This window comes from Vibrio sp. L3-7 (genome assembly GCF_963898195.1).
Classification (GTDB): domain Bacteria; phylum Pseudomonadota; class Gammaproteobacteria; order Enterobacterales; family Vibrionaceae; genus Vibrio; species Vibrio echinoideorum.
On sequence record NZ_CAWQUW010000008.1, the window covers coordinates 115,343 to 173,013 of the forward strand.

55 protein-coding genes (2 of these 55 running past the window's edge) are annotated in these 57,671 nt (G+C 43.0%); 15 read left to right on the forward strand and 40 right to left on the reverse strand.

Annotated elements, in window-relative coordinates:
- The 25 genes from urtD to trmJ all read right to left on the reverse strand — a co-directional run.
- A protein-coding gene (gene urtD / locus AACW75_RS08195; RefSeq protein ID WP_145570558.1) for an urea ABC transporter ATP-binding protein UrtD crosses the window boundary here: on the reverse strand, nucleotides 1-53 show its 5' portion. Its footprint begins 790 nt before the window's first position; the window shows 53 of its 843 coding nt (coding positions 1-53); it begins with the start codon at nucleotides 51-53; its stop codon lies off the left edge, out of view.
- Nucleotides 50-1,231, reverse strand: coding sequence for an urea ABC transporter permease subunit UrtC (gene urtC / locus AACW75_RS08200; RefSeq protein WP_145570556.1), 1,182 nt, complete (start codon nucleotides 1,229-1,231; stop codon nucleotides 50-52). The genes urtD and urtC overlap by 4 nt, the downstream gene beginning before the upstream one ends.
- Nucleotides 1,232-1,241: 10 nt before the next feature.
- Nucleotides 1,242-2,870 carry an urea ABC transporter permease subunit UrtB gene (urtB, locus tag AACW75_RS08205; RefSeq protein WP_145570554.1) on the reverse strand — a complete coding sequence of 543 codons (1,629 nt, stop codon included), beginning with the start codon at nucleotides 2,868-2,870 and terminating at the stop codon, nucleotides 1,242-1,244.
- Between the two features lie 250 nt (nucleotides 2,871-3,120).
- Complete coding sequence (urtA, locus tag AACW75_RS08210) at nucleotides 3,121-4,407, reverse strand: urea ABC transporter substrate-binding protein (protein WP_145565961.1); 1,287 nt, start codon at nucleotides 4,405-4,407, stop codon at nucleotides 3,121-3,123.
- Nucleotides 4,408-4,701: 294 nt separating this feature from the next.
- Complete coding sequence (locus tag AACW75_RS08215) at nucleotides 4,702-4,929, reverse strand: zinc ribbon domain-containing protein (protein ID WP_135455546.1); 228 nt, start codon at nucleotides 4,927-4,929, stop codon at nucleotides 4,702-4,704.
- Nucleotides 4,930-4,972: 43 nt separating this feature from the next.
- Nucleotides 4,973-5,974 carry a sensor domain-containing diguanylate cyclase gene (locus AACW75_RS08220; RefSeq protein ID WP_237297705.1) on the reverse strand — a complete coding sequence of 334 codons (1,002 nt, stop codon included), beginning with the start codon at nucleotides 5,972-5,974 and terminating at the stop codon, nucleotides 4,973-4,975.
- Between the two features lie 288 nt (nucleotides 5,975-6,262).
- Nucleotides 6,263-7,183 (reverse strand): alanyl-tRNA editing protein, encoded by a 921-nt coding sequence (locus AACW75_RS08225; RefSeq protein WP_445329517.1) that lies wholly within the window; start codon nucleotides 7,181-7,183, stop codon nucleotides 6,263-6,265.
- Between the two features lie 133 nt (nucleotides 7,184-7,316).
- Complete coding sequence (der, locus tag AACW75_RS08230) at nucleotides 7,317-8,798, reverse strand: ribosome biogenesis GTPase Der (protein WP_102550960.1); 1,482 nt, start codon at nucleotides 8,796-8,798, stop codon at nucleotides 7,317-7,319.
- 158 nt (nucleotides 8,799-8,956) lie between these two features.
- Nucleotides 8,957-10,117 carry an outer membrane protein assembly factor BamB gene (gene bamB, locus AACW75_RS08235; RefSeq protein WP_017084409.1) on the reverse strand — a complete coding sequence of 387 codons (1,161 nt, stop codon included), beginning with the start codon at nucleotides 10,115-10,117 and terminating at the stop codon, nucleotides 8,957-8,959.
- 10 nt (nucleotides 10,118-10,127) lie between these two features.
- Entirely contained in the window at nucleotides 10,128-10,742 is a 615-nt protein-coding gene (locus tag AACW75_RS08240; RefSeq protein ID WP_004735106.1) for a YfgM family protein, read from the reverse strand.
- Between the two features lie 79 nt (nucleotides 10,743-10,821).
- Nucleotides 10,822-12,090: a histidine--tRNA ligase gene (hisS, locus tag AACW75_RS08245; protein WP_145570550.1), complete on the reverse strand. Its 1,269-nt coding sequence runs from the start codon at nucleotides 12,088-12,090 to the stop codon at nucleotides 10,822-10,824.
- A gap of 70 nt (nucleotides 12,091-12,160) precedes the next feature.
- Entirely contained in the window at nucleotides 12,161-13,282 is a 1,122-nt protein-coding gene (gene ispG / locus AACW75_RS08250; protein ID WP_017074118.1) for a flavodoxin-dependent (E)-4-hydroxy-3-methylbut-2-enyl-diphosphate synthase, read from the reverse strand.
- 7 nt (nucleotides 13,283-13,289) lie between these two features.
- Nucleotides 13,290-14,225, reverse strand: coding sequence for a cytoskeleton protein RodZ (gene rodZ, locus AACW75_RS08255; protein WP_145570548.1), 936 nt, complete (start codon nucleotides 14,223-14,225; stop codon nucleotides 13,290-13,292).
- 439 nt (nucleotides 14,226-14,664) lie between these two features.
- On the reverse strand, nucleotides 14,665-15,807 hold the full coding sequence (locus tag AACW75_RS08260; protein WP_135455555.1) for a bifunctional tRNA (adenosine(37)-C2)-methyltransferase TrmG/ribosomal RNA large subunit methyltransferase RlmN: 1,143 nt from the start codon (nucleotides 15,805-15,807) through the stop codon (nucleotides 14,665-14,667).
- Nucleotides 15,808-16,201: 394 nt separating this feature from the next.
- Complete coding sequence (ndk, locus tag AACW75_RS08265; RefSeq protein ID WP_017074115.1) at nucleotides 16,202-16,636, reverse strand: nucleoside-diphosphate kinase; 435 nt, start codon at nucleotides 16,634-16,636, stop codon at nucleotides 16,202-16,204.
- 106 nt (nucleotides 16,637-16,742) lie between these two features.
- Nucleotides 16,743-18,038, reverse strand: coding sequence for an aminopeptidase PepB (gene pepB, locus AACW75_RS08270; RefSeq protein WP_145570546.1), 1,296 nt, complete (start codon nucleotides 18,036-18,038; stop codon nucleotides 16,743-16,745).
- Between the two features lie 205 nt (nucleotides 18,039-18,243).
- The gene (iscX, locus tag AACW75_RS08275; protein ID WP_004740335.1) at nucleotides 18,244-18,444 is read right to left on the reverse strand and encodes a Fe-S cluster assembly protein IscX; all 201 of its coding nucleotides are present in this window, start codon (nucleotides 18,442-18,444) and stop codon (nucleotides 18,244-18,246) included.
- 134 nt (nucleotides 18,445-18,578) lie between these two features.
- Nucleotides 18,579-18,917 (reverse strand): ISC system 2Fe-2S type ferredoxin, encoded by a 339-nt coding sequence (fdx, locus tag AACW75_RS08280; RefSeq protein WP_017074113.1) that lies wholly within the window; start codon nucleotides 18,915-18,917, stop codon nucleotides 18,579-18,581.
- 20 nt (nucleotides 18,918-18,937) lie between these two features.
- Nucleotides 18,938-20,788 (reverse strand): Fe-S protein assembly chaperone HscA, encoded by a 1,851-nt coding sequence (gene hscA, locus AACW75_RS08285; protein WP_135455559.1) that lies wholly within the window; start codon nucleotides 20,786-20,788, stop codon nucleotides 18,938-18,940.
- Nucleotides 20,789-20,810: 22 nt separating this feature from the next.
- Nucleotides 20,811-21,326, reverse strand: a complete 516-nt coding sequence (gene hscB / locus AACW75_RS08290; protein WP_017074111.1) for a co-chaperone HscB — start codon at nucleotides 21,324-21,326, stop codon at nucleotides 20,811-20,813.
- 84 nt (nucleotides 21,327-21,410) lie between these two features.
- Nucleotides 21,411-21,734, reverse strand: coding sequence for an iron-sulfur cluster assembly protein IscA (gene iscA, locus AACW75_RS08295; protein WP_004735095.1), 324 nt, complete (start codon nucleotides 21,732-21,734; stop codon nucleotides 21,411-21,413).
- 101 nt (nucleotides 21,735-21,835) lie between these two features.
- Nucleotides 21,836-22,213 carry a Fe-S cluster assembly scaffold IscU gene (gene iscU, locus AACW75_RS08300; RefSeq protein WP_004735094.1) on the reverse strand — a complete coding sequence of 126 codons (378 nt, stop codon included), beginning with the start codon at nucleotides 22,211-22,213 and terminating at the stop codon, nucleotides 21,836-21,838.
- A gap of 33 nt (nucleotides 22,214-22,246) precedes the next feature.
- The gene (locus tag AACW75_RS08305) at nucleotides 22,247-23,461 is read right to left on the reverse strand and encodes an IscS subfamily cysteine desulfurase (RefSeq protein WP_017074110.1); all 1,215 of its coding nucleotides are present in this window, start codon (nucleotides 23,459-23,461) and stop codon (nucleotides 22,247-22,249) included.
- 27 nt (nucleotides 23,462-23,488) lie between these two features.
- Complete coding sequence (iscR, locus tag AACW75_RS08310; protein WP_017074109.1) at nucleotides 23,489-24,010, reverse strand: Fe-S cluster assembly transcriptional regulator IscR; 522 nt, start codon at nucleotides 24,008-24,010, stop codon at nucleotides 23,489-23,491.
- A gap of 116 nt (nucleotides 24,011-24,126) precedes the next feature.
- Nucleotides 24,127-24,855: a tRNA (cytosine(32)/uridine(32)-2'-O)-methyltransferase TrmJ gene (gene trmJ, locus AACW75_RS08315; protein WP_102550967.1), complete on the reverse strand. Its 729-nt coding sequence runs from the start codon at nucleotides 24,853-24,855 to the stop codon at nucleotides 24,127-24,129.
- A gap of 181 nt (nucleotides 24,856-25,036) precedes the next feature.
- On the opposite strand from trmJ, the gene suhB reads away from it, so the two are divergent.
- Nucleotides 25,037-25,840, forward strand: a complete 804-nt coding sequence (suhB, locus tag AACW75_RS08320; protein ID WP_017074107.1) for an inositol-1-monophosphatase — start codon at nucleotides 25,037-25,039, stop codon at nucleotides 25,838-25,840.
- 293 nt (nucleotides 25,841-26,133) lie between these two features.
- On the opposite strand, the gene secF is transcribed toward suhB, so the two are convergent.
- The 5 genes from secF to queA form a co-directional block, all read right to left on the reverse strand.
- Nucleotides 26,134-27,081 carry a protein translocase subunit SecF gene (secF, locus tag AACW75_RS08325; protein WP_017074106.1) on the reverse strand — a complete coding sequence of 316 codons (948 nt, stop codon included), beginning with the start codon at nucleotides 27,079-27,081 and terminating at the stop codon, nucleotides 26,134-26,136.
- Between the two features lie 14 nt (nucleotides 27,082-27,095).
- Complete coding sequence (gene secD / locus AACW75_RS08330) at nucleotides 27,096-28,952, reverse strand: protein translocase subunit SecD (RefSeq protein WP_017074105.1); 1,857 nt, start codon at nucleotides 28,950-28,952, stop codon at nucleotides 27,096-27,098.
- Nucleotides 28,953-28,972: 20 nt separating this feature from the next.
- Complete coding sequence (gene yajC, locus AACW75_RS08335) at nucleotides 28,973-29,302, reverse strand: preprotein translocase subunit YajC (protein WP_017074104.1); 330 nt, start codon at nucleotides 29,300-29,302, stop codon at nucleotides 28,973-28,975.
- A 111-nt stretch (nucleotides 29,303-29,413) separates the two neighbouring features.
- Nucleotides 29,414-30,550, reverse strand: a complete 1,137-nt coding sequence (gene tgt / locus AACW75_RS08340; protein WP_004735086.1) for a tRNA guanosine(34) transglycosylase Tgt — start codon at nucleotides 30,548-30,550, stop codon at nucleotides 29,414-29,416.
- Nucleotides 30,551-30,739: 189 nt separating this feature from the next.
- Nucleotides 30,740-31,792 carry a tRNA preQ1(34) S-adenosylmethionine ribosyltransferase-isomerase QueA gene (gene queA, locus AACW75_RS08345; RefSeq protein ID WP_102550969.1) on the reverse strand — a complete coding sequence of 351 codons (1,053 nt, stop codon included), beginning with the start codon at nucleotides 31,790-31,792 and terminating at the stop codon, nucleotides 30,740-30,742.
- Nucleotides 31,793-32,126: 334 nt separating this feature from the next.
- Between queA and AACW75_RS08350 the strand changes: the two genes are divergently transcribed.
- From AACW75_RS08350 to AACW75_RS08365, 4 genes are all read left to right on the forward strand, one after another.
- Nucleotides 32,127-32,570, forward strand: coding sequence for a CBS domain-containing protein (locus tag AACW75_RS08350; protein WP_017074102.1), 444 nt, complete (start codon nucleotides 32,127-32,129; stop codon nucleotides 32,568-32,570).
- A 276-nt stretch (nucleotides 32,571-32,846) separates the two neighbouring features.
- On the forward strand, nucleotides 32,847-34,787 hold the full coding sequence (locus AACW75_RS08355; protein ID WP_145570542.1) for a HAMP domain-containing methyl-accepting chemotaxis protein: 1,941 nt from the start codon (nucleotides 32,847-32,849) through the stop codon (nucleotides 34,785-34,787).
- Between the two features lie 443 nt (nucleotides 34,788-35,230).
- Nucleotides 35,231-35,641 carry a hypothetical protein gene (locus AACW75_RS08360; protein WP_145570540.1) on the forward strand — a complete coding sequence of 137 codons (411 nt, stop codon included), beginning with the start codon at nucleotides 35,231-35,233 and terminating at the stop codon, nucleotides 35,639-35,641.
- The gene (locus AACW75_RS08365) at nucleotides 35,638-36,078 is read left to right on the forward strand and encodes a hypothetical protein (protein WP_145570538.1); all 441 of its coding nucleotides are present in this window, start codon (nucleotides 35,638-35,640) and stop codon (nucleotides 36,076-36,078) included. Before AACW75_RS08360 ends, AACW75_RS08365 begins: the two co-directional genes overlap by 4 nt.
- Before the next feature lie 61 nt (nucleotides 36,079-36,139).
- Here the strand turns inward: AACW75_RS08365 and AACW75_RS08370 are convergent, their stop codons facing one another.
- The gene (locus AACW75_RS08370) at nucleotides 36,140-37,045 is read right to left on the reverse strand and encodes a hydrogen peroxide-inducible genes activator (RefSeq protein WP_016767129.1); all 906 of its coding nucleotides are present in this window, start codon (nucleotides 37,043-37,045) and stop codon (nucleotides 36,140-36,142) included.
- Between the two features lie 209 nt (nucleotides 37,046-37,254).
- Between AACW75_RS08370 and AACW75_RS08375 the strand changes: the two genes are divergently transcribed.
- From AACW75_RS08375 to AACW75_RS08395, 5 genes are all read left to right on the forward strand, one after another.
- A complete protein-coding gene (locus AACW75_RS08375; RefSeq protein ID WP_004735077.1) occupies nucleotides 37,255-37,863 on the forward strand; it encodes a peroxiredoxin C in 609 nt (202 codons plus the stop codon).
- Nucleotides 37,864-38,182: 319 nt separating this feature from the next.
- Nucleotides 38,183-38,926: a copper homeostasis protein CutC gene (locus AACW75_RS08380; protein WP_145570644.1), complete on the forward strand. Its 744-nt coding sequence runs from the start codon at nucleotides 38,183-38,185 to the stop codon at nucleotides 38,924-38,926.
- A 102-nt stretch (nucleotides 38,927-39,028) separates the two neighbouring features.
- Nucleotides 39,029-39,958, forward strand: a complete 930-nt coding sequence (locus AACW75_RS08385; protein ID WP_145570536.1) for a LysR family transcriptional regulator — start codon at nucleotides 39,029-39,031, stop codon at nucleotides 39,956-39,958.
- A gap of 126 nt (nucleotides 39,959-40,084) precedes the next feature.
- Nucleotides 40,085-40,642, forward strand: a complete 558-nt coding sequence (locus AACW75_RS08390; protein WP_102550973.1) for a porin family protein — start codon at nucleotides 40,085-40,087, stop codon at nucleotides 40,640-40,642.
- Nucleotides 40,643-40,879: 237 nt separating this feature from the next.
- The gene (locus AACW75_RS08395) at nucleotides 40,880-41,371 is read left to right on the forward strand and encodes a hypothetical protein (protein WP_145570534.1); all 492 of its coding nucleotides are present in this window, start codon (nucleotides 40,880-40,882) and stop codon (nucleotides 41,369-41,371) included.
- Between the two features lie 9 nt (nucleotides 41,372-41,380).
- Here AACW75_RS08395 and phoU read toward each other — a convergent pair whose 3' ends face one another.
- From phoU to AACW75_RS08415, 4 genes are all read right to left on the reverse strand, one after another.
- A complete protein-coding gene (phoU, locus tag AACW75_RS08400; RefSeq protein WP_004735072.1) occupies nucleotides 41,381-42,079 on the reverse strand; it encodes a phosphate signaling complex protein PhoU in 699 nt (232 codons plus the stop codon).
- 88 nt (nucleotides 42,080-42,167) lie between these two features.
- Entirely contained in the window at nucleotides 42,168-42,986 is an 819-nt protein-coding gene (gene pstB, locus AACW75_RS08405) for a phosphate ABC transporter ATP-binding protein PstB (protein ID WP_017074093.1), read from the reverse strand.
- Nucleotides 42,987-44,696: a phosphate ABC transporter permease PstA gene (pstA, locus tag AACW75_RS08410; protein WP_145570532.1), complete on the reverse strand. Its 1,710-nt coding sequence runs from the start codon at nucleotides 44,694-44,696 to the stop codon at nucleotides 42,987-42,989.
- Between the two features lie 129 nt (nucleotides 44,697-44,825).
- A complete protein-coding gene (locus AACW75_RS08415) occupies nucleotides 44,826-47,042 on the reverse strand; it encodes an ABC transporter permease subunit (protein ID WP_145570530.1) in 2,217 nt (738 codons plus the stop codon).
- A gap of 201 nt (nucleotides 47,043-47,243) precedes the next feature.
- On the opposite strand from AACW75_RS08415, the gene ppk1 reads away from it, so the two are divergent.
- Both ppk1 and ppx read left to right on the forward strand, forming a co-directional pair.
- Nucleotides 47,244-49,358, forward strand: coding sequence for a polyphosphate kinase 1 (ppk1, locus tag AACW75_RS08420; protein WP_145570642.1), 2,115 nt, complete (start codon nucleotides 47,244-47,246; stop codon nucleotides 49,356-49,358).
- Nucleotides 49,349-50,860 carry an exopolyphosphatase gene (gene ppx / locus AACW75_RS08425; protein ID WP_145570528.1) on the forward strand — a complete coding sequence of 504 codons (1,512 nt, stop codon included), beginning with the start codon at nucleotides 49,349-49,351 and terminating at the stop codon, nucleotides 50,858-50,860. The genes ppk1 and ppx overlap by 10 nt, the downstream gene beginning before the upstream one ends.
- Nucleotides 50,861-50,940: 80 nt before the next feature.
- Here the strand turns inward: ppx and AACW75_RS08430 are convergent, their stop codons facing one another.
- The 3 genes from AACW75_RS08430 to phoB are packed head-to-tail and all read right to left on the reverse strand — an operon-like array spanning nucleotide 50,941 to nucleotide 53,936.
- Nucleotides 50,941-51,918: a PstS family phosphate ABC transporter substrate-binding protein gene (locus tag AACW75_RS08430; RefSeq protein ID WP_145570526.1), complete on the reverse strand. Its 978-nt coding sequence runs from the start codon at nucleotides 51,916-51,918 to the stop codon at nucleotides 50,941-50,943.
- Nucleotides 51,915-53,213 (reverse strand): phosphate regulon sensor histidine kinase PhoR, encoded by a 1,299-nt coding sequence (gene phoR, locus AACW75_RS08435; RefSeq protein WP_135455573.1) that lies wholly within the window; start codon nucleotides 53,211-53,213, stop codon nucleotides 51,915-51,917. The genes AACW75_RS08430 and phoR overlap by 4 nt, the downstream gene beginning before the upstream one ends.
- 33 nt (nucleotides 53,214-53,246) lie before the next feature.
- Entirely contained in the window at nucleotides 53,247-53,936 is a 690-nt protein-coding gene (phoB, locus tag AACW75_RS08440) for a phosphate regulon transcriptional regulator PhoB (protein WP_004735064.1), read from the reverse strand.
- A gap of 194 nt (nucleotides 53,937-54,130) precedes the next feature.
- Here phoB and rdgC point away from each other — a divergent pair, with 194 nt between their 5' ends.
- From rdgC to AACW75_RS08455, 3 genes are all read left to right on the forward strand, one after another.
- Nucleotides 54,131-55,045 (forward strand): recombination-associated protein RdgC, encoded by a 915-nt coding sequence (rdgC, locus tag AACW75_RS08445; RefSeq protein ID WP_009848262.1) that lies wholly within the window; start codon nucleotides 54,131-54,133, stop codon nucleotides 55,043-55,045.
- A 205-nt stretch (nucleotides 55,046-55,250) separates the two neighbouring features.
- A complete protein-coding gene (gene trhP / locus AACW75_RS08450; RefSeq protein ID WP_145570524.1) occupies nucleotides 55,251-56,669 on the forward strand; it encodes a prephenate-dependent tRNA uridine(34) hydroxylase TrhP in 1,419 nt (472 codons plus the stop codon).
- Nucleotides 56,670-56,701: 32 nt separating this feature from the next.
- The gene (locus AACW75_RS08455; RefSeq protein ID WP_004735061.1) at nucleotides 56,702-56,956 is read left to right on the forward strand and encodes a YfhL family 4Fe-4S dicluster ferredoxin; all 255 of its coding nucleotides are present in this window, start codon (nucleotides 56,702-56,704) and stop codon (nucleotides 56,954-56,956) included.
- Between the two features lie 41 nt (nucleotides 56,957-56,997).
- Here AACW75_RS08455 and AACW75_RS08460 read toward each other — a convergent pair whose 3' ends face one another.
- Nucleotides 56,998-57,306, reverse strand: a complete 309-nt coding sequence (locus tag AACW75_RS08460; RefSeq protein WP_145565944.1) for a hypothetical protein — start codon at nucleotides 57,304-57,306, stop codon at nucleotides 56,998-57,000.
- Nucleotides 57,307-57,577: 271 nt separating this feature from the next.
- Nucleotides 57,578-57,671 carry the final stretch of a penicillin-insensitive murein endopeptidase gene (gene mepA / locus AACW75_RS08465; RefSeq protein ID WP_145570640.1) on the reverse strand. 746 nt of this gene lie beyond the right edge of the window, so the window shows 94 of its 840 coding nt (coding positions 747-840); the start codon falls outside the window, past its right edge — the gene reads right to left on this strand; the stop codon is at nucleotides 57,578-57,580.

Below are 57,671 nucleotides of genomic sequence, written 5' to 3' on the forward strand. Positions count from 1 at the left end.
TCTCGGCGAGTGAAGGCTTGAACCGATTCCTTAACGTTATTAAATGTGGTCATGCGATCACCTCCTTGTTTTCTGACTGATCATCCTTATCTGATTTTCCTTGTCCCTTGCCTCGTGAACCTGACGCCTTACGCAGTAGTTGCCATTTCTCGCTAACAAAGCCAATCACACCTTGTGGGAAGTACATGGTCGAAAGTACGAATAGACCACCTAGGGCGAAAAGCCACACCTCAGGGAATTCAACCGTAAACCAACTCTTGGCGTAGTTGATGATCAGCGCCCCAACGATAGCGCCAAACAGAGTGGCACGACCGCCCAAAGCAACCCAAACCACTATCTCAATCGAGTTAAGAGGAGCAAACTCACCAGGGTTAATGATGCCGACTTGAGGAACATATAACGCACCGGCAATACCAGCGATAACCGCTGAAAGAACGAAGACCCACAACTTGATACCATCGACGTCATAACCCATGAATCGAGTGCGAGATTCGGTATCACGAATCGCTAGAGCCACTCGACCTAAGCGGCTTGTCACCACCATGCGACACGCAATGTAACTTAGGATGAGCGAGATGCCAGTCGCGACAAACAGGCCAATCTTGACTGCATCACTCTGCAAGCTCAGGCCGATGATGTCTTTGAAATCCGTCAGTCCGTTGTTACCACCAAAGCCCATTTCGTTGCGGAAAAACGCCAGCATTAATGCGTAAGTTAACGCTTGAGTCATGATAGAAAGATACACCCCTGACACTCGAGAACGGAAAGCTAAATAACCGAACAAATAAGCCAATGCGCCCGGCACCAACACCACCATCAGACAAGCAAACCAGAACTGATCGAAGCCCTGCCAGAACCATGGCAACACCGACCAATCGAGAAACACCATGAAATCTGGTAGGACTGGATCACCATATACCCCACGGTCACCAATCTGGCGCATTAAGTACATGCCCATGGCATAGCCACCAAGCGCGAAGAAAGCACCATGGCCTAGGCTCAAGATCCCGAGGTAACCCCACACAAGATCGAGCGCCAACGCCAACATTGCGTAACTCAGGTATTTGCCCATTAATGAGATTGTAAAAGTCTCAACATGAAGCGGGTGTCCACTTGGCAACATGGTGTTAGCCAGTGGAATAAGAATCACGGCCGCAAGAATGGCAAGGATGGTCAGTTGACCACCTTTGTCACCACGCATCGCCGAAAGTACAAATGATTTAGACTGCATGATGTTGTCCTTAACCTTCAGCCGCACGGCCACGTTGCGGGAACAGTCCGCGTGGACGTTTTTGAATAAACAGAATGATGAAAACCAGTACTAGGATCTTGGCGAGAACCGCACCAGCCCATGGTTCTAAAATCTTATTAAATAAGCCAAGGCTGAGCCCTGCGACTAGTGTGCCCCATAAGTTGCCAACCCCGCCAAACACCACCACCATGAAAGAATCAATGATGTACGCCTGCCCCATATTTGGGCCAACGTTAGTCAGTTGAGAAAGCGCTACACCCGCAACACCTGCGACGCCAGAGCCTAAACCGAAGGTCATCGCATCAACACGTTCCGATCGAATCCCCATCGCACGAGCCATGCCACGGTTTTGAGAAACCGCACGAACCTGCAAGCCAAGTGGTGTCTTTTTCAGAACCATCAGTAAGCCCATAAACACCAAACCACAGAATAGAATGATGTAAAGGCGGTTATAGGTTAGGGACAACATTGGATTCAATTGAAGCGCACCAGACATCCATTCAGGTGTGCTCACTGAGCGGTTCAAAGGAGAGAAAATAGAACGAACGGCTTGCTGCAAGATCAAGCTGATACCAAAGGTAGCGAGCAAGGTTTCTAATGGACGCCCATAAAGGTGACGAATCACGCTTCGCTCAATCGCAATACCCACTATGCCAGAAACGATGAATGCTGCAGGAATAGAAAGTATCAGCGCTAAACCAATATGATTCGGCATCAGAAGTTGCAATACATAGGTGGTGTAAGCGCCAATCATGATCAGCTCACCATGAGCCATGTTGATAACGCCCATCACACCGAAGGTGATCGCTAAGCCAATACCCGCTAGTACCAATACCGAACCTAAACTCAAGCCAAAGAATACGGTTTCAACACCTGAGTACAGAGCTTGGCTTTGTTGATAATCGTCCATGGCACGTTCTGCTGCTGCGGTGATGCTTGGCTCTTGTTCAGTGTTAAGCAGTTGATTGAGTGTTTTCAGAACCACTGAATGTTTGAAGTCACCCACTCGTTCAATCGACGTTACTCGAGCTTCAGTTGTTACACGGTTATCAAGCGACGTAAAAACAGCTAACGATAAGTCGATTAACTCAGTCACCTTGTCATCAGTCTCACTTTTTCTAAGTTCAGCTAAGCGACCGATAATTGCAGCGTCTTTAGTCCCCAGTAGATCCAAAACCGCTTGATAACGCACATCTGAGTTACTGCTGTTTAATCCAATTGAGGCAATTTCGCCACGTAAGATCCCGCGAAGTTTGTTGTTTACGCGAACCTTTTTAAACAGCTTGGCATTATCGATATTAAGCGTTGAATCATCCCATACAGACTGAGCTGAAATGGCTGTTTTGGTGTTTTGAATGAGATAGAGCTGTTTATGATGTTCGGTTTTTTTATCATTGAAGTAATAGAGATTTCCGTTTAACCATCCATCTAAAATAGCCTTCGACACGTCTTCCGTTTGTGTCTCAATGATCCAATCAATGGCTAGCTCTTTATCCGATGTTTTTTTACCAACTAGCGCCTTGGTAAAGCTAGCTTCATCTGTTATTCCAGCAAAAGCCAACTGAGCACTGACCGCCATGAGCAACAGCGCCTTAAATACGTTTAATACGTTCTTCATCCCTGCTTCCTTAACCAACAAGTTAGATATTGTTATTTTTTACTTGGTGGATGTGTGGATAGTTGTTGTGACTTGAAACTAACTTGAGCCTTCTCTTTCGTTACGCCCCTATGCAGAAGCGCTCTTTCCTAAAGAGAAGGCTCAATGTTCATAGCTAGTAGTGACTGGGAATAGCTAATACCCAGTAGCTGATAACTAATAACTGATAACTAATAACTAATAACTAATAACCAGCTAAGAGCGAATAACTCTAGTTACCGCCAGAACACTTTTTAGTTTCAACGTTGAACGCACCACATGAAAATGGCTTAGACCAACTAGAGAATAGTTTTGCTGATTCCGGTAAGTAGTTAGACCAAGCATCACCCGCCACTAGGCCTGTGGTTTCCCACACGATATCAAACTGGCCATCATCTTGAATTTCACCAATCAGTACCGGTTTAGTTATGTGGTGGTTTGGTAGCATGGTTGAGTAGCCACCAGATAGGTTAGGAACAGACACACCAATCAAAGCATCTTGCACCGCTTCAGCGTCGGTTGTACCCGCATTTGTTACGGCTTGAACCCACATATTGAAACCAATATAGTGTGCTTCCATCGGGTCATTCGTTACGCGTTTGTCACTCTTAATGAATGACTGCCATGTTTCAACGAACTCTTCATTGACTTCAGTATCAACGCTCATGAAATAGTTCCATGCCGCTAAGTGACCCACAAGAGGTTCAGTATCCATACCCGATAGCTCTTCTTCGCCAACCGAGAATGCAATAACAGGGATGTCTTCAGATGAAACACCTTGAGCACCAAGCTCTTTATAGAAAGGAACGTTTGCATCGCCATTTACAGTAGAGACAACGGCGGTTTTCTTGCCTGCTTCACCAAACTTCTTGATGTCTGAAACAATAGATTGCCAATCAGAGTGACCAAACGGCGTGTAATTGATCATGATGTCTTCTTCTGCGACACCTTTACCTTTCAGGTATGCCTCTAAGATCTTATTCGTCGTACGTGGATAAACGTAATCTGTACCCGCGAGAACCCAGCGTTCCACTTCCAGTTCATCCATTAAGTAATCAACGGCAGGAATCGCTTGCTGGTTTGGCGCAGCGCCAGTGTAGAAAACGTTTTTAGAAGACTCTTCACCTTCATACTGTACTGGATAGAAAAGGATGCTGTTTAGCTCTTCAAAAACAGGCAACATGGATTTACGTGAGACCGATGTCCAACCTCCGAACACCACATCCACTTTTTCTTTCTCGATAAGCTCACGCGCTTTTTCTGCAAACAAAGGCCAGTTGGAAGCAGGGTCAACAACCACAGGTTCCAACTTCTTACCAAGCAAGCCGCCTTTTTTGTTCTGCTCGTCGATGAGCATAAGAACGGTATCTTTTAGGGTTGTTTCACTGATCGCCATGGTGCCTGACAATGAATGTAGAACGCCGACCTTAATAGTATCGTCAGCCGCAAGCACTGTTGCAGAAGAAAATGAAAGTGTTGTACACAGTGCAGCTAGCGATAAATTGAACACCTTGTTCATGATTGTTACTCCATAATTGTATTTTTGTTATTCAATTACAGAGTTACAAGAAGAGTGCCAAACTTAAAATATTATTAACAAAGTTTTAAGTAATTGTATTTATTAATACTTTAATCAAGTTAACACCAATGCAGTGCATAGCAACAAGGTCACGATGTTTCATGCTGGTGCAGCAATGATAAGAATGAACCAAGATGACACAAACGTATTCGTCAGATCCAAAAAAGACCCAATATCTTCATATTGAGCCTCTAATAAACATCACAAATTGTCGTCCAGCCATACCGCTACAGATTAATAGGCTTGTTGAAATTCGAACTTTACTCTTGACTTAGATTTAAGTTCATTACAATCAGCATTACAAAAATAGTTCGCTGCACCACAAGCTTGAAGCTTCTCTAATTGGCTACTGCATTCAGGACAAAAACCAATTTTTTCAAAATGAGCTTGGCAACTTTCACAATGGTATTTACCATCCCAGCTAAGCTCTGACTGGCATTTAGGGCAGATATTTTCACTCATAGGAAATCCTAACTGTTACTTTTCAGTTCTGACAATCAATCTACTATTTCTGCGCCTTGGCTTGCTTGATTTGATACATGCTTTTATCAGCTGAAGCAATCAACGGACCAAGTCCTTGAGGCTCTCTTTCACAAGCAAGCCCAACACTGACTGAAAACTGAACGCCATTGATGTAGAGAGCTTGATCCAACGATTGTTCTAAGTTGTGATAAAAGTCTGACACTTTTTCTTCTGTATCAAAGCAAGAAAACACCACAAACTCATCGCCACCGTAGCGGCCAATCTTGGCACATGCCGTGGTTGCCTCGTCGAGAACTCTTGCAACGGTCAACAAAATATCATCACCAAAACTGTGGCCGAACGTATCATTGATCGACTTGAACTTATCGACGTCGACAAACAGACATGCCATCACTTTGTCCGCAAAACATCGTTTAACTAAAATATTCTTAGCTTCACTTAATAATGCTCGACGATTCAAACAATGTGTCAGAGAGTCATAACTAGCAAAAAAGTTGAGTTGATTCTCTAGCTCGTATTTCTCGAGTGCTACCGAATACAAAGAAGCAAGTAACTCTAAGATCTCTAATTCAAATTCATGAGGTTCAGAAATACATCGACTATAAATAGCGAATGTACCCAACACATGACCATGCGAAGAAATAATTGGCACCGACCAACAAGCATGTAAGTTGGCTTGATTGGTCAAGGCTAAGAAAGGAGCCCAATTTGGATGTGTATTAACATCAGAGATCATCACAGCTTTCTTAAGCGCTGCTGCCTCTCCACAAGAACCAATACCCACACCAATCCCAACGCCTTCTATCTGCTGATTATAAAAATCTGGCAAGTTAGGCGCACATTCGAGGTGCAACGTATTCGACTCTGAGTTGAGCAGTAATATTGATGCCATACGCTGCCCAAAAAGCTGCTCTGTAAGCTGAATAATCTTCTGGTTTAAATCTTTACGATCCATTCCAAGAGCTAGCTTTCGAAGCAAACTGTTGACTGCTCGATGACCTTCTAATAAAAATTTTTGTTCCATTCACTAAAGCTTTCAATTGTGTATTTGAGTGCAGCTTGTTCTTATGCAAGCTTCTATTGGTTAATAATAACACACTAAATAACCACAACACACAATCGAAGATCATAGGTTGATCTTTTGCTTTATCTATTTTGATCAGCGATCTACCCCAAAAAGAATATTTATATCACCACACACCGAAAGCATAAGTTACATGTGCTGCATTTCAATTTTAAATGGTCATTTATATTGAAAGTGACATGATTAACCAGAATAAACAGAATAAGTAATTTCGATCTGTAACCTGAATTATCGAATTACATGCGTCAGCATTTCAATATGCTGGTCATCTAACTGGGTTAACTTAACCGATAATACCTTAAGCTCTGACGTATTCTCGATGTGAGTACCACCACAAGGAATAGACACTAAAGTGTCGCTATCCAACTGCCACTCCCAATAGCGAGAGTCTGTTAATGCCTCACCTTCCAGTCTCATTGCTACTGGCGTCGAATCTGCGAACCAACCTGTAATCATCTGGTTGATGTCGGCTTCAATACCATCAAGATTGGTTAGCATATCTGCTACGTTCAAGCCGCGCTTCTTCAGGGTTTTGCCTAAACGATACTTATCGGTACACAGATCTGGAGTCACAAAGCTAGTCACTTGTGCGTAGCTATTGAAGTCATAACTGCCGAGCGGATCTTTTCTATCCGCATCTTTGCGCCAATAACTCTCAGCCAATACTTTATTTAAAGCTAAGAAAGCGATGTGTCCTGCACTATGCCCACGACTCAGGCTTGCTTGGTATTCTTTATCAACCGACAACTCGACTTTATCGTTAATGTTAATCATAGAAGCTGATGCAGGCAGTTGGTGAACAACCACAAACACCCACCCTTCCGTATCACGCTTAACAGGAATATCTGCTGCGATACAAAGTTTGCCAGTGGATTGTTCTATTGCACCAACAAGGCTGTCTTCAACCTGATATTGCGCGTCCCCCACACTCACAAAACCTTTATCCGCAGGGTGATCGGGCCAAATATGGCTCACAGGATGAAAAGGGGTCGTATCAGTAATCAGGTAAGTTTTAGTCGTGTCATTTTCAACATACATCACCTTAGCGTTGAGTTGCCAAGTTTGATGGCAAAATTGAGTGATGGTTGGTGTGATGACTGTTGTTGCTGTAATGGATGTCGCCGGTGTCATTGAATCGCTAGTGGTCATATCGTTCTTCTTTTGGAATCGAGTTTTATTCGTTAACCCATAATAGATATAGATCCAATTTTTATGGATCAACTCAAATTTTACTTAAAAAAATACCCGAGACAGGCTCGGGTATCAAATCAATTGGAAAGGTTTACTTACGACCTTTAACCATGGTCATCATACGCTTACGTTTACGTTCTTGAGAAATTGTCAGCTTGGTTGTCTTAGCTTCAAATGGGTTCTCGCTGTTCTGGAATTGAATGCGAATAGGTGTACCCATAATCTCTAGTGAACGACGATAGTAGTTCATCAAGAATCGTTTGTATGAATCTGGCAAGTTGCGAACTTGGTTACCGTGGATAACGATAATCGGTGGGTTGTAGCCACCAGCGTGCGCGTATTTCAATTTCACACGACGGCCACGAACCATAGGTGGTTGGTGATCATCAGTCGCCATCTTCATGATACGAGTCAGTACAGAAGTACCAACACGCGTTGTCGCTGACTTGTAAGCTTCTTGAACAGATTCAAACAAGTGACCAACACCTGTACCGTGAAGTGCAGAGATAAAGTGAATACGTGCGAAATCAACGAAACCTAAACGACGGTCTAGTTCTTTCTTAACGCGATCTTTAACATCGCTGTCTAGACCATCCCACTTGTTTACTGCAATAACAATTGAACGACCAGCATTCAACGCAAAGCCTAACAAGCTTAAATCTTGATCAGAGATGTTGTCTCGAGCATCAATAAGCAGCAATACAACGTTAGCATCTTCAATTGCTTTCAGTGTTTTAACCACTGAGAACTTCTCTACTGTTTCGTTGATATTTTTACGACGACGAACACCTGCAGTATCGATTAGAACGTATTCACGCTCATCACGCTGCATTGGAATATAAATAGAGTCACGAGTTGTACCTGGCATATCGTAAACAACAACACGTTCTTCACCAAGAATACGGTTAGTTAGTGTTGATTTACCAACGTTAGGACGGCCAATGATCGCTAGCTTGATTGGTTGATCTTGAAGACGCTTGAATTCTTCTTCCGCTTCTTCTTCAGTGAAATCAACTTGCTCTTCTTCTTCGTCTTCAAACTCAGTCAAATCGCTTACTTCGCCATTCTCAGCTTTTAGAGCTTCCGCGAACGGGTTAAGAGCAAGGTCAATCAACGCTGTTACACCACGACCGTGCGCTGCAGCGATTTGGTACATGTCTTCTACGCCTAGTTGCCAGAAATCAGCACTTGCAGCATCAGGGTCGATACCATCAACCTTGTTTACGACTAGCATTGAAGGCTTTTCTAGTTGACGAAGGTGCTTAGCAATAGCCACGTCTGAAGGTGTTAGACCCGCACGGCCATCTACCATAAATAGAACGACATCAGCTTCATCAATCGCCGCTAGCGACTGTTCAGCCATTTTAGTTTCAACACCTTCTTCGGTACCGTCGATACCACCAGTGTCAATAACAATAAAGTCATGCTCGCTAAAATGAGCATGACCGTATTTACGGTCACGCGTTAAGCCAGGGAAATCCGCAACCAATGCATCACGAGTTCGAGTCAATCGGTTAAATAACGTAGATTTACCTACATTCGGACGCCCTACTAGAGCAACAACAGGTACCATAACAACCTCTACAATTTCTTCTCTAAATGTAGTTATAGGTAAGCACTTGATCGCAAGTTTAAACTCTTACCTATAACCACACGGTTTATTAATTCATAACAATAAAACGGCTCCTAGCTGTTACCAACCAGGAGCCGACTGTGAATTGTATCACGCTTTTATTGGCTAATCGTTAGTTTCTTTACATCGCCATTGCGAGTCGTCACTAAGTAGCCTTCAGGCATTTCAATTGGCGCAACCGCAAAGCCGCTATCATCGACGAGCTGTTGAGCAACAAACTCACCCGATGAACGATCTAACCAGTGCAGATAACCTTCTGTATCACCCACAACTACATAACCATTAATAATAGCAGGTGCTGTCAGTAAGCGGTTTTCTAACAATGGAGTGCTCCAAAGTTCAGTACCACTACGCGCATCAACCGCAACCACATGGTCTTTGTCGGTAACAACGAACAAACGGCTACCATCACTCGCTAAATCAATCGCTGACGAGTAGTTACGCTTCCAAATTGGCTTACCAGAACGAAGATCGATAGCGATTAGCTGACCATTGATACCTACGGTATACAGGGTTCCGCCAAGAACAATCGGTGATGCATCAACATCAACCAAGCGATCGATTTCCGTTGCACCTTTTGGTGTGCCTACTGGCTGTTGCCAAATAAGCTGACCACGGTCAACAATAGCGGCTGCTAAACGACCATTTGCAGTCCCCCAGAATACACCACCAGAAACCGCAACAGGCGAGCTATCGCCACGAAGTGTTAGGCTTGGAACTTCAGTGCTAATCGTCCATTTTTGTTCGCCGCTTTCTTGATCTAACGCGATCAACATACCGCGACTGGTATGAACAATAACCATGTTGCTTTCAGTTGCTGGGGATGCAAGCACCTCACCATTCACTGATACACGCCACAGCTCTTCACCGGTTGATTCATCCATCGCGATCACTTCGCCATTTTCAGAACCAACAAATACTTTGCCGTAAGCCGCCGTTAAGCCACCCGATAAACGAGCCAGTACTTCTTTCTCAAGATCGACTTTCCACAGCTCTTTACCGGTTTCAGGGTCAAGCGCTTTAACCATACCTTCACGGCTCGCAACAAACACTTTGTCGTAAGCCAATTCTGGCGTTAGTTTTGAAAAGTAGTGGCCAACACCATCACCAACCGACGTAGACCATTCCTGACTAGGAGTGAACTCGCTATTTACTGTTGGTACTGGCGCCATGATTACGGTGTCTTCTTCACCCGCACAGCCAGCCAATAGGCCAAGAGCAATCGCACACAACGCCGCTTTTGGAAACATCTTCTTCATTCAAAGCGCCTTATTTAGCTAGGTCGTCAAGTTTGATTTGAAGCGTTTGGCTCGCATCAGCTGCTTGTTGTGCTTCAGAGTAAGCACTGTAAGCCGCATCTGTATCGCCTTTACGAAGTGAGATATCACCACGCAGTTCAGCAACACGGCCAGTCCAAGATTCGTCAGTCATCGCTTCAAGATCAGTCAATGCTGCGTCAAATTCACCTTGCTCAGCTTTGATACGTGCAGCACGGTAAGTCAGTAGTGGCGTAAGTGCCGCATCCTTAGTTGCCGATTTTGCCCACTCAAGCTGTTCAAGTGCAGCTGCAAGGTCACCCGCTTGAACTTGCGCTTTTGCTAATTGCATAGCAGCAAGTACAGAGTATTCAGCGTCTTTGTTAGCGTCGATAAAAGCTTGAATATCAGATTGAGCATCAACGCCCTTAGCATCAAGAGCTGAAATTACAGAGGTGTAGCCTTCTGAAGCGACTTCACGCGCTTCAACGACTGAATCTTGGTAATAGCGCCAGCCAAATAGACCGCCTAAACCAATAACTGCACCAAAGATTACGGCTTTACCGTTCTCTTTCCACCAATCTTTAATGGCTTCAACTTGTTGCTCTTCGCTATCGTAAAGTTCCACTTCCTGTCCTCTTTAATTCTTTAAACGCCAGCATAGTGCTGACGTTGATATTCATGATGAGCGTTTGCTCAATGGCTAATTAGATTAGCGCAGCAACTTTCTCTGCAACTTCCGTTTGAGACACGGTTTCTTGCTCGCCGCCAACCAGATCTTTTAGCACAACTGTATTGTCAGCAACTTCGTTCTCACCAAGTACCAGCGCCACAACAGCACCTACTTTGTCAGCACGTTTGAATTGCTTCTTGAAGTTACCACCACCGAAGTGGTTCATTACACGTACGCCTTCAACGGTATCGCGTAATTGATTCGCTAACTGCATGCCTGCGATCATAGTACCTTCGCCAGCAGCAACCACGTATACGTCAACGCTACGGCGAACTTCTGTTAGCTCTAGCGTTTCCATCATAAGAACCAGACGCTCTAGACCCATAGCGAAGCCAACAGCATCGGTTGCTTTGCCGCCTAGTTGCTCAACAAGACCATCGTAACGACCGCCGCCACAAACTGTACCTTGAGCACCAAGACTGTCAGTGATCCACTCAAATACTGTGCGGTTGTAGTAATCTAGGCCACGTACTAGACGCTCATTAACTTGGTATTCGATACCAACAGCGTCAAGAAGTTCACACAAACCAGCAAAATGTTGCTTCGATTCTTCACCTAAATATTCAGATAGTCGAGGTGCGTCACCTAAGATAGCTTGAACATCAGGGTTCTTAGTATCAAGTACACGTAATGGGTTAGTGTGCATGCGACGTTTGCAGTCTTCATCTAACACATCAATGTGTTGCTCAAGGAAAGCCACTAACGCTGTACGGTAGCTCACACGATCTTCTTGAGAACCGATTGAGTTCAGCTCGAGGCGAACGTGTTTATCGATACCTAGCTCACGCCATAGACGTGCCGTCATCATAATAAGCTCAGCGTCTACGTCTGGACCGTCTAGGCCAAACACCTCAACGCCACATTGGTGGAATTGACGGTAACGACCTTTTTGAGGTCGCTCGTGACGGAACATTGGACCCATGTACCATAGGCGCTGTTCATCACGGTTGATAAGGCTGTTTTGAATACATGAACGTACACAACCAGCGGTACCTTCTGGACGCAGCGTTAGGCTATCGCCATTGCGGTCATCAAAGGTGTACATCTCTTTAGAAACAACGTCTGTCTCTTCACCAACCGCACGGCTAAATAGGTTTGTTTCTTCAACGATAGGCATACGTACTTCGTTGTAACCGTAGGCACTCACCACGCTTTTAACTGCGCTTTCTACTTTCTGCCACAGTGGTGATTGAGTTGGAAGGCAGTCGTTCATGCCTCGAATTGCTTGGATATTTTTAGCCACAGTATTTATTCCGTAATTTCTCACGACCAGGTGTAGGTTCGAATAGACAAAAACACCTCATCGCGTTTTATTAATCTTCTAAGTTTTCTACGTCAATGCGATTTGCTTTATCAAGCACCGATGCTTTAGCTCGGATCCTTGCTTCAAGCTTGTCGACAAGATCATTGTTATCAAAACGCTCTTTCTGACGCTTGCCATCTTCGTAGAAGGCACTCTTACGTGCACTACCCGCAAGGCCTAAGTGAGACACTTCAGCTTCACCAGGGCCGTTAACGACACAACCGATGATTGAGACGTCCATTGGAGTCACTATGTCTTCTAAGCGTTCTTCAAGGGCGTTAACGGTGTTGATAACATCGAATTCTTGGCGAGAACAGCTCGGACACGCAATGAAGTTGATGCCACGTGAGCGAATGCGCAAAGATTTAAGAATATCAAAGCCAACTTTAATTTCTTCAACAGGATCAGCCGCTAACGAGATACGCAGCGTATCACCGATACCTTCAGACAATAACATGCCTAAGCCTACAGCTGACTTCACAGAACCGGCACGAGCACCGCCCGCTTCAGTAATACCAAGGTGAAGAGGTTGATCAATCTGTTTAGCCAGCAAACGGTAAGAACCTACGGCTAGAAATACATCAGAAGCCTTAACGCTGACTTTAAATTGATCAAAGTTCAGACGGTCTAAGATATCTACGTGACGCATTGCTGATTCAACAAGCGCTTCGGCTGTTGGCTCTGTGTATTTCTCTTGGATCTCTTTTTCAAGAGAGCCACCGTTAACACCAATACGAATCGGAATATTCATATCGCGAGCACAATCAACAACTGAGCGGATACGACTTTCGTTACCGATGTTGCCAGGGTTGATACGCAGACAGTCCACACCATATTCAGCCACTTTAAGAGCGATACGGTAATCGAAATGGATATCAGCAACCAAAGGAATAGATACCTGCTGTTTGATTAGCTTAAACGCTTCAGCGGCATCCATAGTTGGTACAGATACGCGAACGATATCAGCGCCAACTTTTTCCAAAGCTCGAATCTGAGCAACGGTAGCGGCGACGTCTGTTGTTCTTGTGTTGGTCATGGATTGCACAGCAATAGGTGCACCATCACCGATCGGCACATCACCCACATAAATACGGGTTGATTTGCGACGAATAATAGGAGATTCGTGTTGCATATTAACTCTAAGGTAAGGTTATTCTAGCTACTTTGCCTGAAGTATACCCAGAAAGGTCGACAGGTTCACTTGCAAATGTCATCGATACGCCTTCAGGCGCACCCAGAATCACTTTATATGGTGCTGTTCCTGAAAGATTGAGTGTCTGACCTGCTTTTTTAATACCAGTAGACAAAGTCTTGCCTGAAGCATCTTTCACTTGGATCCAGCAATCTGAAGAGAACTGCATAGTTAGCTCGTTGGCGACAGATGCAGAAACCACAGTCTCAGGATCAGCCGTAACTGAGGCAACATTTTCAGACTCTTGTACTTCTTCAATGAGTTCAACTGGCTCGAGAGAACTTGAAGCTTCAGTAGCACTATCTAAAGTAAGGTCATCAGCATTTTCAGTAACAAGAGATGTCTCTGTGTTTTGATCGGCTTCAATAACTTCTAATGAAGTTAACTCAGGATCAAGCGACTCTTCTACCACTAGCTCTTCTGAGCTTTCAGTATTAATTAAAGATTGCGATAAGGTGTCTTGTTGTTGATTCTGCCACCACCACAATGAAGAGATACCCACAATAACGGCAAAGATGCTCCAAGTGAGGATCATAATGCGACTGTTGTGCTTTTCAGTTTTTGTCTTTCGAGAAAAACTCAGCATTTCTTGCTCTTGGTGTTGAGCATCACCAGTATGGTGAAGCGCATTCAAAACCACTTTCTCATCAAGATTGACGTATTTCGCGTATGAGCGAATATAGCCACGCATAAACGTCGCGACTTGATCTGTCTCGAATTGGTTTTCTTCAATTTGCTGAATCAGAGTAACGCGAAGCTTCAAGCGATCAGAGATCTGCTTTTGTGTTAAACCAAGAGATTCACGTTTGTTTTTAAGCAGAGTTCCTGCTTCCAAAGCTGGAGCAACTGTTTCTTGTGTCTGTGTATCGTGTTCTGTGTTCATAGAGTGTGAACTTCTAAAGTATTATCGTAGGCCGATGAGAGCGTTTTTTATTGTCGTTTAAGCTCAATCTAGCAACCCACTTTATGTGGAATTTTTCCTGTTACCTAAATCATCAACCCTTAAAGACGAACATCAGTCATATTGTTATGAACAATGTTCTCAGGAAGCTAGTTTATCAAGTAGCCAACCTAAATAGACATATTGATGAGGGTAACAAGCGAGCACTTAAATTAATTTAAGATTTGTTAATCATAAGCTAATGCCATTGCAAGGCAAAAACACTTTAAACAAAATTTACCGTCAGCTCATGGTTTTGTCCAAAATTTGACGAAAAATGTAAGAAAGCATGGGGAAGAAGTCCAAATTTTGGAAAACTACACGCCATAAAAGCAACAAGCCAGAAGTTATACTTCTGGCTTGTTTATATTCAAATCGCGTTTTATACCGCTTTTACTTCAATTACACCACCTGCAATCAGGTTCGCTTCTGAAGCGGCTTTCAGAATTTTGGTACGCTTGGTTCTGTCAATAACATCACCTACTAACTGGCCACATGCGGCATCAATGTCATCACCACGAGTTTTACGAACCGTTACTGTGTAGTTGTATTCCATCAACGTTTTTTGGAAGCGATCAATTCGAGAATTACTTGGCTTCTTGTAAGGCGACCCAGGGTAAGGGTTAAATGGAATCAGGTTGATCTTGCATGGCGTTTCTTTCATTAGCTCAGCAAGTTCACGAGCGTGGTCCATATCATCATTCACATGATCCAACAGAACGTACTCAACCGTTACTTTACCGCGATTCGCATTTGAAGATGCAATATAACGACGAACCGAAGCTAGGAAGTCTTGGATATCCCAACGGTCATTGATCGGCATGATTTGGCTACGCAGCGCATCGTTCGGAGCGTGGAGAGAAATAGCTAATGCTACATCGATGTTATCAGTCATTTGATCAAGACCAGATACAACACCTGAAGTTGATACCGTCACACGACGTTTAGAAAGTGAGAAGCCTAGATCATCAAGCATGATTTCCAATGATGGTATTAGGTTCTTCATGTTAAGTAGAGGCTCACCCATACCCATCATTACTACGTTCGTAATTGGGCGGCGACCTGTTTCTTTCTCTAAACCAATTTCACGTGCGGCACGCCAAATTTGACCTACGATCTCTGAAACTTTCAGATTACGGTTGAAGCCTTGTTGAGCTGTAGAGCAGAACTTACATTCAAGCGCACAACCAACTTGCGAAGATACACACAGCGTCGCACGGTCGCCATCAGGGATGTATACCGTTTCTACGTCTTGGTCACCCACTTTCATTGCCCACTTAATTGTACCGTCTGCAGAGTGCTGAGCGTCAGATACAATCGGTGCAACAATTTCACAGCGGTGCTGCAGTTTCTCGCGCAATTTTTTATTGATGTTGTTCATTTGTTCGAAGTCATCGACACCGAAGTGATAAATCCACTTCATCACTTGCTCTGCTCGAAATGCTTTCTCATTCAGTTCTTCTATGAAATATTTACGAAGACCTTTACGATCAAAATCGAGTAGATTGACTTTAGCTGTGGTCATGATGCCTCTCAATGACGGAACAATAATTAAGGGCGCGAATTGTACAGGCTTTACGCAACTTCAACAAGCACTGTAAAACCCTGTGTTTATTAAGACATTCAAACTTAAGTGATTAAAGTTCAATCACCCATATTTGAACGCTTAAATTTCACCAATTCAAAGAGAGAGCTCCCCTATTAAACTCCTTTGCCGCTATCGGGAATGACGCTAATACTCAGCAACAACTCGCCAATCATCACTACAAGAATGTGACTAACAAAAGTAGTCGTGATCCCAAAGCCGAAGAGCTAGGTATCAAGGATTTCGCTTCGATACTCCACCTGTTATTCAACAAAGTATCTAAACGAAAAAGGCCTCACCGAAGTGAAGCCTTTAAAATCATTTGCAGTGCCAGTTATTGAGCTGGGCGTGGGCAAATTTCAGATTCTGGGAAGAAGAATTCGATTTCGCGAGCTGCAGACTCAGGGCTATCGCTGCCGTGTACTGAGTTGTAACGCATGCTGATTGCGTAATCAGCACGGATAGTACCGCATGCTGCTTCTTCTGGGTTTGTTTTACCCATTAATTCACGGTAACGAGCGATAGCATTTTCGCCTTCAAGCACTTGAACCATGATAGGACCAGAAGTCATAAACTCTTTAAGAGCTGGGAAGAACTCTTTGCCTTCATGCTCTGCGTAAAAGCCACTTGCTTGTTCTTCAGTAAGGCTAACCATTTTAGCAGCAATAATTTCTAGACCTGCTTTTTCAATGCGGTGGTAGATTTCACCAACAAGGTTACGCTTAACTGCATCTGGCTTAACAATTGAGAACGTTCTTTCTAGAGCCATAGGGATTCCTTCACTTCATTTTTTTGTTATTAAATACTGAAATCACTGAGATCATTCGATCTTAGTTTATGAATAAGCGGCATTCTGATACCGCTCACCCTTATTATTATTTTGCTTGGTCGATAAGAAGACGAGCCAGCGTGCGAACACCCATACCGGTCGCGCCTGCAGCCCACTTATCACTAGATGACTTACGGTAAGTACCCGCGCAGTCCATGTGAACCCAACCTTTTTTGTAGTCGTCTACAAAGTAAGAAAGGAATGCAGCAGCGGTACTTGCACCCGGTGTGTAGTCACCAGAACTGATGTTTGAAAGATCAGCAAAGTTCGAAGGCAACATGCCACGGTGGAAATCAGCAAGAGGCAGTGGCCATAGACCTTCTTTCTCTTGGTTTGCCGCCGTTAGAGCTTGGTGAGACAACTCATCGTCGAAGCTTAATAGCGCGTGGTAATCATTACCTAGTGCATTTTTAGCCGCGCCTGTTAGCGTTGCACAATCGATGATCAATTCTGGATTTTGTGCGCTCGCGAACATCAAGCCATCAGCCAATACCAAACGACCTTCCGCATCGGTGTTCATTACCTCAACAGTTTTACCATTTTTGTAGGTAATAATGTCACCCAGTTTCAATGCACGACCAGAGATCATGTTCTCTGCACAGCATAAGATAAGCTTGATACGCTTGTTTAAACCACGTTCAATTGCCAAGCCTAAACCACCAGTGATGGTTGCTGCGCCGCCCATATCAGCCTTCATTGCTGTCATGAATTGACCAGGCTTGATGCTGTAACCACCTGAGTCGAAAGTAATACCTTTACCCACGAGACAAGCAAATACTGGAGCGTTTTCATCGCCAGTTGGGTTAAAGTCAAGTTGAAGCATGGCAGATGTGCGCTCAGAGCCGCGGCCTACCGCGTAGATACCTTCCCAACCTTCGGTTAGTAGATCTTTATCCTTAACGATTTTCGCTTTAACAGTGCCCGCTGGTGCCACTGACTTGATGAACTCAGCAGCCATCGTCGCTAGTTGACGAGGTGCCACTTCTTCAGCGGTTTTGTTGATAATGTCACAAGTCCAATCAGTCGCGCGAATACGAGCTTCTAGCTCTGCTTGGTCAGCTTCCGAAAGTGCATCCCATTCCAATGCATTCTTTTTCTTTGGTCCACGGTAGCCTTGGTAAAAAGCCCAAACGCTTTCTAGATCCCAACCTTCACCACAAAGTGAAACGAATGCGATACCTTGTCCGTCAAGCTTACGAGCAGCACGTTGAACCGCACCTAAATCGTGGCCTTCACCAATGTGAATTGTCGCTCCTAATTCAGAGAACGATAAAATAGCTCTAGCTCCCCACTGAGGCTGGGCAGCTTCTTGACTTAAAAATACTGACATCTGTGTAGACATGATTTCTCCTTGTCATGAACCACCTTGATTAAGTGATTCTGATTGTTTTTTATTAGCGCACTGATGTTAGCATTATGTAGGAGTAAAATGTCATTTTGATAAAAAACGGACCATAAGGTCCGCTTTTTTTAGTAAGAATTGTTAACTTGGCTGCGTTTTATATTGGATAAATTCCAACCAACGGCCAAATCATAGAACAAGAGAGTTAATCCATCTCATCCATCCAGCATAAAATAATAGCCTCTAAGATTTTTTCATTCGAGTGGTTAGGCTCGTCATCAAACTCTTCAAGGTCTAGCACCCATTGATGCAGATCGGTAAAACGTACCGTTTTAGGATCAGTATCTGGATACAAATCACATAGCTCAATTGCGATATCTCGCGAATCAATCCACTTCAAGCTCATAACACTTCCTTATATTTATCAGCGACGCTTGGTCACCTTTATGATCTATATTCTAGGCCAGTTTTCTTAACATAATTGTCTAAGTAATGGTTGTCTCAGCCATAACCGCATAAGCTATGACTGTAGATAAGTTCTTAGTGCTCTTCAGAAGCTAGGTTCAATGTGTACTTTGGAATTTCTACAACAAGATCAACATCAGCTACTTTAGCTTGGCAACCAAGACGAGATTCCATCTCTAGGCCCCATGCTTTATCCAACATGTCGTCTTCTAGGTCATCACTCTCTTCTAAAGAATCAAAACCTTCACGAATCACAACGTGACATGTTGTACATGCACACGACTTTTCACATGCGTGTTCAATACCAATACCGGCCTTCAATGCAACATCAAGAACCGTCTCACCAGTTTTTGCTTCTAATACAGCGCCTTCTGGACATAGATCTTCGTGAGGTAAAACAATAATCTTTGGCATGTTTATCTATTCTCTAACTATTAAATATTGTCGACTGACTGACCTGACAGTGCAGCACGAATTGATTTATCCATACGACGAGAAGCAAAGTCTTGGCTCGCTTTGTCGGTATTTTTAATTTCTAGTTCAATGGCATCTGCATCGTCGCCATTGCGCACTTCAATCAGTGCTTCAATCGCTTGAACAAGTTGTTGTTTTCCTTGTTCATCAAGCAACTCGTCGCCGTCAGCCTGCATTGCAGCAATAAGGCCTTCAATAACGCGATCCGCTTCTACACGCTGCTCAGCAAGAGCACGCGCTTGCATGTCTTCTTTTGCAAACGTCATTGAGTCTTTCAGCATGTTTGCGACTTCGTTGTCACTTAGACCGTAAGAAGGCTTAACTTGGATTTCGGCTTGAACGCCAGTGCTCTTCTCCATCGCAGTAACCGATAGCAGGCCATCAGCATCTACTTGGTAAGTAACACGAATATGCGCAGCACCTGCTGTCATAGGCGGAATGCCTTTCAGAGCAAATCGAGCCAATGAACGACAGTCGTCCACCATTTCACGTTCGCCTTGCACGGTGTGCACTGTCATTGCAGTTTGACCGTCTTTGAACGTAGTAAATTCTTGTGCGCGAGCCACAGGGATCGTGGTGTTACGAGGGATGATTTTTTCTACCAAGCCGCCCATGGTTTCGATACCAAGTGACAGAGGGATAACATCCAATAGCAACATCTCAGAATCAGGCTTATTACCAACTAAGATATCCGCTTGAATCGATGCTCCAATCGCAACCACTTCATCAGGGTTAATACTGGTTAATGGAGTACGACCAAAGAAGCCACCCACCATTTCACGTACAAGTAATGTACGAGTTGAACCGCCAACCATAACTACTTCTAGAACTTCGTCCGCGTCAACTTCCGCATCTTTCAGTGCACGGCGACACGAAAGCAGAGTTTTCTTAACCAGCGGCTTGATGATCTCTTCAAACTCTTCACGAGTTAACGAGCCAGACCAACCCAGCACTTCAACATCAACGCTTTCAGCTTCAGACAAGCCAATCTTAGCTTCTGTCGCGGCGTCTAGAAGAATACGGTTCTGTTCTGCGGTTAGCTCTGAGAAGCCCATCTGTTCTAGGAAATGCTCTGCAATCAAATGGTCAAAATCGTCGCCGCCTAATGCAGAGTCACCACCGGTTGCGAGTACTTCAAAGACACCTTTAGACAGGCGCAATATAGAAATATCAAACGTACCACCGCCCAGGTCATAAACCGCAATCACGCCTTCTTTGCCTGAATCCAAACCGTAAGCAATCGCTGCCGCAGTAGGTTCATTAAGAAGACGTAACACGTGAAGACCCGCAAGTTGAGCCGCGTCTTTAGTTCCTGCACGTTGTGCATCATCAAAGTACGCAGGAACAGTAATTACAGCACCCGCTAGCTCACCACCTAACGTAGACTCAGCACGTTGGCCAAGCGCTCGCAGGATATCGGCAGATACTTGGATTGGGTTCTTGTTACCTTGCTCTGTGCGAATCACAGGTAAACCATTATCACTTTCTTCAAACTGATATGGCAGAGACGGGTATCGCTGTTGAATATCTGACAGTGAACGACCGATTAATCGCTTAACTGAGATAATGGTATTTTTAGGATCAGTTTGCGCTTTTGCACGAGCTTCATCGCCAGTCGTGTAGGATTCAGACTGATAATGAACAACGGAAGGAAGAATACTGCGACCTTGTTGATCAACAAGCGTGTTCGCCTCACCACTGCGCACTGACGCAACCAATGAGTTTGTTGTTCCTAAATCAATACCCACAGCAAGCTTGTGCTGATGAGGAGCGGCGCTTTGCCCTGGTTCTGCAATCTGAAGTAGTGCCATGGATGTGTCCTTGTTATTCGAACTAGCCGATCAAACGATCTTCAACTAACCCGATTTCATTCTTTAATTTTGCAATAAACTTAAGCTTTCTTACTCGGTCTGCTGCTTCTAACCAAGCTTCGCTGTCGAGTTCTTGTTGGATAGCGCTTAATTGTTGTTTATACATTTTGCTAACCTTTCCTTCAAATGCAAATAGCGCATCTTCTGGATCAGAACTGTCTGCGATCTCTTCAAGCTCTTCACGCAATTCCATTTGTTCCATCAAGAACATGGGATCTTGCATGGTCTGCTGTTCACCACGAATATCCTCACCATGTTGTACTAACAGATATTCAGCACGACTGATTGGATTCTTCAACACCTGATACGCGTCATTGATTTGCGCTGCTTTTTGCACAGCTAACAAGCGATCACGCTCAGAAGCAATGGCAAATTTATCAGGGTGGAATTGGCGTTGCAGATCTCTAAACTGAGAAGAAAGAAGGCTACCATCCAGTTGAAACTGAAGTGGTAGCCCAAATAATTCGAAATGATTCATGTAACGGTGGTCCTAAGTTTAGGCTCTTTATTTAGAGCCTAATTTTATTCTTCGCTCACTATAAACGCTCAACGATTGAGGCGTTTATACATTGAAGCTCTCACCACAACCACATTCGCCTTTCGCGTTAGGGTTGTTGAATTCAAAACCTTCATTTAGGCCTTCTTTTACGTAATCAAGCTCAGTACCGTCTAGGTAAACTAAGCTCTTTGGATCAATGATGACCTTAACACCTGAATGCTCAAACACTTCGTCTTCTTCGTTAAGCTCGTCAACGAATTCCAGTACATACGCCATACCTGAACAGCCAGTAGTTTTTACTGCTAAGCGTAATCCGAGACCTTTACCACGGTTATCTAGGAAAGCTTGAACTCGGCTTGCTGCCGTATCTGTCATGGTGATGGCCATACTACAACCTTGTGTTTATATAAATTGAGAACTCAGGGGGAGCACAAAGGGTGCTCCCAAATATTACTTATTTTGTCGACGTGATTACGGTATAGAAGCGATTAGTGCTTCTTTTTGTAATCCGCCACCGCTGCTTTGATTGCATCTTCAGCAAGAATTGAACAGTGAACTTTCACTGGTGGCAACTCAAGCTCTTCTGCGATTTCAGAGTTTTTAATAGCAGCAGCTTCATCAATACTTTTACCTTTAACCCACTCAGTGACTAGTGAGCTAGAAGCGATTGCGCTACCGCAACCGTAAGTCTTGAATTTCGCGTCTTCAATAATACCTTCTGCAGATACTTTGATTTGCAGTTTCATTACGTCACCACAAGCAGGTGCGCCAACCATGCCGCTACCTACACTTGGGTCTTCTTTATCAAACGAACCTACGTTACGTGGGTTTTCGTAGTGATCAATTACTTTTTCGCTATATGCCATGATAGTTACCTCGAATCCTCTATTTCCGTGAGATTAGTGATGAGCCCACTCAACAGTGTTCAAATCAATCCCTTCTTTATACATATCCCATAGAGGAGACATGTCACGTAATTTGTTTACCGCTACACGGATTTGTGCAATCGCGTAGTCGATTTCTTCTTCCGTTGTAAAACGGCCGAATGAGAAACGTACTGAGCTGTGTGCCAGTTCATCGTTTAGACCAAGAGCTCGTAGAACGTATGAAGGTTCTAGGCTTGCTGATGTACATGCAGAACCTGATGATACCGCTAGGTCTTTTAGAGACATAAGCAGAGACTCACCTTCAACGAAAGCGAAGCTCACGTTTAGGTTGTGTGGTACACGTTGGTCTAAATCGCCGTTTACGGTTACAGCTTCTAGATCTTGAACACCTTTAAGTAGGCGCTCACGAAGAGCCAGTGCGTGATCGTAATCTTTCTGCATGTCTTGTTTAGCGATAGCAAAAGCTTCGCCCATACCCACAATTTGGTGAGTAGCAAGCGTACCAGAACGGAAACCACGTTCATGACCGCCACCATGCATTTGCGCTTCTAGGCGAATACGAGGTTTACGACGAACGTACAAAGCACCAATGCCTTTAGGGCCATAAGCTTTGTGTGCAGAAAATGAAATAAGGTCTACTTTCATCTCTTTTACGTCTAGTGGGATTTTACCCGCAGACTGAGCCGCATCAACGTGAAAGATGATCTTGCGTGAACGACATAACTCGCCGATTGCAGCGATATCTTGGATTACACCAATCTCGTTGTTCACGTGCATGATAGAAACAAGAACTGTATCTTCACGCATTGCAGCTTGTAGCTTGTCTAGATCGATGATGCCGTTAGCTTCAGGCTCAAGGTAAGTAACCTCAAAACCTTCACGCTCTAGTTGGCGACATGGATCAAGAACCGCTTTATGTTCTGTTTTACACGTGATTACGTGCTTACCTTTCTTCTCGTAAAAGTGCGCTGCACCTTTGATAGCAAGGTTGTCTGACTCTGTAGCACCTGACGTGAAAACAATTTCACGTGGGTCTGCATTTAGTAGATCGGCAATTTGCTCACGAGCATTATCTACTGATTCTTCTGCCTGCCAGCCGTAACGGTGTGAACGAGATGCAGGGTTACCGAAGTTACCGTCCATCGTCATGCACTGAACCATTTTTTCAGCAACACGTGGATCGACTGGACATGTAGCTGAATAGTCAAAGTAAATAGGCAGTTTCATTTTCTACTCCAATGTAAAAACTGACCGCTAAGAGCGGGCATTAACACCGCGAGGTGCTGCACTAATCGTTGTAGTGCTCGTATTTTTATGTGCAAAACCATTATTAACCGCAAGATCGATATCTTGACGATCAGAAATCTGTAAAACTTCGTTATCTTTCATTAGCTCACCGAGCGTAATGTCGTTTAAGAAGCTGCTAATTCGGGAGCTCAAATCACGCCATAAGGTGTGAGTTAAACAACGACTGCCACCTTGGCAATCTGCTCGACCGTGACACTTGGTTGCATCGACTGATTCGTCTACTGCAGCAATAACAGTTCCGACAGCAATGTCGCTCGCTTCTGCACCTAAACGGTAACCACCACCAGGGCCGCGAACACTAGCAACTAAGCCAGCTTTACGTAACTTAGAAAATAGCTGTTCTAAGTAAGATAACGAGATGCCTTGTCGCTCTGAAATATCAGCCAGAGGAACTGGGCTTTTTTGCGAATGCAGTGCTACATCTAGCATAGCTGTTACCGCATATCTTCCTTTAGATGTAAGTTTCATATCACACCGTATCCACATTGTTTATGTGGTTGGAATCTTCCCATACCCGACTAAATTGGTCAAGTATTTAGTTGACTATTTTAGTCAGGTATTTAGCCCTAACAATAGCATGGGCTTTATTTGTTGTTTTTGCTCTTCTCAATTGAAGTCAAAATACCACGTAGAGTATTGATCTCTTGTAGTTCTGGACGAGATCGGCTGAATAAACGACGCAGCTTGTTCATCACCTGACCCGGCTTCTCCTTAGAGATAAATTGGGTATCAATGATCACTTTTTCAAGGTGTTCATAGAACATTTCTAGTTCTTCGTGACGAGGGTAGTCATCTTGTTGCTGCGGTTGGTACTGGCTAGCCACCATATCAAGGTGTGCCACGCGAACTTCATAGCTCAGTGTCTGTACTGCCATTGCTAGATTTAATGAGCTGTACTCTGGGTTAGCGGGGATACATACGTGGAAATGACACTTCTGAAGCTCATCATTGGTTAAGCCTGTACGCTCACGGCCGAACACTAATGCCACAGGATGCTTCTGACCTTCAACTGCAAACTTTTGTCCACATTCACGCGGCTCAAGCATTGGCCATTCAAGCGTACGAGAACGAGCACTTGAACCAACCACCAAACCACAGTCTTTTACTGCTTCATCCAGTGTAGACACAATAGTTGCGTTTTCTGCGATGTCACCTGCACCAGCAGCCAGTGCTAAGGTCTGCTCGTCAACTTCACATTGAGGGTCAACAAGAACTAATTGACTCAAACCCATCACTTTCATTGCGCGAGCTGCTGATCCGATATTCCCTGAATGAGACGTACCAACCAGAACGACTTTTACATTGTCTAACATGCTATATGACACCACTTTAAAAATAATCGCGAGATATTAACACATAGCAAAGTAAAATGGTCAGACCCTTCGCGGAATGTGAAATCAAGAGTTCAAAAAATAACCACTTCCCTTTTGGGGAAACTTTGGTATACTCGCCGCCGCTTTAAACTGTTCTTTAACATCTTGTGGGAAAAACCATATGCATCCAATGCTAAACATTGCGATACGCGCTGCGCGTAAAGCTGGCAACCATATTGCTAAATCTCTAGAAACAACTGATAAGATCGAATCATCTCTAAAAGGTAACAACGATTACGTTACTAACATTGCTCAAGAAGCTGAGTACATGATCATTGAGACAATCAAATCATCTTACCCAGAGCACAGCATTATTTCTGAAGAATCAGGCCTGACTGAAGGTAAAGACTCTGACGTACAATGGATCGTTGACCCACTAGATGGCACCAACAACTTTGTAAAAGGTTTCCCTCACTTCTCTGTATCTATCGCTGTTCGCATGAATGGTCGTACAGAAGTTGCTTGTGTTTATGACCCAATGCTAAACGAGCTATTCACAGCTCAACGTGGCTCTGGCGCTCAACTTAACAACGCTCGTATGCGTGTTAGCCAACTTAAAGACCTTCAAGGTACTGTTCTAGCGACTGGTTTCCCATTCAAGCAAAAACAACACTCTGAATCTTTCATGAAAATCATCTCAGCTCTATTCGTAGATTGTGCTGATTTCCGTCGTACTGGCTCTCCAGCACTTGACCTATGTTACCTAGCAGCTGGCCGTGTTGACGGTTACCTAGAACTAGGCCTTAAGCCATGGGATCTAGCAGCTGGCGATCTAATCGCTCGTGAAGCTGGCGCTATCATGACTGACTTTGCTGGCGGCACTGACTACATGACGTCTGGTAATGTTGTTGCTTCAAGTGCACGTGGTGTTAAGTCTATTCTTAAGCACGTTCGCGAGAACTCTAACGAAGGTATGCTGAAGTAATTCAGACCTTACGTTAATGCTCTTTAGTTAAGGGCAAAAAATTTAATGAAGAGCCTCGCTATCGCGGGGCTTTTTTGTATCTGCGATACGAGCAAGACGACGGTTAGTTACAATGAGCACAAATCACTTACCCTATCAGTTGCATTTTGCCCCCCACTTGATAGTATTTTACGGATTGGTAAATGCTGAAAAGCCCCTTAGATAGCACAAGCTTACCTATAAAATGCAGATATAAAAAAACCGCTAGTTGCCTAGCGGTTTTTTTGGTTTATCGAAACTGATTAAGCCAAGGCTTAAGGCATTTCGTCAAACTCTTCACCTTCTTTATCCACTTGTGGTGGCATCAGGTGCTCACGTGTAATACCCAACTTCATAGCTAGTGCAGATGCAACGTAGATAGAAGAGTACGTACCAACCGTAATACCCAATAGAAGTGCAGTCGCGAAACCGTGAATCATAGCGCCACCCTGAACGAACAGTGCGATAACTACGAACAAGGTTGTGCCAGAAGTGATCAATGTACGGCTCAATGTTTGTGTGATTGAGTTGTTCAGTACTTCAGGCGCTTCACCCTTACGCATCTTACGGAAGTTTTCACGAATACGGTCAAATACCACTATGGTATCGTTGAGGGAGTAACCGACGACCGTTAGCAAGGCTGCTACGATGGTTAGATCCACCTCAATTTGCATTAGAGAGAACACACCTAGTGTGATAATAACATCGTGCGCTAGTGCTAATACTGCACCTGCAGCCAAACGCCATTCAAATCGCACCGACACGTAAATCAAGATACAAATAAGCGAAACAATGATAGCAAGGCCACCAGCTTCTGTTAGTTCGTCACCCACATTTGGACCAACGAACTCAATACGGCGCATCTCAACTTGCTCACCAGTACCATCTTTAATCGCAGATAGGATCTGGTTACCAAGCGTTTCGCCAGCAACACCGTCACGCGGACGTAAACGAACCATTACTTCACGCGCAGAACCAAAGTTCTGTACCGTTGCATCACCGAAACCTTCCGCTTCTAGTGCACTACGGATATCAGGTAGGTTTGCTGGTTCCTCAAATCCCACTTCAATCAGAGTACCGCCGGTAAAATCTAGACCCCAATTCAACGATTTCGTTGTTAGGGTAAAGATAGCAGTACCAATCATCAAGATAGAGAATAAAAAGGCAACCTTTGACCAACGCATAAAGTCGATCATTTTTTCTGCTTTTAGAATCTGAAACATATTAATTCCTAGCCTTAGATCGACAGTTTCTTAACGCGTTTGCCACCATACATCAGGTTCACGATACAACGTGTTCCGATAATAGCTGTAAACATTGAAGTTAAGATACCGATTGATAACGTTACCGCGAAGCCTTTAATCGCACCTGTACCTACAGCAAATAGAATAATGGCTGTCAGTAGAGTGGTGATATTGGCATCGGCGATTGTGCTAAATGCGTTTGCATAACCTTGGTGAATCGCTTGTTGAGGACTACGTCCATCTCGAAGTTCTTCACGTATACGCTCAAAGATAAGAACGTTAGCATCGACTGCCATACCGACCGTCAATACGATGCCGGCAATCCCTGGTAGCGTCATTGTTGCGCCTGGAATCATCGACATAACACCGATAATCAATACCAAGTTCGCCATCAAAGCGACGTTCGCAATCAGACCGAAAGTACGGTAGTAAAGCAGCGTAAATAACATTACTGCAGCCATACCCCAAACCATTGCCATGATACCCATGTCGATGTTTTGTTGACCCATAGATGGACCAATCGTACGCTCTTCTACAATCGAGATAGGCGCAATCAATGCACCAGCACGCAGTAGAAGTGCCAAGTTATGAGCTTCAGCGGTTGAGTCGATACCCGTAATACGGAAGTTACGGCCAAGAGCAGATTGAATGGTCGCTTGGTTAATCACTTCTTCATGCTTGGTTAAGATAACCTTACCTTCAGGTGATTTACGGCCACTGTCTTTGTACTCTGCAAATACGGTTGCCATTAGCTTACCGATATTTTGACGAGAGAATGTAGACATCTTGCTACCACCTTCGCTGTCTAGCGAGATGTTAACTTGCGGACGACCATATTCATCAACACTAGAGCTCGCATCTGTAATACTAGAACCGCCTAAGATAATGCGTTTCTTAAGAACCACAGGACGACCATCGCGGTCTTGCTTGATTTCGCTACCAGCAGGAGCTCGACCAGAAGCTGCAGCAGCCAAATCGGCACTACTGTCTACTTCACGGAACTCAAGAGTCGCTGTAGCACCTAAAATTTCTTTAGCGCGAGCGGTATCTTGAACACCTGGCAATTCCACTACGATACGGCTAGCACCTTGACGTTGAACCAAAGGTTCAGCTACACCAAGTTCGTTAACACGGTTACGTAGAATGGTAATATTTTGCTCTACAGCGTAGTTTCGGATTTCTTGAAGACGAGTTTCAGTGAAGTTAGCAACCAAAGAGAAACGACCATTAGATTCAGAATCTACAAATGTCATATCTTGGTGTTTAGATTGCAGTAGCGATTTCGCTTCAGCAAGCTGCTCTTCGTTACGTAGAATCACTTCAACCGCATCTTTACCTGATGGACGAATAGCACGGTAACGGATTTTTTCTTCACGAAGTTCGCTACGGAAAGCTTCTTCTTGTTGGCCAACTAGCTTCTCCATCGCGGCATCCATATCCACTTCCATTAAGAAGTGAACACCACCACGTAGATCAAGACCCAGTTTCATTGGTGCAGCACCAATAGATTCAAGCCAATCAGGAGTCAAAGCCGCTAGGTTTAAAGCAACGATAACGTCATCACCTAGTGCTTCTGTGATGATATCACGAGCACTAATTTGCGTATCTGTATCGTTAAAGCGAACAAGAATGGAACCGTTCTCTAGAGCAACGGATTTTGTAGAAAGGCTCTTGGCTTCAAGAGCATCGGTGACAGCATCCAGCGTAGACAGATCTACAGAGGCGCCGCGCGCCCCTGTAACTTGAACTGCCGGATCTTCACCGTATATATTTGGAAGTGCGTACAACGCAGCGATAGCAACGGCAAACGCCACCATCAAATACTTCCATAACGGATAACGGTTTAGCACAGCGAGGATCCTCTAGCTGTTTATAGAGATTTCAGAGTGCCTTTTGGTAGCACAGCTGTAACGAAGTCTTTCTTGATCACTACTTCATTGTTTTGATTCAGTTCGATAGAAACGTAATCGCTATCTTCTGCAATCTTAGTGATCTTACCAATCAGGCCGCCGCTCGTAAGAACTTCATCACCTTTGCCCATAGAAGACATTAGGTTCTTGTGCTCTTTAACACGCTTAGCTTGTGGACGGTAGATCATGAAGTAGAAGATCACAGCAAACATACCTAGCATGATAAGCATTTCGAAACCGCCGCCTGCTGGTGAACCTTCTACTGCTGCGTGAGCTTGAGAAATAAACATTTAAAACATCCTCTATTATATTTTCGTAATTGTTTGTCTAATTGGGTTGCACCCCTTTATTTTCAAGCCCCAACTCTCGGAAGAGAGATGGGGCTCGCAAAAAAAGAAATACTAAGATTCTTTACCTAGTGGTGGGACTTCACGCCCCATTCTTGCATAGAACTCTGCAACGAACTCTTCAAAACGATCTTCATCGATAGACTGACGAATATCGGACATGATTCGTTGATAGAAACGCAGGTTATGAATCGTGTTCAGTCGAGCACCTAGAATTTCGTTACAACGATCCAAATGATGTAAGTACGACTTGCTGTAGTTCTTACAAGTGTAACAGTCGCAATCTGAATCTAGTGGTGTTGTATCGGTTTTATGCTTCGCATTACGGATCTTGATCACACCTTCAGTTACAAACAGGTGGCCGTTACGTGCATTTCGCGTTGGCATTACACAGTCAAACATGTCGATACCACGACGAACACCTTCAACTAAATCTTCAGGTTTGCCTACACCCATTAGGTAGCGAGGCTTGTCTTCAGGTAGTTGAGGACACGTGTGCTCAAGAATACGGTGCATGTCTTCTTTTGGTTCGCCAACTGCTAGGCCGCCAACAGCGTAACCATCAAAACCAATTTCTGTTAGGCCTTTAACGGATACATCACGAAGGTCTTCGTATACGCCACCCTGAACGATACCAAACAGTGAGTTAGGGTTTTCTTGCTTGTCGAAGTGGTTACGTGAACGCTGAGCCCAACGAAGAGACATCTCCATCGAGTCTTTTGCTTCTTTATGCGTCGCAGGATAAGGCGTACATTCGTCAAAGATCATTACGATGTCTGAACCTAGATCCTTTTGGATTTCCATCGACTTCTCAGCGTCCATGAAAATCTTGTCACCGTTTACAGGGTTACGGAAATGTACACCTTCTTCAGTGATCTTACGCGTAGCACCTAAGCTGAATACTTGGAAGCCACCTGAATCAGTCAGGATAGGACCTTTCCAGTTCATGAAGTCGTGTAAATCACCGTGCAGTTTCATGATTTCTTGACCAGGGCGTAGCCACAGGTGGAACGTATTACCTAGTAGAATTTCGGCACCTGTGTCTTTTACTTCTTCAGGCGTCATACCTTTTACAGTACCGTAAGTACCTACAGGCATGAATGCTGGTGTTTCAACGCTACCACGTTCAAACTGAAGTTGACCACGACGTGCGCCGCTGTTTGTTTTTTTAAGTTCGTATTTTAATTTCACGAAGCCTCCAATATGCCAGAGAAACAATCTGACTGATAATTCAGAACCTTAAGCTAAACATAAGTTCAGCGAGTTCTATGAGGAGCGGTCGCGTATTCCTTGCGAGAGATTAGACAGACACCCTGCCCGACTCCTAGCTTACTGCTAGCACCCGTAAATTCTGCTTATATCGTTTATAACCTGCTTAAATTAGCTCGTTTTCTTATTGATGAACATTGCGTCGCCGTAGCTAAAGAAACGATATTCGCTCTTCACTGCGTGATCGTATGCACCCATCACATGGTCATAACCAGCAAATGCACTCACCAACATAATCAATGTTGATTCTGGTAAGTGGAAATTAGTAATTAAGCAATCTACCAACTGGTATTCGTAACCAGGGAAGATGAAAATTTCAGTATCGCCAAAGAAAGGAACTAATTCAGTGCCTTTCTTTAATGCATCTTGCGCTGCACTTTCTAGGGAGCGAACTGATGTTGTGCCGACAGCGATAATGCGTCCGCCGCGAGCTTTTGCTGCTGCAACGGCATCAACCACTTCTTGCGGTACTTCAACGTACTCAGCATGCATGTGGTGATCGTTGATGTTATCCACTTTTACAGGTTGGAATGTGCCCGCACCTACGTGAAGTGTCACGTAAGCAAATTCGACGCCTTTTGCCTTCATGTCTGCCATCAGCTTGTCATCAAAATGAAGACCCGCAGTTGGCGCAGCAACGGCACCTGGCTTTTCATTATAGACGGTCTGGTAGCGCTCTTTATCTGCATCTTCATCAGGACGATCGATGTAAGGAGGCAGTGGCATGTGACCAACACTGTTAAGAATCTCTAAAACGCTTTGATCTGAGGTGAAATGAATTTCAAATAACGAGTCATGACGCGCCACCATTTCAGCTTCATATTCATCATTTTCACCAAGGAACAGCTTAGTGCCGGGCTTAGGTGATTTAGAACAACGAACATGCGCTAAAATACTTTTCTCATCGAGCATTCGCTCAACCAGTACCTCAAGCTTACCGCCTGATGCCTTGCGACCAAATACGCGAGCAGGAATAACTCGAGTGTTATTGAAAACGACAAGGTCGCCTGGCTCAGCCAAGTCTAAAACGTCTTTAAACGAACCATCAGTTAGGTTGCCATTATTGCCGTCCAATTTAAGCAGGCGGCTTGCTGTACGCTCTTCTTGAGGGTAGCGAGCAATAAGTTCATCTGGTAGGTCAAAGTGAAAATCTGAAACTTGCATGTGTCTAGTCTTGTCTTAGTTGATGAGATTTGTGCCGTTGGCTAATAATAAATCGTTGTCGCTAATAAATCGTTACGGTAAGTAAACGTTGCCGTAAACAGATAGCAAACACGACTAAAAATTTCGCAGTGGGCTAGTATAGGCACACGAGCCGCAATAGCAAGGTTTACGACAACGGATTATTGTAAAGAGGCGTTAAATAATGCTACAGATTAGACGCTTTAATTTCGATAATTAGTTGCATAAAACTCACCCGAAAATGCGTTAGATCTCAGTTATTTTTCAGATAAAAAACTATAGTAATAGCAACAAATAAAAAAATAAGGAGGTTCGTATGATCAAGGTTGAAGATATGATGACTCGCAACCCTCATACTCTATTGCGCTCACATTCACTGGCCGATGCTAAGCACATGATGGAAGCGCTTGATATCCGCCACATCCCAGTTGTTGATGCCGACAGAAAACTATTAGGCGTCGTCACACAACGAGACGTTCTTGCCGCTCAAGAGTCTAGCCTGCAAAACATCCCACAAGCTCAATCATTTACTCTTGCTACACCGCTCAACGACATCATGCACAAAAGCGTAATGTCTGTAGAACCACGAGCAGGATTGAAAGAATCAGCTGTTTATATGCAGAAACACAAAGTGGGCTGTTTGCCTGTCGTAGATGATCACGAATTAGTAGGTATTATCACCGACAGTGATTTCGTCACGATAGCGATCAACTTACTCGAACTACAAGAAGAAGTAGAACCGGAAGAAGTAGAAGGTTAATCAAGGTTGTTTTACCCGCTAACCCCCTAGAGCCTTTCAATCCAAGGCTCTTTACATGCCCCAACTCTCACATATTCACTGTGAAACTCACCACACCCTTCATTTCTTCTTAGAGACCTGTTCCAAAAAATGAGCATCTCAACAAACCTATCTGACTTATTGTTCTTACATATGAGAATGTAAGACTCTAATTAGATTTATTGATATATCTATCGTTTGGATAATGTAAAAATTTGTTAACAATAAAAACAAACTGCCTTTCTGGGAATGATACTTATGAGTTTAAAGAAATTGCTGTCCTTGGGTTTTGGCGTGATTCTTGCGCTAATTTTGGTTATTTCAGTCGTTGCTTCATTGCGCTTTTATCAATCTAGTCATGGGTTTAATACCTATCGTTCTCTTGCATTAACCAGTGTATCCACTGGCCGAATCCAAGCCAACATATTGGAAGCTCGTTTATCAGCATTAAAATATATAAAGAACCCTGTTGCATCGCATGCTTCAGAGCTCAATAAGCGCATCACAACATCAATTCAGTTGATTGACGAAGTATTGGACGCTCATATTGACGACCTACATAAAAATGAGTTTTTAGCGATAGAGAAGCAGCTTAAACAATACAGCCAGGGCTTTAACCAGGTTGTACAACTGGTCAATACTAGGAACAACTTAGTTAAAGAAAACTTGGATCCATCAGGTCTTAAGATGCGACAAGCAGTGACTAACTTGATGACGCAAGCTTCTGCTGAAGAAGATTTAGAAGTTGCTGTCAGTTCAGGGCAACTTCAACAACATGTGTTGTTATCACGATTGTATGCTTCTAAATTTTTGACTAGCAACAAAATAGAAGATGCTCAACGAGCTCAAAAAGAGTTTGCATCCGCCACATTTCTCGTAGAAACCATAGAATCTCAATTGATGTCAGCCGAGCAAATTCGTTACTTAGCTGATTTTAATAATGCCTTTAAAACCTACCGAGTCACTTTTTCAGAAGTTGTTAACACGATAAAGGAACGAAACAACATCGTTTCTGGAACCCTTGATATTGCAGGTAGCAATGCGGCGAAAACAATTGAAGAAATAAAGCTCTCTACCAAGTCAAAACAAGACTCTGTCGGACCAAGCATGGTTGAACGATTTTCAAACGCTCAATTTATCTTAGGTGTGCTTTCAATTATTGTTATCGCGATTGCCCTTGGCATTGCCATCTCGATTTATCGTAGCGTCTGGAAAGTCGTAGGGGGAGAGCCTAGCGACATTCAAGCAATTGTAGAGGAAGTCGCTTCCGGTGACCTTTCAAAACAGATTCCAATAACAGGCAAAGAAACGGGTATATACGCAAACATTTTAGAGATGCGCCAAGAACTACGTCGTATCATCGATGGCTTCCACCAAATTTCAGACAATGTTTCAGCGGCTTCAGTCGAGTTAACGGCCGTAATGAGCCAAACCGAAGGGAACGCTCAACAAGAACTGAGCCAAATGGAGCAAATAGCAACGGCCATCAATGAGCTTTCTAGTACTGCGAATGAGGTTAGCCATAATGCAGCTTGTGCTGAGAACGCGGCAACTGGTGCTACTTCCAATGTTAAAAAGGGCGGCGTTTCACTTGATGCCTCAGATGATATATCTCGCAAAGTTGAAGACTCAATCGAAGAGACATCAAATATCGTCAATCAACTGCAAGAGTACTCGGTAGAGATCGGTACTGTTATTGAAGTGATCAACTCCATCTCTGAGCAAACGAACTTGCTAGCACTCAACGCAGCCATTGAGGCCGCACGAGCTGGTGAGCAAGGGCGTGGTTTTGCTGTCGTTGCTGATGAAGTTCGTTCTCTGGCCGCTAAAACACAACAATCAACTGTCGATATTCAAGAGATAATATCTCGACTTCAAGCACAAGCAAAAGATGCCAACCAGTTCATGCAATCTAACCTATCGTTAGCCGTCGAGTCGCGTCATTACAGCGAACAGCTTAGAACAGCATTCGCATCAATAACGGAGTCTGTTGGCCTGATTTCAGATATGAATACACAAGTAGCAACAGCATCTGAAGAGCAATCAGGAGTCACACAGGATATTTCACAAAATGTTTCTTTGACCTTTGATATCGTTCACCAAAATGTCTCAGGAATCGAACAAAGCAAACAAGCAAGTGAGGAGCTATCTTCATTAGCAGTGAAACAAAAAGACTTACTGAGTTTTTTCAAAATTTAACGCTATAGATAAAGTAGAAAGAGCCTCATAAAACTATGAGGCTCAATATTAGGTAACTTTAATCGATAGAAATGCACTGTCGCTTACCCCGTAACTCATTACAATAAACAACCAATCCGCACACCATATCAAATATAAAACTAGTTGAATAATATATTGATGAGGTTTATATTACCCGCCATATACAACCACCTCCGTAATAAAGTGAAAAAATCATATTTATCAATAGGCTTGATGCAGAGGTTATAACGAATTCAGCTCCTGTCATTGCTTGTATCACTGTTGTTACATTCACAGTAGAGGATGTAGCTACTTCTTCCGGTGTGTTGGAAACTTATATAAAAGCAATTGACGACCATTCATTTGGTCCACTTAATGTTTCGGAGAATATACTGGCATCTCATTATGAGGCGCCCAAAAAGTTACGGTTCTTGAGAGTACAAATGAAAGTATCAAACTATAAATATTCAATAATATGCCTAGTAATCATCACTGTATGCAGTTACCCATTCATATACTTCCCTTCTGGAGAGTATGATTCAGATAGAATTTACTTTGTTACTGTAATTAGTTCATTTATTGCATTTTTTTTATTAACATACACTATCGTACAGCTAGTACTAATAATAAAAAATAGAGACGATAAGCACCAATCTGAAAATCATCGTATCGGTACTTATTTTATTATCGCTATATCACTATCTACTTTTTATTATTTAAAAGTTGAAGATTACAAGGAAAGTAGCGCTAGCCACGTATATTGTGGCTCAATAATGAAAATGAAACTGAGAAGTTCTGTGGGGCTTTTAGAAAAGTTTGCGCTTTCAAAAGAAAAATGTGGTAGCGGTTTATGAATAAATCATTCCCATATTTAAAATTTTCTTTTTTTCTAATAGGCTATGCTGTTGTATCTTTTGCACTTTACGAAGTTGTTGGAGATACATACAAATTCTGGACATCTGGCATAGAAAAACAAGCAAAAGTAATACAACTTGATCATATTAATGTCCATATGAGAGGGTTAAAAACTTATTACTATCGATTAGATATAGAGGGAAAGCGCTCTGTACATAAGTTCAATTTTGAATTGATAGAGAAGCGATACTATAACGTATTATTTATCAACGATGGGAAAAAAATAATACTAGGAAATAAAAATAGTAGCCTACTTGATGTTTATTCATCCTTGTTTGGAACATTTCCTGCTTATATGAGTATTGCAGTGCTTTTTTATTTAATTTATGGAGCTTTAAAGTCTCATTTAACAAGACCTAGAAATCCATACGATTAAACATAATCGTATGGATTTATTCAAACATGGCAATCAAGTACTGTTGTTAAGGTGACAAACTTTAAAGCAACTCAGACACCACATCCGCTAACTGATGGAATGTCTCTAGACGAGATGAACTTGGTCGCCACACAAGACCAATATCTCGGTACGCTTGCTGACCAGGAGGATCAATAACCACTAGGTTTTGATTTTCCAGCAAACCATGATCAATCGCCATTTGTGGAATAAAGGTAGTTCCTAAACCATTCGCCACCATTTGTACCAATGTATGTAGGCTTGTGGCGGTGAACGGGTTTATCTTCTCTTTGTCGGTTAGCTTACAGGCTGATACCGCGTGCTCGGTTAAGCAGTGCTCGTTCTCCAACAAAAATACAGACTCATCTGGCAGGTCATCGTATTTAATCGGAACACGAATGCCATCAGCTTGATTACGACTGATCACCATTCGGAATGGGTCTTGCCCAACAACTTGGCTCTCCATATTGTCGATATCGACAGGCAAAGCCAAAATCAAAACATCCAACTCACCATGACGCAACGCTGCTAATAAGTTAGTTGTTGTGTCTTCACGTAACAGCAAATTTAGCTGAGGAAAGCGTTGGTTAACTTCTTGTACTAAATCACACAACAAGAACGGCGCTATTGTAGGAATACACCCTACTCGTAGCTGCCCTTGCATCGCGTCTCCGTTACATAAATTTCCGAGCTCAACCAGATCTTGTCCTTTCGCCAGTAGCTCTCGACCATGCTTAACCACCAGCTCACCCGCTTGCGTAAATACTAATGGGCTCTTTTTATCTTTCTTCTCATAAAGAGGACAACCAATCAGCTCTTCGAGGTTTTGAATACCTTTGCTTAGTGTGGATTGGCTGACGAAACAGCGATCCGCAGCGTCGCTAAAATGGCGAGTTTCGTGAAGAGTAACGAGATAATAAAGTTGCTTAAGACTTGGCCATTTATTCATGAAATTACTCTGTAATATGAGTAGGATAAGTTGGGCAAAGGTCAGCAGACCTAAGGACTGAACAAAGAATAAGCTCATCGCTTTTTTCGATTAACTTAATCTATTTAATTCGCTTTTTTCTATAGTACCGATTGTACTATAGTTTGTCCCGTAGAAACGGAGCCCAAACAAAGATGTGTTGGGCCAACTAATTTTTTAGGAGATTCCAAATGGTACTAGTAGGTCGTCAAGCCCCTGACTTTACTGCAGCAGCTGTTCTAGGTAACGGCGAGATCGTTGATAACTTCAACTTCGCAGAATTCACTAAAGGTAAGAAAGCGGTAGTTTTCTTCTACCCACTAGACTTCACTTTCGTTTGTCCTTCAGAGCTAATCGCTTTCGACAACCGTCTAGAAGATTTCCAAGCTAAAGGCGTTGAAGTAATTGGTGTTTCTATCGATTCACAATTCTCTCACAACGCATGGCGTAACACTGCTATCGCTGATGGCGGTATCGGTCAAGTTAAATACCCTCTAATTGCTGACGTTAAGCACGAGATCTGCAAAGCATACGATGTTGAGCACCCAGAAGCAGGCGTTGCTTTCCGTGGTTCTTTCCTAATCGACGCTGACGGCCTTGTACGTCACCAAGTAGTTAACGATCTTCCACTAGGTCGTAACATCGACGAAATGCTACGCATGGTAGACGCACTAAACTTCCACGAGAAGAACGGTGAAGTTTGTCCTGCACAATGGGAAGAAGGCAAAGCAGGTATGGACGCATCACCAACAGGTGTTGCAGCGTTCCTATCTGAGCACGCTGACGACCTAAGCAAGTAATTACCTCTTAAGCCCGAACTCAACACGGGTTAATGGTTGGAAGACTCTCTATAAAGAGAAATAAAGCATAAGCTAATAGCGCAAAGCGCACCGCCAATCAGTTAAGAAGTAAAGTCCTATTAAAAGCCCGAAGTTAACGCTTCGGGCTTTTTTCATATCTATTCGACGGCTTTTCATTTCCCCTAAGCTCCCTCAGCATCACTTAATTGAGGTAGTTAAAAAAACAAACTTTGCCCCTATTTCCCTCTGCTACCACCTATTCATATCCGTATTTAGGTTGCTATGATTTCATCAGTATCTTTTTAAACGGATAAACATGATGAACATCGAAATTGAAGTCTGTATCGATAACTTAGAATCTCTACACAACGCGCTGTCTGGCGGCGCGAATCGAATTGAGCTTTGCTCTTCATTGGCACTTGGCGGGTTAACTCCAAGCTTCGGAATGATGAAGCAAGCGGCAAAAATTTCGTCCGTTCCTGTCTACGCGATGATACGACCAAGACAAGGCGACTTCATTTTCGATAATGACGATATGCTATGTATGCTTGAAGATATTGAAGCTTGTGCAAGTGCTGGGTTGGATGGAGTCGTACTTGGTGTATTAGCGCCGAACGGAAGTGTTGATATGCCAAAAATGCAGCAACTGGCAGACAAGGCTCACTCGTTGAACTTAGGAATTACGTTTCACAGAGCCATTGATCAATGTACCGATTACCAAGTTGCTTTAGAACAGGTCATAGCGCTCGGCTGTGAACGAATCCTAACGTCAGGGCTTGCTGCCAATGCAGAGCAAGGAATCCATGTATTAGCAGATATGGTCAAACAAGCCGATGGAAGAATCGACATCATGGCTGGGGCTGGCGTCAACACAACAAATGCTAAGATTATTCGAAGCAATACCCAAGTGCCTGCACTTCATCTTTCAGGTAAATCGACAAGACCGAGCCTAATGGAAAAGAGCTCTAGTGCTCAAATGGGTAACGATAACGTTGATGACTATCAAATCCCAGTAACTGATGCTAGAAAAATATCCGATATGAGAGCCGCCCTAGCTATTTAAGAGCAATAGCCATTAACAAAAATCTAAGATAACCTCACTGACTAATCTATCCCGCTAACGTATATTAGGTTTAATAGTGCAGTAAACTTTTCACGGATAGATATGGCTAAAGACTTATTCAGTACTCTTGATTTAAACCTGTTACGAACATTCCTCATCGTTTATCAAGAAAAAAACACCAGAAAGGCTGCGGAGCGTTTATTCGTTTCTCAGCCTGCGGTTAGCCAAGCCCTACAAAAGCTAAGACACCACTTCAACGATGACCTTTTCGTAAAGGTTCATGGAGGATTGCAAGCTACCTCGTTCAGTGAGCAACTCATCAATGAGATAACACCTCACTTTGATGGCTTGATGACGGCAGTGAATGCATCCAATAAATTTGATCCCAACGACATTGACTACCCTATAAAGATCGCGCTATCTCCTGTGGTACTCGCTTGCTTATCCGGCACCTTATACAAAGAACTCATGAGCCAAGCGCCAAACTCGAAACTCGAGCTAGTAAGCTGGTCTACTTCATCTTGTGAAGATATACAGAAAGGAGAGGTTCTGCTAGGCGTGGCTTACGAGCTCCCTTTTACATCAAAAGAGATCTATGTAAAAAAACTGGTTGAGATTACAGGCCGATTATTTGTAAGAAAAGATCACCCAATTAAACAAGCTTCAGTGAGTCCTGAAGAATTAGCAGGTTTTGAAATAGCATCAATGATATCTCCCGGCTGGAACGACAGTTTTAGCCATGCGGCCAACATATTAGAATCACGTTCAATTCCACACAGTATTGGCTTCCGTTCAGAAATGTTGATGGCTATCATTGATGTCGTGGCGAATTCCGATATGTACATGCCTCATTCCAACCTATTCCCCATAGATAACTATCCAACACTGCGGGCTATAGATGTAAATCTTGATACCAAATATAAAAACATAAGTGTTTACAGCCACATACACACAAAAAATCGTAACAACCCTTTAATATCTTGGCTTTTCGATGTAATCAAAAATGCACTATTGCAACAGATTAATAAGTAATGCTTATCACAGATATACGAGAACCTATTTAGCTTAAAAATATAACACTGTTTAATATTCACTCAATCGACAGGGAGTCAATCAAATATAAGGATGCAATAATTAAATATTAAGAGCGTTATTTATATGAAATTATTAACTACAGCACTAACCGTTATCGCAATTACTTCTGCTTCATCAGCTTATGCTCAGAAAGACTATTCTGGACATCGTATTGGTTTCGGTATTGTTTCTAGTGAAGTCGATCACCTAGATTCTGATTTTTCTCGAAGCGATCTAGGTAACGGGTTAAAGCTCGAATATGGTTATGACATCAACCGAATCTTTGGTGTAAACATTTCATCCGATACAAGTAAAGACGATGAAAACTATGAAGGCTATGGTTACGAAACTAAAGTTTCAACCATCAAAATAGACACTGACATCGGCTATGCATTCTTCCTTAATGGCTTTGATATAAAACCATACGGTGCCATTGGTCTTGCTCGTGTAGAGGAAAAGATTACGTTAAGTACACCTAACGAAAGTAGAAGTATCAAGGATAACAATACTTCGCTACTACTTGGCACCGGAGTTAGAGCAAATCTTGATTTCGGCCTTTATACCGACCTACGCTTCAATTTCATCATGATGGATGACTATGACATCGATCAGTTATCTTTTACTGTCGGATATAAGTTCTAAGTTCTAAGTTCTAAGTTCTACTTTCCACCAAATAAACACTTTGTTCACGATCTGTTTGGGTTGTGAACAAAGCAATCATTGCGCACCAATAAGCAAGTATTATCACCGATATAACCAATACGAATTAGCTCAATCCCTCTAAGCCAATATAGTATTACGCATTGTCCAGTTACTTCACTGGGTTTATACATGGATCGATCTAATGCTAAGGAGAGCTGAATTTACCTCGGTGGTACCATGAAATTAAAAACACTCCTTTTAGCTTCCGCTTTATTTTCAACATCTGCATTTTCAAACGGCCTTCACCTATCTCCTGAAGTAAAAATCGGCGCTTACCATGGTTTTGGAATACAAGCTGGTATTACTGATGTGGCAAACTTGGGTGCACTGTACTTAAGCTACTCCCACCTTTGGTATGACAGCAGTCGCTATGACGAAACAGTGGATGCTTACCGTGTTGGTATTCAAAATATGTTTGGGCGAAATAAAATTCACGGTTTTCAAGCTGAGATCGGAATGGCAAGCTATGACGGCACAAAAACGTGCTCAGGCGAAGTTGAAGAGAAGACAACACATGGTTTGAGCCTAGGCGGTGCCTACGTGTACCAAGCGACACCAATGCTTGGACTACGTGCAGGTGTTGATATGAATATCTTTGATCACAATAAAACCTTTGTGCCTTACGACACGACGGTCAATTTCAATCTTGGTGCCATTATTAGCTTTTAAAGGCTCGACCTACTTCAGTGCGTCATCAAGGCTTTGATCGCCTAGGTGACGTACATCTTTACCCTTCACAAAGTAAATAATGTATTCGCAGATATTTTGGCAACGGTCTCCCACTCGCTCAATCGCACGAGCTGACCACATCACCTGTAAAATATTTGGGATGTTCTTAGGATCTTCCATCATATACGTCATTAACTGACGAATGACTGCCTCGTATTCCGCATCCAACTTATCATCAAGTTTGTGAACTTCTGCCGCAGCATCGACATCCATACGAGCAAACGCATCTAATACTTGGTGAAGCATGGTGATTGCCTGACGACAAAGAGGCTCTAATGAGACATGAAATTTTTGCTCTTTGGTCGAAGGGATCTCGATCGCGCCTTGAGCAATTTTAGAGGCAACATCGCCAATACGTTCTAAGTCGGTAATGGTTTTGATGATCGCCATAATCAAACGCAGATCTTTTGCGGTCGGCTGACGCTTCGCAATAATACGAGTACATGCCTCATCAATAGATACTTCCATTGCATTAACTTTATGATCGTCACGAATTACTTTTTTGGCCAGTTCCGCGTCATCTTTATGCAGAGCTTGCATCGCAAAGGACAACTGCTGCTCTACCAATCCACCCATGGTTAATACGTGTGTACGGATAGATTCTAATTCGACATTAAACTGTCCTGAGATGTGGCGACCAAAATGCATGTCAGCTCCTTAAAAGAAATGAATAAAGCCGTTTATTTCAGAGTGACTTAGCTCTAGGTGGCTCCGATTAAAACGTTAGCTATACCTGTTAACCATACCGACCTGTTATGTAGTCTTCTGTTTGATTTTTCAATGGCGACGTAAAGATTGAGTCAGTATCTGAGTACTCGATCAATTTTCCCATATGGATAAAAGCAGTATGGTCACTCACACGCGCCGCTTGTTGCATGTTATGAGTAACGATAACCACTGTGTACTGTGTTTTCAGATCGTTGATCAATTCTTCAATCGTCAACGTGGAAATAGGATCCAATGCCGATGTCGGTTCATCTAACAACAGGACTTCTGGCTCAATCGCCACTGCGCGTGCAATGACTAAACGTTGCTGTTGACCGCCTGATAAGCCAAATGCATTTTCATGTAACCTGTCTTTAACTTCGTCCCATAACGCCGCTGCACGTAGTGAGCGTTCAACCGCATCATCAAGATCTCGACTGTTACTCATACCTTGGAGTCTCAAGCCGTAAACCACATTCTCATAGATAGACTTAGGGAAAGGGTTGGGGCGTTGGAATACCATGCCGACACGACGTCTCAATGTCGCCACATCGACCTTAGGGTGGTACACATTTTTACCATGAAGTTTTACTTTCCCTGAAACCTTACAGCCTTCAACTAAATCGTTCATACGATTAATACAGCGTAATAGGGTCGACTTACCACATCCAGAAGGGCCGATGAAAGCTGTCACTTGCCCTTTCGGGATCTGCATTGAGATATCATCGAGTGCTTGGCTTTCTTTATAATAAAGATTCAACCCTTCAATTGAGATAGCGGTTTGCTCCTCAGTTAGGTTATGAACATCTAGTGGTGCTTGGTAACCCAAGGTTTCATTAATTGAGAACATTTAATCTTGTCCTAATGTACGGTATTTTTCACGCAAGTTATTACGGATATTAATGGCTGTTAAATTCAAGCCAACGATCACCGTAACCAGTAAAAATGAAGTCGCATACACTAAAGGTCGTGCCGCTTCGATATTAGAAGTCTGAAAACCAACATCGTAGATATGAAAGCCTAAATGCATGAACTTTCTATCTAAGTGGATGTATGGAAACTGACTATCAACAGGCAAACTTGATGCGAGTTTAACAACCCCCACTAACATCAATGGGGCCACTTCCCCCGCAGCTCTAGCAATCGCTAATATTAAACCAGTAATAATTGCAGGGCTTGCCATCGGTAACACTATACGCCATAGCGTCTCAAATTGAGTTGCACCAAGCGCCAAAGAACCATGTCTCACCGCGCTAGGAATTCGCGTCAAACCTTCTTCTGTTGTCACTATCACAACTGGAAGCGTCAATACGGCCAAAGTCAGTGCCGACCAGAGTAATCCAGGAGTACCAAATGTTGGAGCGGGTAATCGCTCTGCATAAAACAAGCTATCGATAGAGCCACCAATGGTATAAACAAAAAAGCCTAAACCAAAAACGCCATATACGATCGAAGGAACACCCGCCAAATTGATCACGGCAATACGAATTAAACGGGTCAATGCATTACTTTTCGCGTACTCATGTAGGTAGATAGCAGCAACAACACCTAAAGGCATCACCACAATCGACATCAGTATGACAAGTAACACAGTACCAAAAATTGCAGGGAAGACGCCGCCTTCTGAATTTGAGTCTCGAGGATTTTCAGATAAAAATTTCCAAACTTGTTTACCCCAATGCGCAACCTTTTCAGGGTAAGACATCTTATTGGGATACCAATAATCCAATATATGACTGAGTGGTATCTCAACCGGCTCGCCTGTCATATCTTCCACCAGCAAGCTTTCCACATTCAACTGCGTTCTAAGATGCTCTAGCTTTACTTCTGCTTCATCTAATTGGCGATTTAATTCGAGTTTGGTTTCTGTATACGTTTTAAGATAGTCATCACTCACCGACTCATTAAGTTCAAGCTTACGCTTTTCCAAACGCAAGTTTTCCAACTGCCAGCTAACATTACGTATTTCTTGGTTTACAACGCGAGACGTTTCTTCCCGTAGTGTGTAGGCAAACGCCAAACCGTCTTCAAGCTTTTGATCAATGTTCGAGTTGAAGGTTCCGGAAGCCGTTTTAAAACCAACAGGTTTACCAAAGAAATACCCACCACGACTGCGCTCAATCACAGCCCATCCAGAGGGTGTGGTTGGCTCAAGCAAATTAACGTCTAATATAGAAACGAAATCAGCAGGATAGAGCTCTCTGTTTGCAACTTTGATACTTAAGCGCTGTATTAATCCAGTCGAAATATTTTCTGACGATAAAAGGTCATGAGCTTGTGGCACCTGCTCTATCGGTATGTATTTTCGTTCATACAACTGACCGATTAGTACATCTTGCTTTGACACCGTTTCGTCAAGATCGACAACTAACGATAAGTCTTTAGAGTCGACTTGCCACTGGTACAAAGGCGCTGGCCAGAAATAGGTTAACCCTTTCCAACCAATCAACAACATTAAGCCAAGAACAGAGAGCATACTAATGCTCACTGCACCACCGGTTAACCAGATCCACGGAGAGCCCGACTTAACCCAAGATATTAATGATTTAAGCTTGTTCATCGCCACCTACCTTGGACTGTGTCGATATCAACAAAGCTGTCATCATTGTCATGACATGCACAAACACAGAGCTCAATTACCTCAGCAAAATAATGAGATTCAATAAAATAACGAGATAATGCACCAAAACTACAGAGCACGATATTTATCTCTCAATCTTTGCCTTACCCACTCAGCAACAGAGTTAACCGCGAACGTGAAAATAAACAGTAAGAGTGCCGCTAGGAACAACAAGCGGAAATGAGACCCACCCACCTCTGATTCTGGTAGTTCAACGGCAATCGTTGCCGATAATGTCCTCATCCCTTCCAAAATATTCCAATCGAGAATTGGTGTGTTGCCTGTAGCCATCAAGACAATCATGGTTTCGCCAACTGCTCGCCCTAGTCCCATCATGACCGCTGAAAAAATACCGGGACTGGCCGTCAATAACACGACATAAATAAGGGTCTGCCACGCAGTCGCCCCCAAAGCTAGTGAACCATCTGACAAGTGTTTTGGGACTGAGAAAATGGCATCTTCTGCAATGGTAAAAATCGTAGGAATAACCGCAAAGCCCATGGCGAAACCAACCACTAACGCATTACGTTGGTCAAAGTCGATGCCATAACTTGCAAGGAAAGTTCGAATATCACCATCAAATAATAAAGCTTCAATACTGTTGCCACCAGCAAACACTGTAACAACAGTAATAACCAAAACAGGTATCAATATCAGCGCATGCCAACCATTAGAGAAGTGACTCGTCACCATCTTCGGTAAACAGAACCAAACAAACCCCGTCAATAATGTGCTTAATGGCAGCAAGACCATCAATGAGAAGACAGCCGTCAAATGGGTTTCAACGATTGGGGCAAACCAAAGCCCGGCCAAGAAACCAATAATAACGGTTGGTAAGGCTTCCATTAGTTCAATCGAAGGCTTCACCACTCTTCTCATTCGCGGAGACATAAAGTAGGCAGTATAAATGGCCCCGAGCACAGCAACTGGTACGGCAAACATCATGGCGAATAGAGCCGCTTTGATGGTGCCAAAAGTGATAGGGACTAAACTGAATTTCTCTTCAAAATCATCATTAGCAGACGTTGATTGCCAAACATATTGAGGCTCTGGATAACTTTCATACCAGACTTTTTGCCAAAGCGCTGAAAATGAAATTTGTGGGTATTCATTGTCGACCTTAGCAACACTGATTTTGTCATCGATAAGCGTCGCCAAATGCAATTCATTGGCAGACATCGCCGCTAGTTGTGGTGATTTATCGAATGCCCGTTCAAATAGAGAGAGCTTTTCACTGGTCGTATAGTGACTTTGTATTGTGCCATTCTTATAGAAACTGTAGAAACCCTTCCGATAAGTATCAGGCAAAATAAACTGCACTTCTTCAGCTAGCTGAAAGTCTCGAATATGAGTCAGACTACGCTGTTCATCTTTCAGTACATCAAACCATTGAGAAACTTGTCCATCCTGATGAGTTACCAGTAGGGAGTAGGCGCCCGATAATAAATCGATGCTTTTTACGGCATGCTTTGCATCACTCAAACTAAGGTCAATGACTTCTCGAACATTAAAACCAGTATTCGAGAGTTTCAAAACAGCCAAGTCAGATTGAGATCGGAGGTATAGAGTTTGTCCATCAGGCGTGACTAATAATTGTTGTTGCAAACCTAGCTTATCCGATAACCATTGGCTCTTCTTCAAAACATATTCACCAGCGAGGTCACGTTGATACCACTTAACGACAACTCGCTGGTCAGTTAACTGAGCAGCAACCGTGATGTCATGTCTATTTTTAGAAAATGAGAACTTATCGATCACAGCACCATTTGATGAATCACTATTTAAAAATGGTTCAGGTAACTTGATTTGCTCGATTTTCGGCTCAGCTTCATTGCCCTTTTGCAGCACAGGCGCACTATACTCTGGGTAGAAGAAAGTCATGTTGCTTTCGCTATCAGCAAAGGCGAACCAATTTTCAGAAGGGGTATTTCGAGAGAAGGCAATTGGATTGGTTAAGACAGTGCGCTCAAAGTAAGAATGTGCTTTTTGAGAATCTAAATCCCAAAATTGCACCAAACCAGATTTTTCGATGGTAAATGCATGTTGGCCGTATTCATCAACAGATAAAGCGATAGGCTCTTCCACACCAACGGTTTTAACGGCTTGGTCCGTCTCTAAGCCAGTATCAGAAAATACGGGTAAAATGACCATCGCCAAGTAAACAAAGATCAAAACCAAAGCAGCTAAAACGCTGACGCCACCGCATGTCACTGAAAAACGGACGAGACGATCTTTCAACCATCTTTTTTTGTCGCGCTCTTTCAATGAAAATTGGGATGAAGCCATCTGTTTATCTACCTTTTTTTAGCTACTGACATAATATGTACTTTAGATGACAGTTATATTACAAGTAACGTTAAACAACTGAAACTAATAACAAGTTTGTTAACCTTATTTCTCAAAATAAGATCACGAATTTTGTGAATCGTATCGTTCTAAATTAAAATCACACCCTCGACAACCAGCATTCTAGGATTAAGCATGACGATGGAAAAAGACTATGTCACAAAAGAACTTAGCTGGTTATCTTTCAATGAAAGGGTGCTGCAAGAAGCGGCTGATAAATCTGTTCCATTGATTGAAAGGATTCGCTTTTTAGGCATTTACTCCAAAAATCTCGATGAATTCTACAAAGTCCGATTTGCTGACATAAAACGTAAGATCTTGTTTAAAGATCCACCAACATCAACAAACTCCCCCAAAACCTTGCTAGCTCGAATGCAGGATAAAGCTGGTGAACTAGACGTTCGCTTCAATGAACTGTACAACGATTTATTGTTAGAATTAGCACGTAACCGTATTTTTCTGGTCAATGAACAGCAAATCAGCGCGGAACAAAGTGAATGGGTTAGGAAGTATTTTAAGAAAAAAGTACTCCCCCACTTAACCCCTTTGTTGTTAAACGAAGATAGTCTGTTACTCAATATCCTAAAAGATGACCAGAGCTATTTTGCCATCGACATCAACCGTCACGACTCTTCTCAATATGCACTGTTAGAGATCCCATCTGAAGAACTCCCTCGTTTTGTTAAGCTTCCAGAGGCTTCAGATTCACAACGTACAACTTTGATCTTATTAGATAATATAGTTCGATTATGTCTAGACGACCTATTAAAAGGGTTCTTTGATTACGATTCATTGACCTGCTTTGCCATTAAAATGACTCGCGATGCAGATTATGATCTGCAAAAAGACGATGAACGACAAAAAAATAGTAACAACAACCTGCTAGAGGCGATGTCGTTAGGTTTAGAGCAACGTCTCACAGCACTGCCAATTCGCCTCATTTATGAATCTGAAATGCCAGCTGAAATGCTAAGTTTTTTACGACTCAAACTCAAACTATCAGATTATGATAACGTGATTGCGGGTGGGCGTTATCATAACTTTAAACACTTTTCTGAGTTCCCAAGCCTCAATCGACATGATCTGATCAATCGTCCGCTCTCAGCCATTAAATGTGCTCAATTCAGTCAGTACCCCAACTATTTTGAAGCAATCAAAGCACGCGATATCTTATTGCATTACCCCTATCACACCTTTGACCACATTACTGAACTTGTTAGGCAAGCCTCATTTGACCCTAAAGTCACAGTCATCAAAATAAACATCTATCGAGTAGCTCGAGGTTCTAAGCTGCTCAACTCAATAATTGATGCCGCACATAATGGTAAAAAAGTGACGGTCGTGGTCGAGCTACAAGCTCGCTTTGATGAACAAGCCAATATTCAATGGACTAAGACCCTTCAAGAAGCTGGCGTAAAAGTGATCCATGGGATACCAAGTTTAAAGATTCACTCCAAGCTATTGCTCATCAAAAGAAAAAACGGCAAAACGCTGGAGCATTATGCTCATATTGGAACGGGTAATTTTCATGAAGTGACAGCTCGCGTCTACACTGATTTTTCTTTGTTAACTGCAAATGAAGAGTTAACGCAAGAGGTTAGACAGGTCTTCAAATACATTGAGAACCCTTATCAAAAATCACAATTTAAACTGCTTATTGTGTCACCAAAAAATACCCGAAAACGGCTTTATCAGTTAATCGACAATGAAATACAGAATGCGGCTGATAACAAACCAGCATCGATCACTCTGAAATTAAACAACTTAGTCGACCGAGGTATCATCGACAAACTGTATCAAGCCAGTCAGGCGAATGTAAAAATTAGAATGATCATTCGTGGTATGTGCTCTTTGGTGCCAGGGATCCCAAACATCAGTGACAATATTGAGATCATTAGCGTGGTCGATCGTTTTCTCGAGCATCCAAGGGTGATGATCTTTCATAACACAGGAAAACCCAAAGTATACATATCTTCAGCTGACTGGATGACACGAAATTTTGACCACCGAATCGAGGTGGCAGCCCCTATTTTAGACCCAAAGATCAAGCAAACCATTATCGACATCACTGAGTTTCATTTTGAAGATTACAACAAAGCCCGGAGCCTTGACCAAGCGATGAGTAACGTTTATTTACCGCCACAATCTAACCGCCTAGATTATTCAACGTCACAACTCGCCACTTACCACTATATTAAACATAGTGAGAAACAAGCTCGTAAGAAATACAAGCAAGAGAAGAAGTCATGCAGTTAATCGGTGATAAACGCCCAAGATGTATTGCAGCTATCGATTTAGGTTCGAATAGCTTCCATATGGTGGTCGCTCAAGTTTTTGATCAACACTTACAGTTGGTCAGTCGACACAAGCAAAAAGTGAGATTGGGGGATGGGCTGGACGCACATCAGTATCTATCCAAAAACGCGATCGAGAGAGGTTTGGAATGCCTCACACTCTTTGCCGAAAGACTCACTGACTTTGAGGTTGATGATGTCAGAGTAGTTGCCACACACACGCTAAGAAAAGCTAAGAATGCTAAAGAATTTTTGGAACGAGCAAAGACCATATTCCCCTTTCCTATAGAGATCATTTCAGGACAAGAAGAAGCCCGGATTATCTATAACGGCGTAGAACATACCCAGATAGCCTCTAAAACAAAGCTCGTGATTGATATAGGAGGAGGAAGTACTGAAATAATAGCAGGACAGGGCTTTACACCCAAAATCACTCATAGCTTATCGATGGGTTGTGTCAGCTTCACTCAACGTTTTTTCATTGATGGAAAACTCACATCACAACACTTTTCTAACGCCTATTCCGCGGCTATTCAGTTGTTAACTCCCTTGATTGAGGACTACCACTCATTGACTTGGGACGTCGCCTTTGGTTCATCTGGCACAACGAAATCAATCAAAGAGGTACTTATAGGATTAGGTTTTTGTGATGGCTATATAACACCAGCACGACTGAGTTATCTAAAAAATCATTTGAGTGAATTTTCTTCATCAAAAGAAATTCTTCTTTCAGGATTAAGCGATGAAAGAAAACTGGTGTTTGCCGCTGGCGTCACCATTTTATCGGCAGTAATGGATACTCTAAATATCAAAGAGCTACACTTCTCTGACGGCGCTTTAAGAGAAGGCGTTCTTTATGATATGGAAGATAAGTTTAAAAACTGCGACATACGAGTGCGCACCGCAGAGGCACTAATCTCACGCTACCACATAGACTTAGCTCATGGGGAAAAAGTAAAAGAGCTAGCGCTTACGTTATTGAAACAAATTAAACCGCAGGTAGAAACCGAAGTCAGTCGTGAATTATTTGATCTTCTTGGCTGGTCAGCACTGCTTCATGAAATAGGACAAAGTATTTCATTTCAAGGCTACCATCGCCATTCAGCTTATTTGCTCAAACATACGACGATGCCCGGCTTTAATACAGAACAACAACGTCTGCTCTCGGTATTGGTTCGCTATCAAAGAAAAGCAATTAAGCGACAAGAGTTACCTGAGTTATCTCTGTTTAAACCTAAACAAGTAACGCTCCTAATTCGAATATTAAGACTTGCTATCCTTATCAATCGACAACGAAATCAATCATCAACACCAAGTGTGAAATTAACGATTGAGCAGGAGGAAAGATGGACTTTAGAAGGGGATAGCACTGACTGGTTAGTCAAAAATCAATTGCTTGATTATGAACTCAAAGAAGAGCAACAGCGTTGGGAAAATACGGGGTGGTTATTAAAATTAAGCTGAAGAGTTAACTTAAAGACAATCAACTAAAACAAAAACAGCCTACTATTCAGCAAGCTGTATACCATTTTTTAAAGAATGAGTTAGAGCCCGATCTTGGCTAACTCTTGCTCTGCGAACTCAGACGGTATCGCTAAGTAACCATCTTTTTCTACAAGCTCTTGTCCCTGCTTTGAGAACACAAAAGTAAGAAACTCTCTCTCAACAGGAGAAAGTGGTTTATCAGGATGCTTGTTCACATAGACATACAAAAAGCGAGATAACGGATAGTCACCGCTCAAAATATTCGCTCGAGTAGGCTCAACATATTGCAAACCTTTCTCTGCAATCGGAATTAATTTAACGCCAGCGACTCGATAACCAATGCCAGAGTAGCCTATCCCACTGATGGACGATGCGACAGATTGAACAACTGAAGCAGAACCAGGCTGCTCATTGACTCGATTCTTGAAATCACCTCCGCACAACGCATTTTGCTTGAAGTAACCATAGGTTCCCGAAACTGAATTGCGGCCGAATAGTTGGAAGCGATGTTTTGCCCACGGTTGATCAACGCCTAGATCATGCCAGTTATTTAGTGGCTTAGTCGCACCACAGCGTAATGTCTCAGAAAAAATACCGTCAATCTGACGAAAGTTCAGCCCTTCAATTGGATTATCACGGTGCACAAACAGACCGATAGCATCGATAGCAACTCGGAGCGCTGTTGGCTTATAGCCATGCTCTCTTTCGAACGCTTCTACTTCTCTTAGGCGCATTGGTCGGCTCATAGGACCAAGATGAGCTGTACCTTCCGTTAAAGCTGGAGGTGCCGTTGCAGAACCAGAAGCTTGAACCTGAGCGTTAACATTCGGATAGTAAGATTTAAACTCTTCGACCCATAACGTTGTCATACCCGCCAAAGTATCCGAGCCTACCGACAATAAGCTCCCAGAAATACCTGGTACCTTAGAATAATCGGGAAGCGATTCGATGCTCTGTTCAGCATGACTAGGGTAAACCAAAGCAAACGATAATAATGAACTAACGGGTAAACGCGTCCTGCGTATTAAAGTATTCATGACACGGTTAGTCTATTTGGAAGCGTGAAATGGAATCGGCTACCAACGCCAACTTCACTTTGAATTTCTAAATGTGAGTCATGATGGCTAAGCGCATGCTTCACAATCGCTAACCCAAGACCACTACCACCCGTATCGCGTGAGCGAGCTTTATCAACACGATAAAAACGCTCAGTGAGTCGATGCAGGTGTTGTGGCTCTATTCCGTCTCCGGTGTCTGACACGTCCAAACATGCACCTTGGCTAGTTTGATACCAACGAACCTTAACCGTAGCGCCCGGTGGCGTATATTTGACTGCGTTGTAAACTAGATTCGATATTGCGCTTCTTAGCTGATCTTCATCCGCTAAGACTCGTAAGCTCTTATCAATATCAAACTCTAGCTTATGTTCACGATCGCCACTTAAGCTTGCAGCCTCTTTCTCCAATACTTCTAACATAGCCGGTACATTGACGACTTCATCCAACTCATGCATCGGTGCAGCTTCAATTTTTGACAGTGTTAAAAGCTGATTCACCAGACTGTTCATTCGGTTTAATTGCTCAGTCATCACGCCATGGGCTTTAGGCCACATAGGCCCAACGATCATGTCTGGATCTTCCGTCATTTCAAGGTAGCCCTGAAGTACGGTCATTGGAGTACGCAACTCGTGAGAAACGTTAGCAAAGAAGTTACGACGCATACCTTCCAACTGTTTAAGTTGAGTAACGTCACGCACGACCATCAGGTGTTCGCCCTCAGTGTACGGCACGATACGCAATTCAAGCATACGTTCCACATTGAGTGGCGATGGCATCTCTAACGGCTCTGAGAAATCTTGTTTATTTAGGTACTTGATGAAGTCCGGCGTGCGGATCAAGTTGGAGATAGGTTGCCCAGAGTCGTCTGGCCAGCGAAACCCCAGCAAATACTGAGCAAGCTTGTTACACCAAACGATATTGCCTTCACCGCGAAATACCACAACGGCATCGGGTAGAGATTCAGCACCATTTCTGAAACGGCGGATTAGGTTAGTCAGTTCTTTGCGTTTGCGACGCTGCCTCTGCTGCATACGATAAATACCGTTAAACAGAGATTCCCAATTTCCTGAGCCTGAAGGTGGTGTTAAACGCTTTTCATCCCACAACCAAGCGGACAACCGCATCTGATTGTGTAAATGCCACCCCAACTGCAAAATCGTAGCAGCGAGCAGTAACCATGGTAAATAGCCGAATATCCAACCGACTAAAACCCAAGGTGCGTAAAAAAAAGCCAGCTCCCAAGCTAGCTTTTTCCAGGTTAACTTTTCAACCATTCAGGACTCCGTAAACTGGGTAGCGAAGCCACACTAAGCTTTTGTAGAAAAACGGTAGCCCGCGCCGCGAACCGTTTGGATTAGCTTATCATGACCTGCAGATTCAAGCGCCTTACGTAGGCGTCGAATATGTACGTCAACAGTACGATCTTCAACGTAAACGTTGGTACCCCATACATTGTTCAGCAGCTGTTCTCGGCTGTATACGCGCTCTTGGTGAGTCATAAAAAAGTGCAGCATTTTAAACTCGGTCGGTCCCATATCAACAGGGCCTTCACTTGCAGTAACGCGGTGAGATACAGGGTCTAATTTAAGACCTTGAACATCAATAACATCTTCCAATGCGGTAGGCGTGACACGACGAATAACCGCCTTGAGGCGTGCTACTAGTTCTTTTGGTGAAAATGGTTTAGTGATGTAGTCGTCAGCGCCGACTTCTAATCCACGGACCTTATCTTCTTCTTCGCCACGAGCCGTCAGCATCACTACAGGAATGTTGCGAGTTAACTCTTCACGCTTCATGTGCTTGATAAAGTTTATCCCGCTACCACCAGGTAGCATCCAATCTAGTAATACTAGATCTGGGAAAGGTTCACATAGCTTGTTTACCGCTGTATCGTAATCTTCAGCCTCTACTGCTTGGTAGCCTTTTTGTTCAAGAACAAAACACAGCATCTCACGAATAGGTGCTTCATCCTCAACGACCAGAATCCTTCTCGACATAATTGAATAGCCTTTGTATGTAATCAACGCATTGCATTATCTGAGTTAATTATGACACTTTTGTGACCTTTGAAAACAAATTTTCATATAACTGTCTCAAAGAATTCACTTTATAACTTTTGGAACAGAGCTAGGGACAAATCAAGTTAGATCTCATATCATGAAGCACTTCTAAAAAGGTATGAGAAAAATTTATGTGGTTTAAAAATTGCCTAGTCTATCGCTTCAACCGTGATATTGATTTCAACGCAGATCAGCTAGAGAAACAACTTGAAGAATTCCGTTTTACTCCTTGTGGTAGTCAAGACAAGCAGAAGTTTGGCTGGGTAAATGCGATGGGTAGACACGGCGATATGATGACGCACGTATCAGAAAACCGCATTCTAATTTGTGCAAAGAAAGAAGAGAAAATGCTTCCAGCTTCTGTGATCAAAGATTCATTGAATGCAAAAGTAGAAACGCTTGAGGCAGAGTCTGGTACTCCTCTGAAAAAGAAAGAAAAAGACAGCCTAAAAGAAGACATCATCATCGACCTTCTTCCTCGTGCTTTCAGCCGCAGTAACTTCACTTACGCGCTGATCATGCCGAAAGAAGGCTTTATTGTGGTTGATGCTAGCAGCTACAAGAAAGCTGAAGACGTATTAGCATTACTACGTAAAACAATGGGTAGCTTGCCAGTAGTACCAGCTATTCCAGAGCAAGCGATTGAAACGACTCTGACAGAATGGGTTAAGTCAGGTGATACTCCTAAGGGTATTACAATGCTTGATGAAGCAGAGCTTAAATCAATCCAAGAAGACGGCGGTATTGTTCGAGTTAAGAAACAAGAACTAGAAGCTGATGAGATTAAAAACCACATCGAAGCCAACAAAGTTGTGACTAAGCTTCTGATCAACTGGCAAGATCGCATTGAGTTTATTCTTGCTGAAGATGGCAGCATCAAGCGCCTGAAATTCAGTGATGAACTAAAAGATGAGAACGACGACATTCCTCGCGAAGATCAAGCAGCGCGCTTTGATGCAGATTTCTCACTTCTATGTGGTGAATTCAGTGTTTTCCTACCAAACCTATTTGAATCATTAGGCGGGTTAACTCAACCTAACGCTTAATCAGTAATACTCAAAGCTCAGATGTCGATGGCATCTGAGCTTACTTCCCTCAAACTTCTGCTTATATCCATATCTCCACCCTATTCTTAATATCATTGTTATCTTTAAGGCTATCAACCAAACTCATTTTAGCGTAAAATTTGCGCCCCTTTGATATCACTTGGTGGTATCAACCTGACTTGAGATCAGATTAGAGAACGAAGCAATGACTACACAAAAACCATTTGTACCTGAACTATTATCACCGGCAGGAAGCCTTAAAAACATGCGTTACGCATTCGCCTACGGCGCAGATGCAGTTTACGCAGGCCAGCCACGTTACAGCCTTCGTGTTCGTAACAACGAGTTCAATCACGAAAACCTACAAATCGGTATCGATGAAGCTCATGCTCAAGGCAAAAAGTTATATGTTGTATGTAACATTCAGCCACACAACTCTAAATTAAAAACATTCATTCGCGACCTTAAACCTGTTGTAGAGATGGGCCCTGACGCTCTGATTATGTCAGACCCAGGTCTTATCATGATGGTTCGTGAATCATTCCCAGAAATGCCAATCCACCTTTCTGTACAAGCAAACGCAGTAAACTGGGCAACCGTAAAATTCTGGTCAACTCAAGGCGTTGAGCGTGTGATCTTATCTCGAGAGCTTTCACTTGAAGAAATCGAAGAGATTCGCGAAAACTGTCCAGAAACAGAACTTGAGATCTTTGTCCACGGCGCACTATGCATGGCTTACTCCGGTCGTTGTCTACTTTCTGGTTACATGAATAAACGCGATCCAAACCAAGGCACTTGTACTAACGCTTGTCGTTGGGAATACAAGACTGAAGCAGCGAAAGAAGACGAAAACGGTCAGATCGTTGAAGCAAACCCTACAGGTGTCGCTATTCAAGAAGTAGAAACTCAAGGTATTGAAGTTCAAGACGAGCGCCCAGACAACACACTAGGCCTTGGCAAACCAACTGATGAAGTCGTTTTACTTTCTGAATCACACAAGCCAGAAGAGAAAATGGCAGCGTTTGAAGATGAGCATGGTACTTACATCATGAACTCTAAAGATCTTCGCGCGATTCAGCACGTTGAACGCTTAACTAAGATGGGTGTTCACTCTCTTAAAATCGAAGGCCGCACTAAGTCATTCTACTACTGTGCACGTACAGCGCAGGTTTACCGTAAAGCCATTGATGATGCTGTTGCAGGCAAACCATTTGATGAAAGCCTAATGGGTACGTTAGAGAGCCTAGCTCACCGTGGCTACACTGAAGGTTTCTTGCGTCGCCACACTCACGACACATACCAAAACTACGAGTACGGTTACTCAATCTCAGATACTCAACAATTCGTAGGTGAATTCACTGGCAACCGCCGCGGTGACTTAGCGGAAGTCGAAGTGAAGAACAAGTTCCTAGTTGGCGATAGCTTAGAAATGATGACACCAAAAGGTAACATCGTTTTCAAGTTAGAAGTTATGGAGAACCGTAAATCTCAGCCAGTAGATGACGCAAAAGGTAACGGTCACTTTGTATTTATTCCAGTACCGGCTGACCTTGACCTAGAATTTGGTTTGTTAATGCGTAACTTGAGCGCAGGCCAAGATACACGTAACGCTTCAGGTAAATAACTTTACCTAGAAACTCTACTGAGAAGAAAGCAATGGCTCTGTTAATAACTGACAAGTGCATAAACTGCGATATGTGTGACCCAGAATGCCCAAATGGCGCAATCACGATGGGTGACAGTATCTTCGAAATCGATCCTGATTTATGTACTGAGTGTAAAGGTCACTATGAGAAGCCAACATGTCAATCAGTGTGCCCTATTACAAAATGTATCATCACTGACCCAAACCATATTGAAACTGACGATGAACTACTAGAGAAGTTTGTTATCATTCAAGGCTTGACCTAAAAAAGAAAAGGTTCAACTTAACCATAAGTTGAACCTTTTTTTTATCCCGATTTACCAATTGGATAAATATTGCAGAAAAGCTCTTTTTCAAATTGATATTCGAGTCGCTCTCGCCAATTTATCGATTGTGCTATAGGAACAAGATAAAAATTCTCCCTACTGGTGTCTGTCACAAATGCCATTCCATACTGCATTAATTCATAGTGCACATCATTGACGAAACTAGGGTCTAATCGTTGTCTACCGGTCAATTGATTAATATCATCTCTTGAGATAGAAATACCTGAGCTTTCCGTACTGAACCTATGTCGTAACCATTCTGAAAATTCCTTTGCACAAATCATAGTCATAGTCTTATCCTTGAATTATCTATCGACGGGTATCAGACTCTGATTTCACAACTGCACATAAGCCGTATCTTTCACCCCAAAACTCTCCATCCCTGACCAAACGTTATCAAATTCGCCATTGTTCCTACTGTTGTCGTTGTTGTTTTTTTAATATCAAACGATGTTCTTAATTACGTGTTTATAAACTCTAGACAAAAGTGTGACATTTCTCCAGTTTCAGAGACGAGAAAGTCAGTGGAATTACCACTGTAATTAACCTCGATAGATGCGATTACTTATTAGATATCAAGGCCAAACACTGACTCGGCATTACTTTAACTTTCTTTTTTTTCTTACTTTTAACGACTTTTTTAGGTGGAGGCACT

Coding starts and splice junctions, on each gene's coding strand:
- urtC (WP_145570556.1), bottom strand. CDS start 1,231: ATGCAGTCTAAATCATTTGTACTTTCGGCGATGCGTGGTGACAAAGGT.
- urtB (WP_145570554.1), bottom strand. CDS start 2,870: ATGAAGAACGTATTAAACGTATTTAAGGCGCTGTTGCTCATGGCGGTC.
- urtA (WP_145565961.1), bottom strand. CDS start 4,407: ATGAACAAGGTGTTCAATTTATCGCTAGCTGCACTGTGTACAACACTT.
- AACW75_RS08215 (WP_135455546.1), bottom strand. CDS start 4,929: ATGAGTGAAAATATCTGCCCTAAATGCCAGTCAGAGCTTAGCTGGGAT.
- AACW75_RS08220 (WP_237297705.1), bottom strand. CDS start 5,974: ATGGAACAAAAATTTTTATTAGAAGGTCATCGAGCAGTCAACAGTTTG.
- AACW75_RS08225 (WP_445329517.1), bottom strand. CDS start 7,183: ATGACCACTAGCGATTCAATGACACCGGCGACATCCATTACAGCAACA.
- der (WP_102550960.1), bottom strand. CDS start 8,798: ATGGTACCTGTTGTTGCTCTAGTAGGGCGTCCGAATGTAGGTAAATCT.
- bamB (WP_017084409.1), bottom strand. CDS start 10,117: ATGAAGAAGATGTTTCCAAAAGCGGCGTTGTGTGCGATTGCTCTTGGC.
- ispG (WP_017074118.1), bottom strand. CDS start 13,282: ATGCAACACGAATCTCCTATTATTCGTCGCAAATCAACCCGTATTTAT.
- rodZ (WP_145570548.1), bottom strand. CDS start 14,225: ATGAACACAGAACACGATACACAGACACAAGAAACAGTTGCTCCAGCT.
- AACW75_RS08260 (WP_135455555.1), bottom strand. CDS start 15,807: ATGACCACAGCTAAAGTCAATCTACTCGATTTTGATCGTAAAGGTCTT.
- ndk (WP_017074115.1), bottom strand. CDS start 16,636: ATGGCTCTAGAAAGAACGTTCTCAATTGTTAAGCCAGATGCAGTTAAG.
- pepB (WP_145570546.1), bottom strand. CDS start 18,038: ATGTCTACACAGATGTCAGTATTTTTAAGTCAAGAAGCTGCCCAGCCT.
- iscX (WP_004740335.1), bottom strand. CDS start 18,444: ATGAGCTTGAAGTGGATTGATTCGCGAGATATCGCAATTGAGCTATGT.
- fdx (WP_017074113.1), bottom strand. CDS start 18,917: ATGCCAAAGATTATTGTTTTACCTCACGAAGATCTATGTCCAGAAGGC.
- hscA (WP_135455559.1), bottom strand. CDS start 20,788: ATGGCACTACTTCAGATTGCAGAACCAGGGCAAAGCGCCGCTCCTCAT.
- hscB (WP_017074111.1), bottom strand. CDS start 21,326: ATGAATCATTTCGAATTATTTGGGCTACCACTTCAGTTTCAACTGGAT.
- iscA (WP_004735095.1), bottom strand. CDS start 21,734: ATGGCCATCACCATGACAGATACGGCAGCAAGCCGAGTTCAAGCTTTC.
- iscU (WP_004735094.1), bottom strand. CDS start 22,213: ATGGCATATAGCGAAAAAGTAATTGATCACTACGAAAACCCACGTAAC.
- AACW75_RS08305 (WP_017074110.1), bottom strand. CDS start 23,461: ATGAAACTGCCTATTTACTTTGACTATTCAGCTACATGTCCAGTCGAT.
- iscR (WP_017074109.1), bottom strand. CDS start 24,010: ATGAAACTTACATCTAAAGGAAGATATGCGGTAACAGCTATGCTAGAT.
- trmJ (WP_102550967.1), bottom strand. CDS start 24,855: ATGTTAGACAATGTAAAAGTCGTTCTGGTTGGTACGTCTCATTCAGGG.
- suhB (WP_017074107.1), top strand. CDS start 25,037: ATGCATCCAATGCTAAACATTGCGATACGCGCTGCGCGTAAAGCTGGC.
- secF (WP_017074106.1), bottom strand. CDS start 27,081: ATGTTTCAGATTCTAAAAGCAGAAAAAATGATCGACTTTATGCGTTGG.
- yajC (WP_017074104.1), bottom strand. CDS start 29,302: ATGTTTATTTCTCAAGCTCACGCAGCAGTAGAAGGTTCACCAGCAGGC.
- queA (WP_102550969.1), bottom strand. CDS start 31,792: ATGCAAGTTTCAGATTTTCACTTTGACCTACCAGATGAACTTATTGCT.
- AACW75_RS08350 (WP_017074102.1), top strand. CDS start 32,127: ATGATCAAGGTTGAAGATATGATGACTCGCAACCCTCATACTCTATTG.
- AACW75_RS08355 (WP_145570542.1), top strand. CDS start 32,847: ATGAGTTTAAAGAAATTGCTGTCCTTGGGTTTTGGCGTGATTCTTGCG.
- AACW75_RS08360 (WP_145570540.1), top strand. CDS start 35,231: ATGAAAGTATCAAACTATAAATATTCAATAATATGCCTAGTAATCATC.
- AACW75_RS08365 (WP_145570538.1), top strand. CDS start 35,638: ATGAATAAATCATTCCCATATTTAAAATTTTCTTTTTTTCTAATAGGC.
- AACW75_RS08370 (WP_016767129.1), bottom strand. CDS start 37,045: ATGAATAAATGGCCAAGTCTTAAGCAACTTTATTATCTCGTTACTCTT.
- AACW75_RS08375 (WP_004735077.1), top strand. CDS start 37,255: ATGGTACTAGTAGGTCGTCAAGCCCCTGACTTTACTGCAGCAGCTGTT.
- AACW75_RS08380 (WP_145570644.1), top strand. CDS start 38,183: ATGAACATCGAAATTGAAGTCTGTATCGATAACTTAGAATCTCTACAC.
- AACW75_RS08385 (WP_145570536.1), top strand. CDS start 39,029: ATGGCTAAAGACTTATTCAGTACTCTTGATTTAAACCTGTTACGAACA.
- AACW75_RS08390 (WP_102550973.1), top strand. CDS start 40,085: ATGAAATTATTAACTACAGCACTAACCGTTATCGCAATTACTTCTGCT.
- AACW75_RS08395 (WP_145570534.1), top strand. CDS start 40,880: ATGAAATTAAAAACACTCCTTTTAGCTTCCGCTTTATTTTCAACATCT.
- phoU (WP_004735072.1), bottom strand. CDS start 42,079: ATGCATTTTGGTCGCCACATCTCAGGACAGTTTAATGTCGAATTAGAA.
- pstB (WP_017074093.1), bottom strand. CDS start 42,986: ATGTTCTCAATTAATGAAACCTTGGGTTACCAAGCACCACTAGATGTT.
- pstA (WP_145570532.1), bottom strand. CDS start 44,696: ATGAACAAGCTTAAATCATTAATATCTTGGGTTAAGTCGGGCTCTCCG.
- AACW75_RS08415 (WP_145570530.1), bottom strand. CDS start 47,042: ATGGCTTCATCCCAATTTTCATTGAAAGAGCGCGACAAAAAAAGATGG.
- ppk1 (WP_145570642.1), top strand. CDS start 47,244: ATGGAAAAAGACTATGTCACAAAAGAACTTAGCTGGTTATCTTTCAAT.
- ppx (WP_145570528.1), top strand. CDS start 49,349: ATGCAGTTAATCGGTGATAAACGCCCAAGATGTATTGCAGCTATCGAT.
- AACW75_RS08430 (WP_145570526.1), bottom strand. CDS start 51,918: ATGAATACTTTAATACGCAGGACGCGTTTACCCGTTAGTTCATTATTA.
- phoR (WP_135455573.1), bottom strand. CDS start 53,213: ATGGTTGAAAAGTTAACCTGGAAAAAGCTAGCTTGGGAGCTGGCTTTT.
- phoB (WP_004735064.1), bottom strand. CDS start 53,936: ATGTCGAGAAGGATTCTGGTCGTTGAGGATGAAGCACCTATTCGTGAG.
- rdgC (WP_009848262.1), top strand. CDS start 54,131: ATGTGGTTTAAAAATTGCCTAGTCTATCGCTTCAACCGTGATATTGAT.
- trhP (WP_145570524.1), top strand. CDS start 55,251: ATGACTACACAAAAACCATTTGTACCTGAACTATTATCACCGGCAGGA.
- AACW75_RS08455 (WP_004735061.1), top strand. CDS start 56,702: ATGGCTCTGTTAATAACTGACAAGTGCATAAACTGCGATATGTGTGAC.
- AACW75_RS08460 (WP_145565944.1), bottom strand. CDS start 57,306: ATGACTATGATTTGTGCAAAGGAATTTTCAGAATGGTTACGACATAGG.